A 57671-nucleotide genomic window follows, 5' to 3' on the forward strand; every position below is an offset into this window, starting at 1 on the left:
GGCGATTAACCGCCTCTCTGTCAGGTTTTTTCGAATAAAGAAAAGAGGCACTTCAAAGTGCTTTAATTCTTTTGAGGTCCTATGTACTCAGCACCGCCAAATGCCAGTATTGGGAAAAATATCAATGGCATCAGTACTAAACCAACCGCAAAACCGCCGCCTTTTCCAAAAGCTTTAGAAAGCTTAGCACAGTATACAATGTACAGAACAATTGAAGCCAGTCCTGCAATACTGCTTAAGATACTGTTTTCTGAAAATCCGCCGATAAAAGAAATTCCCCCTGAAACCATAACCGCAATAAAATAACTCAAATTCCCAAATGCAATATGAGATATTATATAAGTATTATAAAATGGTATCAATGCCGCCCAGCCTGGCTTACCGGCTTTGGAAAAAATCTTCCAATTGGTGACTATAAATAAAATACAAACGGCTAAAGCAAATACCAAAAGAAAAATACCAAATACAGCTAAAAAAGCATACAAATCACTATTCACACTTAATTCCTCCATTTTTTCAGTTATTACAAACAAATTATTTTCCTGGGATTCTTATCGTTTAGGAATCTCATACGGAATTCACAGCAGGTCTGTTGGTTTTCAACGAAATTGACCACTGCTATTTCTTTTTCTTTTTTATGATGGCTATAGCTATGGCAATCCCTGCCACCACAAAAAACAATATATTAAATAAATTACTTGTCAATTCATACATTCTTTCTTTCTCCTTCTTTTGTCATTTATCTCATATTCTACCATTGAGGAAAAAAGTTCATCAACAATCATTGGGTACATCAAAATCCTCATCGGGTACATGACCCCTCATTTTGTTGCTGTAATTACCAAAATATGGTATAGTGGATGAATAATTGCAGGAATGGGAAGCTTTGCCCAGGCCTTTCTCCCTCATCAGGGCGAAAAAACAAACCAGGAGGAATGAAAGCAGAATGAAAAAAATTATAAGTTTATTTGCAGTCACAGCCCTTCTGTCCCTATCCATGGCTGCAACCGCCCATGCGGGAGCCTGGAAGCAGGACAGTTATGGCTGGTGGTGGCAGGAGGAAGATAAATCATATCCAGCCTCCGCATGGAAATGGATCGACTCCAATGGGGATGGAATGGCAGAATGCTACTATTTTGATGAAAACGGTTACCTTCTCACCGGAACCACTGCCCCTGACGGCAGCAGGATCAATGAATCCGGCGCATGGACCGATGAGGGTATTATCCGGCAGAAAGCCGCTACTCCTTATGCCGCAAAGAACATAAACCAGAAGGGGCTGGAGCTTTACCAGGAAGCAGATCAGAAAAGTTCCGGGCTGGCTGGCCTGGATATCTCCGCGGATATCCTGATGAACTTTACCTATGACGGACTGGAGATTCCAATATCCATGAATATGCAGCTTAAATACCATGACTTAAACACTCCATCCATGGAGTTTCTTTCCCTGATCAATATGGATATGCTGGGGATACGTAAATCAGAAACCTCCTTCTACACCAATGGCTGCTATTATTCGGATATGGGAGAATATGAAAAATATAAAATGAGGATCGGATACGAAGACATGACCAAAAACCTCACCCTGGGTGGTCTGACCGGGCAGTTTGGGGCATTCTTTGATAACGTACAGATTACAGACGGGGAAGCCGGGAATAAAATTCTCATGTACTCAAGCAAAACAGAAGGCATGGAAAACTATCTCTACAATTTCTACGATGAGATATGGCCGGACTTATCTGATTCCGGTTTTAAGGTCAATGGGATTCAAGGAAAGGCAGTCATCAGCCCGGAAGGCTATTTTTCCAGAGAGGCCATCTCCATTTACATGACTCTGACAGAAGACGGAGAAACCATGGGCATTGTTATGAACATGGATCTGAACTATAAGGATCCGGGAAAAGCAGTTTCCATTGAATTTCCTTCCACAGAAGGATATGAAGAAGTCATCTATTAATAAACAATTGGAGGGATACCTGTAAACGGTTCCCTCCTTCTTTTTTTCTCAGTCCTTTAAACCGATATAAATGTGGATGACTGCATCCTCCATGTCTCCATTCTGATATTCTTCAAAATCGCATACAAAGGCTCTTGGCAAATCCTGCTTCCAAAGTTCCTGCCAGAATTCCGCTACCGCTTGTACCGTGTTTCCTTTTACTACAAACTTCCCATAGGTTCCCGCCGGAATAGTCCTTACCACTGTTCCCTCCGGGATCTCATGGGCAGATTCCACTTCACAGGCTACAATTACGCTGTAATCGTCCATTTCATTCCCAGCATAATCCGTATAGATTCCCAGGGCCTTGTCATTGCTCTTATTCTTGATCGACGGATAAATTCCCCTTCCGTAGAAGCCTTCCCACAGGCCGCCGATCACATTTCCCATATCCGGTGATCCATTGTTTGTACGGGCAATCAGTCCCACTACCTTTTTTTCCTTTAATAAAACCCTCTCAAAGTCCATACTTCTTACCTCTTTTCTTTCTTTGGTAAGCCGATTGTACCATAGGAAACATGACACCTATATGTCACAATTCATCTGTTCTCCATTATTTTTCTGTAAAACCTCTGTTTTTCTGTCTGACTTATAAAAATGGATCAGGCTGAATACCAGAATAACAGGAAACAGGACGGCCCCCATTATTCCCATTTTTAAATTATCCCCAAAGTATCCTGAAACAACGCCCACAAGGGAAGGCCCTCCGGAGCAGCCTAAATCGCCTGCCAGGGCCAGAAATGCAAACATTGCGGTTCCTCCTCCCCGTAAGGAAGCGGAGGCCATGCTAAAGGATCCCGGCCACATAATCCCCACCGACAGGCCGCACAGACCGCAGCCTATAAAGCCCAGAGCAGGGAAAGGCGAGAGAGAGATCAGAAAATAAGAACCTATGCAAAGGATTCCGCTTGCGATCATCAGTTTTTTTAGATTCACCTTTTCTCCGTATTTTCCATAAGCTGCCCTTGAGATTCCCATCATGGTGGCAAAAAGCATGGGACCGGCAAGATCTCCCACAGCCTTGCTCACGCCCAACCCCTTTTCCGCAAATGCAGAAGCCCATTGGCTTACCGCCTGTTCACTGGCTCCTGCACACACCATGAGAAGCATAAATCCCCAGAATATCCGTTTTCCAACGAGAGCCCTCAGGGAGAGCCCTTCATCCCCTTTCACAAGAGGGGCGATGGGCACTTTAAAAAACAGCACCATATTGACCGCGGGAATCAGGGCCCAGAAAAGCGCCAGAAGTCTCCAGTTTTTTAATCCGGCAAGGGTGAAGAATATGGTGGATACAAGGACAACGCCCACATGGCCCCAGCAATAAAAGGAATGAAGCATGCTCATGGCCTTTTCTTTGTTGTCCGTGGGACAGGCTTCTACAATGGGACTGACGAGAACCTCCAAAAGTCCGCCTCCGGCCGCATAAATGGCCACCGAGACAAAGAGCCCCATCCATGCCTGGGAAAACAATCCCGGCAGAACGGTCAGGGAAATCAGCCCCATTGCTGACAATACATGTGCCGCTATCATGGAAGCGCGGTATCCCACCCGGTCGATAAGACCTGCGGACAACAAGTCCACCAATAGCTGGATTCCAAAATTAAGAGTCACAAGCATAGTGATCCTGGATAAGGAAATGCCGTACTCAGACTGAAACATAAGAAACAAAAGGGGGACAAAATTGTTAATGATGGCCTGTACGATATAACTCATAAAACAGGCATGGATGGTTTTGGTATAATCTTTATTCATTGTTAGTCACCTGCTGTTTATTTTTTTGTATTATACCGCATAATTTTTTCAAAATCTTGTAAATTACCGCCAGTTTATGATACAATCTAGCCAATCAACCAAAGGAGATGGCTCTATGCAAAGCACAAAAATACTCACCGACGAATCTATGATGGAACTTGTCCCCCACGGCTCCTCCACCTTTCCGTTTCAGTATTATTACGAGGACGTAGGGAAATTCGACAACCGGTGCATTGACTGGCACTGGCACAAGGAATTTGAGCTGGTATCAGTGACAGAAGGGCTCCTCCAGTGCTCCGTGGGAAACATCAATCACATACTGGAAGCAGGGGATGGGATTTTCATCAATTCCGGTATCATTCACCGTTTTCTCTCAGCAGGGACAGCAGTCATCCCCAACGTTTTATTTGCATCTGATTTCATTGCTCCTGAAAACAGCTCCATTCATGAAAAATATATGCTTCCCTTTCTCACCTCAGGCATTTCCCATTTTGTGCTGAAGAGAAACAGCCCATGGCAGAGAGATGTTCTTTCCATTCTTTCAAAACTGTATTGCCTGTGTGAAGCTCCCGGACCTGCCTGGGAGCTGGAAGCCCATATCCTGGCCTGCCAGGTCTGGAAAAGCCTGTTTGAGCACAGACAGGAATTTCCCACCATGGAGAATACGGGGATCAGCAGGATCTCCCAGGCCCGCTTTAAAGGCATGACCTGTTTTATTGAAGAAAACTACCGGAAAAAAATCACTCTGGAGGATATTGCCCAATCCGTGGGTGTAAGCAAACGGGAGGCTCTCCGCTGCTTTCAGTGCTCCGTTCCCTTATCGCCCATGGAATATTTAAATAAATACCGGCTCCAGCAGGCATGGAAGCTTCTTATTCAAACGGACCGCTCCATAACCGACATTGCGGAGCATACCGGATTTGAGAGCACCGGCTATTTTGACCGTCTGTTTAAAAGAGAATTTCATACCACCCCCAGAAAGCACCGGAACAGCGGAAAAATCTCATAAACATTTCCAGGGGAGAGCCTTTACTCCCCTTTCCACATGAATTATAATTAGAAAAACAGTTGTAAAAAGGAGGACCAGGATGGAAGAATTATCAAAGCTTCCTAATATCGGAAAAGAAGTGGAACGCCAGCTAAATGAAACAGGAATCTTTACTTATGAAGAATTAAAGGAAACAGGTACAGAGCAGGCCTGGCTGAGGATCCAGGCCATTGACGCCTCTGCCTGCATCCACCGGCTGTATGCCCTGGAGGGAGCCATACAGGGCATTAAGAAAAGCCTCCTGCCCCAGGAGAGGAAGGAGGAATTAAAGGAATTTTACAATTTTCATAAATTATGAGAAAAGGCCCGGCCAGCTCCTCTTATTAACCGGAAGCCAGGCCAAGGCCCATAAATCCAAAAATAAAGAACACCAAAAAATACGCCAGTACGGCCAAAAGACAGATCTCTCCTGCCAACCGGTATTTTATGAACCGAAAGCCCTTCATCCATTGATAGAAATAGTAAAAAATCAAAGCAATCCCCAAAGCTCCAACCATGATTGGAAGCCAGGCCATTAAAAGAAAGATAAGATTCATCGCATTACTCCTGACAAACGTCCTATTCTTATCTTCCCCTCTTTCTCTCCTCTTATAAGCAAGGTCAGGCCGGAATTGCTTATTTGCTGAATAAATATTTCATATACCGGATGAATACGTAAACCACCAGACATACTGCGATCACGGTTTCAACAAGAACCACAGCCGGTAACACTCCTACGGCATAACCCATTTTTGCCAGGAACGCCGTTGACATCTTCATGGCGATGGCGCTGATCACCACTGGAAATGTAAACGCCGCGTAGCTTGGATAAAAGGGCAGGGCAAGGAACCTTGGCAGATAAACCAGCACAGTCACATACAATCCCCCGGCCAGTATCATGAGCAGGAGAACCATTGTCACTGATTTTACTTCTGCGGACTGAAGGTATCCGGCCAGGCAAAGGCTGACAGGAGCCGTATAGATGCAAAACAGAGGCCTTGCCGGTTCCGCAATTTCTTTATATTTCACATACCGGGCCGTCACAAGAACCAGTAAGATCAGGCACCAGACCAGACCGAACCAGAAGATACCAAGCCCCAGCCTGGCGCGCCCAAACCCAGGCGCCGTCACGCTTGCCGTCACGATTCCCACATATACGATATAATAGCTGGCAAATACGGTTTTCATATTCAGCTTATAAAGGAAACGGGCAGTAAAATACACCATGAGAAGAACGTGAATGGCGATCCCCAAATACCAGATATAGACCGCACTGTCCCCAATAAAAGGCTTGGCATAGGCAGACAGCAGAATCACAGCCATGGAAAAGGTCCCTGATATGCTTGCCATCACCGGGTTTTTCATATCTTCTTTTACCATATCAAAATGAAACATGCATTTGCACAAAAACAAAATCGCCAATACGGCGGATATGGCCCCGCATACCAGGCGGATGGCTTCTGAATAGCTTTGGAGAAGATTTCCCAGAGCTGCAAATCCAAGGGCTAGTCCTGCCATGGGAATGGGAATTTTCTTAATCATTGCATCCCTCCCCAAGCTGAAGTTCATCGGTATTGGTAAGACCATATTCCCGCACCACGATTTCAGCTACTTTTTTAGCTACCAGTCCTGTGAAATAAATGCACTGTTCCTTGTGCTCTCCTTTTCCCATATCAAACTCTTTGGTCAGGATCCGGCAGCATAAGGCATTCTTCCCGTTGTTCTCCTTAAACCAGTCGTGAAGCTCCTTTGACACTTCCAGATTCTTTTCCACCTTTGGATCTCCCTGCTTTGTCCGTCCAAAGAATATACCAAGGGCCATTACTCCGCCGGATACTGCTCCGCACAGGCACTTGGACCTTCCTATTCCCACTGGAAAGCCGGAAGCCATAGCAATGACTTCCTCTGGGATATCCAGTTCAAAGTTTGACCGGATGGAACTTACAACCGCCTCTGAGCAAAAAAAGCCTCCCCGAAACAGAGCTTCCGCATCATCCCCGATCTTCTTTACACTAACCGCCTGTTTCACATTCATCTCTTGTATCCTCCTGCATATTTATTGATAATTATATTCTATTAAGATTTAAGGCTTACGTCCAATTCATAAATTCTATAAATAAGCCTTACTTATAGGAATTATCTATCACATGCAGTCAAATAAAGAAATTTCTTCCAAAATTCTATCAGGATGGTTCGTTTTCCGGCTCCGGCGCATACTCAAAGCTTACGTAGTCACTTGTCAAATCAAAAATCAGCTCCTCTTCTTTATACAGCAGAAACCGTGCCAGCAATAAATGTTCCTCTTTGATAAAGCGTACCATTCTTCCCTGATCCGGCGCCAGAAGACGGTGGGAAAACCTTGCCGTTTTTTTTCTGTTCCGGTTTGTCAAAAATATTTTGAAAACATAGGGCCCCTGCTTTAATATGACTGCGGTTTCCCTTTTGCATACCACCTTTACTCCCAGATAAGTGGCAAAGCGGTATTCCTCTCCTTGATACTGGATAACGCAGATACAGCCCTGAAAGCTGTGTCCCATAAAGGGAATATGGGCAATGGAAACCATGACCGATGCTTCTTCCGGAAAGCGGTTGCATTGAAGCCACAGGTAATCCCTGGGAAAGGATCTGCCCTTATCTCCCTCTATATACCCCTTTTCCCCGTTAAAATCCAAAATCCTCCCATTGACCTTAAGGCTTCCCCTAAGGGTGTGGGCCATGCTGATTATTTCATGCCTGCATTCCATGAAGGGGACTAACTGAAAGGGACCCATAATGGAGTAGCCGATGGGACTTAAAGGGCCATAACGGATCATTCCCTGGATCGTAATATCCTCTGACTGGATATCCAGCTTAAGGCCTCTGGGGGAAAAGAGATTGTTTCCAAGAATGATTCTTCTTCTCTTTCTGTCAACCAGATAGTCCTCTTCTGCAAAATCAAGAGAATAAGAGTTCTCATTCCATATGATTTGTAAAAACGGGTGTTTAACTCCTTTTTCATCAATACTATGACCGGGAATAAAGGCCAGGACCGTATCCCCATTCTGATGCTTGAAATACCAGCCCTCAAAATACTTTATTCTCTTTTGACAGGAAGAACAACCGGTGCAAAGATGTCTTACACCATTCCATATCTCATCTCTTAATGGGGTTATTCTGGTTTTTATATTTTTACTAAGACTTTTCATTTCCGCAATGACTTTTTTTCTGTAATCTGACAACAAAACCAGATCTCCCTTCTGTTTTAATCATTGAATGATTTTAAACATAGGGTTTCCAAATGTCAGGAAACATAATCAGAAAAGCCTGTTTTTCATCTTTTTTATTCTACACGCTCATTTCCTCATCATAGACCACCTTATCAATGAATACATGGACGTACTCCCCGCAGAACTGCGTACCGGCCCCCTTAACCAGTTCGCTGATGGCATATTCCCTGGACAATGCCCTGCGGTAGCTTCTCTCACTGATCATGGCATCATAAGCATCTGCAATGGCAATGATCCTGGACTGGACCGGTATTTCATTTCCCTTAAGCCCCTTGGGATAACCATTCCCATCCCATCGTTCATGGTGGGCCAGAACGTAATCCGCCATCTCCGACAGTTCATTGACCGTGCTTAAAATACGGTAGCCGATTTCCGGGTGTTTTTTAATTTCTTCCCACTCTTTTTCAACCAGACTTCCGTTTTTATTCAGGATCCCTTCTTCAATGGCCACCTTGCCGATATCATGAAGCAGGCCAACGGTCTTCAGCTCTTTTACCTCATCTTCCTGGAGTTCAAGGGCTGTTCCCATCCTTTCACACAGCTCCGACACCCGATGGGAATGCTGCTCTTCCCTTGGGTTTTTCTCATGAAGGGCCGCCATAATGGTGTAAATGGTTTTCCCTCTCATCCCCGAGGTTTCTAACAGCTTTTTCTTATACATATAGTCCTCAGCCTTTTTAAGAACTTCTAATATGGATTCTTCTTCCCTGTATTTTACGCCGTACCCGAAAGAAACAGAAAGAGTGACCTTGTTTACGGCTTCATGCTTTGTCCGCTCATTGGCCCTGCCGATGACCTCCTTGATTTCCCTCACATCGGTATCAGGGGAAACGATAATAAATTCATCACCGCCCAGCCTGCATATGATATCCTTTTCCCTGCAGCATTTTCTTAAAACCCCTGCCACTTTTTGAATATACTTATCTCCCACCGTATGACCGAAGGAATCATTCATAAGCTTCAAACCATTGATGTCGGCCATGGTGATCACCAAGGGATAATGACCAGGGGAATCCAGCCGTCTCAGCTCTTCCTCAAAAAACCTTCTGTTATACAATCCAGTTAGCTGGTCGTGGTAGCTTAAATAATGTAACCGCTCCTCCGCATGTTTTCTTTTGGTGATGTCATTTAAGATAATGGCCAGTTGGTTTTCCTTGGGACGGGATGCGATGATCTCGTAGTAATAACTGGTATTCTTCTGAAACCGCTCGTAGCGGGTGGATTCTCCTGTTTCCATGGTCTTGATCAGCTTGTCTAAATTTTCCGGTTCAATGTTTTTATGTATCTCGTATAAATATTTCCCTAAAATGTCCTCTTTTTTTAATCCGGTCAGAACTTCATGACTTTGATTGACATCCACCAGCCTGTACTTAAGAATATTATCATCAGAGATTCCCTCATACAATGCCATGCCCAACTGCATTTGGCTGATAACTGTCTTGTATTTTTCTTCGCTCAGATTTAACCTTTGGTCATACTCCATGATGGTTTCATACTGCATTCTCAGTTCTCTTTCTGACGAGGTCAACTGTTCCACATATTCCATAAGCTCTTCATTGGCAGCGGACAAATCATCATAGCTCTTGCTCAGCCTGCTCTCTGCCAGCTCCACTTTTCTTAAAAGGTTGGATATCAGATAATATAGGATGGCGGCAGTAAATAAAACATACATCATTCCCTTATAGGTATGGATCATCATCCTTATAGAAGGATTGTTAACCAGCCGGTTCACAACTTTGTCGGAGTAATAAATCCAGACAAAACCAAAAAGAAAATATAAAACGCAGATTTTAAAGCCTTCCTGTTTTAAAGGATCTTTTTCATAGTTAAGATCATCCATTTTATCCCTCAGCCTTTTAATCATATAACTCCCCCTTCAAACGGTGACGACTACATTGTCTTCCCTCCCGTATTATACACTATTTTGATTCCATAAGGAATATTTTACCGGCTTTTCCTTCCAAAAATCACCTGAAGCGCAGAAAAAAAGAAGGGCAGTCAAACACCCTTCCTTTTACATAGTTCTTTGCAGTATATTATTTACCGGAGCAGCCCTGCATTAATCGGCCTTTAATACTTTAACGATCTCTCCGATAATATTTTCATGGTAATCCTTTTGCGGATAGTTTTGCTGGTCTAAGGTCTTATCAAAAAAGCCCTTGGGATCAATTGTCTGCTGATAAAGCTTACGGCAGATAAGCACCAGCCTTGCCTCGGAAAAATAAGGAGCCTCTTCATCAAAAACAGGAGTGAGCCCTGTTGCTTTCTCTTTATCCACGTCCCGTCCGGAGTGAGAACCGCAGTAGTTTAAAGCAGACCTGCAATTATCGCCGAAAAAGCTGATGGCGTAATACTCGCTCTGGTCTATAAATTCCAGGGTATATCTCTGGGGGCGCAGCACAATGTTGGTAACATTTTTATTCCACATGATCCCGATTCCGCCCCAACTGGCTGTCATCATATTATACTTCTGCTGGGTACCGGCAGAAATCAGCATCCATTCCTTTCCTATCATTGTGATTGCGTCCATGGGAACTTGTTTTAAATCAACTGGTCTTAACATCTCACTACCTCCAATATTTTGATATTTGTTAATTATATAGTAAAGCGGACATTCGCATTCCACTTCACTCCTGATCAATAAGGGCTTTCGGTCAGGACTGGGGATTTTTTCGTACGTCAATATCCACCAGTTCCAGGCCATCTGACACCTCATGAAGGTATAAATCTACAATATGCTTCCGAATGATCCGTTTTCCTCCCACATCTCCTTCCAGGGAAAGCAGCTCCTTTAAATAATTTCTGGAAAATATGGCTGGGTTTCCCAAGGCCCCCATGTTGCACAGACAACCGATCCCCTTTCCGCTGTCCTGCCAGCCCTTTACCAGGCCTTTTATGGTAGCCGCCTTTAAGTAGGGCTGGTCGCAGACCGCAAAGCAATAATCCGTTTCCTCTTTCTCAAGGGCTTGTAATGCCAGATGAATGGAATGGGAGATACCAAGGCTGCTCTCCCTGTTTACCACCACCTCATAACCACGATCCTTCATACAATCCATAATCTCCTGGTACTGAGTGACGACCACCTTTCTGTAAAAGAGATCGTCAGGAAGCTTTTCAACCTCCTCTATAATATATTGGTACATGGGTTTTCCATTAAATTCATGAAGCAGCTTATTGCCGTCAAACCTCCGGCTGTCACCTGCTGCCAGAAGGATAAGTGCCAGTTTCATGCCATAAACCTCCCCTTTCCATCACTTTTCCCTTTCAGGAGCCTCCTGCCTTTTTTTCTTCTTCAGGCTTAAGACCGCCTCCAGGACGCCTCCGCCAATGGAAGTCGCCTTATCAGAGATCGTGTAACAGTTTTCAACGATCCCCCTGGGGTCAATGTCTCCTGACTTCATTCCTGTTGTCACTTCTACTCCGTCCTGAAGCAGCCCTCTGACAACGCCCACCACCAGGGCATAGATGGGAGAGTCCCCAGAATAGCCAACCAGGTCGTCTTTTTCCACCAGGTCCCCGATTCTCACCTGGCCTTTAAATATTCCGTCAGCCGTGGCGCGGATGATCCGTTCCTTGTCATAGCCGCCGATCATGCCCGGAACCCCTGTATTGGGATAGGCACTTCCCTCCCAGATGCAGCGGCCCAGGTTATGGCCTCTTTTGGTTTCTACTACCACATGGCAGTCAAGACCTGCAGTAAAGCCGGGGCCAACCCCAACCACCACTTCTCCATCGGTTATCCTGGTTCCCAGGTTTTTCTTTGCAATTATGGCATCCACCACCACATCCGGCTTCCAGGTTTCCCGGATCCTGCATTCCTCGTCTACCACCACCGCAACCTGGTCTCTTGCTATGGCCTTCTGGATCTCCTCCAGACTGCGGCACAGAACCCCGGTGATATCTTCCACCTTTGCATATCCTTCATAGACTGCCCTTGAAAAAGCCACTGTCCGCCGTACCGTAGTGGGAACCGCAATATCAGTCATGACCAGATCAAAACCGCAGCGGTGCAGACGGCATCCGATGCCTGTGGCCAGGTCACCGGCTCCTTTTATCAATACTTTCATTGTACTTCCTTGACCTTCCGATTTATTTATGCAGGCAATAAGCCAGGTACAGGAATGTTTTCATACCTGTATCCGGTAAGTGCTGCAAGAGTCAAATGCCCTGGGACATACTACATTCTTCCATGAGACGGAAGGGTATCTGACGTTCTGGCGCATTCTCCGCCTCTTCCTGACAAAATCTCCAGACCGTGAAAAAGAGTATCCAGAATGTATTCCAGGCTCTCTCTCACCGCCTTTGGACTTCCGGGCAGGTTGATGATGAGAGTCGCCCCCCGGATGACGCTGGCTCCCCTGCTTAGCATGGCCCGTTTGGTCACAGTCATACTATAAGCCCGTATGGCTTCGGCAATCCCAGGCGCATTGCGGTCCGCAACGGCCAGAGTGGCCTCCGGAGTCACATCTCTTGGAGAAAATCCAGTCCCTCCTGTGGTCAGGACCAGATCGCATTCCACTTCGTCGCTTAATCGCATAAGCTCTTCCTTAAGCGCCTCTCCTTCATCGGCCAGAAGCTTATAGCTGACCACCTCAAAGCCTGATTTCTCCAATATCTCCCTTATGACTGCGCCGCTTACATCTTCCCGTTCTCCGGCGGCTCCCTTGTCACTTAGGGTTACGATTCCAGCTCGGTACATACTGTAATTTCATCCCCTTCCTTCATGATCCCCCCATGGAGGACTCTTGTAAAGATCCCGTTGACAGGCATAATGCATTCTCCCATTTTCTTGTATATCTCGCAGTGGGTGTGGCATTCCTTTCCTATCTGGGTCACCTCCAAAAGAATATCCCCGCACCTTAACCTTGTGCCTATGGGAAGATGGATTAAATCAATGCCCTGGACGATGATGTTTTCCCCAAAGGCGCCGTTTCCGATCTCTGCACCTCTGGCCTTAAAATCCTCAATGGTATCAAAGGATAAAAGGCTTACCTGCCGATGCCATTTCCCTGCATGGGCATCCCCTTCGATTCCGTGTTCTTCAATAAAATGTCCTTCATCCACCCTTACTTTCTGAGTTCCTTTTCTTTCGCTGATACAGACAGCCATTACCTTTCCCATCTACTCATCCTCCTATTTGGTTCATGTTGGGGCCAGCCTCCCCGCTGTTTTCCTCAAAATGATGGCTTTCCGGTTTGCTTTGAATACTCTCCTTCATCAGCTCAAAAAGGCCGTCATCGGAAATCCCCTGACGCAAAGGTCCTTTTAAATCCACTCCGACAGGACTGTCCAGGCAAAGCTTCAAAAACCCGTCTGAGGTCAGCCTCACCCGGTTGCAGGTACCGCAGAATTTGTGGCTGACAGCACTGATAAAGCCAACAAAGCCTGTCCCATCTCCCCATGTATAATAAACGGCAGGACCGTTGCCTTTTACCTCCCGGCTTTCCCTAAGCTCTCCGAAGGCTTCCGACAGGATTCCCGCTAAGTCGTCATTTTCCATTGCTTTGTAATTTTTCCCCTGTCCGATGGGCATCATTTCGATAAAACGGACCGGGATCCTGCGTTCCACGGAAAACCGGGCAAAGGCCAGCACCTCTTCCTTTGTCAGTTCTTCCATGACGGCACAGTTAATTTTTACTTTCAGCCCTGCCTCCAGTGCGCTCCTGATTCCTTCTATGACAGCCTCAAAACAGTCTCTTCTTGTGATTTTGGCAAACCGCCGGGGATCCAGGGTGTCCAGACTCACATTGACGCTGGACAAGCCGGCAGCCTTTAATAAAGCCGCTTTCTCCTTTAACAGGCAGCCATTGGTGGTCATGGTCACGTCTTCAATTTCAGGAATCGATGTAAGCCCTTTGATCAGGGCTTCAATATCCTTTCTCACCAAAGGTTCCCCGCCTGTCACCTTTACCTTGCGGATCCCAAGGCGGGCGCCGGCTTCGCAGATCCTTAAGATCTCCTGATAGGTAAGGATGTCCCCATGACTCATAGGGGTGATCCCCTCCTCAGGCATACAGTAGACGCACCTTAAATTGCACCGGTCTGTGACGGAAATCCGGATATAATCAATGGTTCTGTTGCATCTATCTCTCATGGTCTGTCCCCCTGCCGCCTGAGTACTTTTCATAAAGTCCGCTTTTTCCCCCATCCTTTTTTAAGAGACAGATATGGCTGATGGCCATTCCCCGGTCCATGGCCTTGCACATGTCGTATATGGTCAGGAGCGCAATATTTACCCCTGTCAGGGCTTCCATCTCCACACCTGTCTTCCCCTGGGTCTTGACCGTACAGACAGCCTCCACCGAAAGATTCTCCTCATGAAGCACAAAATCCACCGCGCACTTTGTAAGCATCAGCCCATGGCACAAAGGAATTAGTTCAGAAGTCCTTTTTGCCCCCATGATCCCGGCCACCCTGGCCACTCCAAGGACATCGCCCTTTTTTGCGGTTCCAAGGGAAATAGCATCAAAAACCTCCCGATTGACCGTAATAAACCCATGGGCAACGGCGATCCGGTCAGTCTCCGCCTTTTCTCCTACGTCCACCATGCGGGCATTTCCCTGTTCATCAAAATGTGTCAGTCCGTTCATATTTCTTTCAACCTTTCCTCCTGTAGTTCCTACCAGCCCTTTCCAAAGCCGCAGTTTGGATAATAACAGACGTCACAGGAAAGGCAAAGCCCTCCTTTTCCCAGCTTATCAAGGTCTTCCTTTGCCACCGGGTCATCGGCCATGAGCCTTGGAAGCACCAGATCAAACACCGTCCTCTTGGAATACATGACGCATCCTGGAAGACCTGCTATAGGAATGTTTTTCCCGTCCTTTTTGTAATAAGAAAGCAGGAACATGGCTCCGGGAAGAACAGGAGCGCCGTAGGACACCACCTCTGCCCCCGTACTGCGGATAGCAAGAGGAGTCTTGTCATCCGGATCAACGCTCATGCCTCCGCTGACAAGCACCATATCGGCTCCCTGGTGTATAAATTCAAGGATCGCTTCTGTGGTATGCTCCGGGTTATCATCGGTGACCGTCTGTCCAAGGATCCGGCCGCCCAACTCTTCCACCTTTGCCTTTAAGACAGGGCCAAAGGCATCCTTAACCCTTCCATGGAATACTTCGCTTCCCGTGGTCACCAGCCCCACCTTTTTATCCAGATAGGGCAATATAGCAAAGATTTTCTTTCCGCCGCAAAGGTCACTGACCTCTTTCATCTTTTCTTTTTCAATGACAAGAGGAATGATCCTTGTTCCGCACAGCTTGTCCCCAGGCTCAACGGGAGTGTTTGGATGTCTGGAAGCGATCATCATGTTCCCCAGGCTGTTTATTCTATCCAAAAGTCCGGTGTCTATTTTTAACAGGCCCCGAACCGTTGATTTCAATTCAATTTTTCCTTCTTTAACCTCGCTGCGCTCCATATGGTCACTCAGGCAAAGGCTGCACAGGATTTCAGCAGCTTCATTTTCATGGTACAGGGAATCATCCTTTTCCCAAACATAAATATGTTCTTTTCCCATGGACAGCAGCACCGGAATGTCCTCCTCTGTCACTACATGTCCTTTTCTGAATCTTGCATCCTTTATGACTCCCGGTATGATCTGAGTCATATCATGGCAGAGGACCTGTCCTACTGCATCTACTGTTCTGATTTCCTTCACTTTCCCCTCTCCTTTCGTACTTAAGCATAATTTACTGGTGGTTCGTGTTATTCTCAAGTAAGAATATCCACCTTTGCAAAGACACCACCATATCCTTTCATTATATCATCCTGAAAAATATTTGTAAAATAATTCTTCCAGCGCTGCTTCTGCTTCCTCTGAAAAGGCCTGATACCGGTTTAAAAATGTTTCACCTTCTTCAGTTAAAATAGTGGTTCCACCATTTTCCCCGCCCCGTCTTCCTTCCATCAGAGAAAAACCCAGATCCTCTTCCGCCTTGTTGACGATCTTCCACGCTTTAGAATAAGCCATATGCAGTTCCTGACAGGCAGCCGAAAGAGAACCCCTCTCCCTCACCAGCTTCATTAAACTTGCCACCCCTGGACCGAAATTGCGCTCTTCATAATAAACGCGAAGTTTTAAATGATATTTAAGCGTTCTTTTCTCTTTCTTTATTTCTTCCATTCTGATCCTTTTCTACGATGTAAAAAACTGGTTATCACACAGCGCCCGGTCCATTCTTCCCCCAGGCTTTCCACAATACGGATCCCATGGGACAGCCTGCTTTCATTATCAGCCTTATTCAGCAAAATCCGGTATTCCATAGATTCCGCTCCCTTTCTGGTTCCCTGACTGCTTACAAGTATTTTGGCTGCCTGAGCCGGAGTAATGAGGCATTTTTCTGTCTTCCATCCAAATACCGATTCTGCAAGCTCCCACCGGAAGCACTTCTCTTCCCATTGACATCCGATGGCATCCAGGCCGGCGCAGCCGATCACCCCATAGGTGCTTTTTAACAGGACAGGCTCACCTTCCTTTGGAATCTTCAGAGGCAGACGCTTTGCTCCGTCCGCCTCCACAAGAAGCACGTCCGCAAGACATGGAAGCTTCTCCATTTCCTCAATGGCCATGCCTTTTAATTTCCCTCCCGGTACAGGCTGGCCTGTTACCAGAACCTGGCCTGTACGGTCAGAATGCCATTCTTTCCGTCCCTTTAGATAATTTTGTACGGTTTCGGCCTGGTCTGCCGGCACTACCTCCCGATCCTCAGGATAGAAGATATGGGTGCTGGTAGTAACGATCACACGTTTCCCCATGTCAGCCAGTTCATCAGCCAGGGAATACATGGCGCTGGTCTTACCGCCGCCGCCGGTAAAGGAAATGACCATATGCTCCTTAAAAGGAAACCCCAGGGCCTCCCACAGGGAAGCCCTCCTTGTCACATCCGGTTTCCCCTCATGGTTTTTCAAGGTATAAACACTCTTTCCTCCCATTAGTACAGCTCCATGCGCCTCTTTCTGGGAACATAGGAACCGGTTTTCTCCAATACCACCTGACCGTCTTTTGCAGCCAGACAGCCTTTTAAGAATACAAGCTCCGCTTTTCCCTTGACATCAGTTCCCTCAAAGGGGCAATAATCCACATTTGCCACCTGGTTTTCTATTGACATGGTCCACTGGACATCCGGATTCCATACCACAATATCCCCATCGCTTCCGGGAGCGATAGCACCCTTCTGGGGATAAACGCCATAAAGCTTTGCCGCATTCTCAGACAGCAGCCTGCACATCTGCTCCAGCTTTAAGTTATGCTCCAGCACTCCAAAGCTGTACATGAGGACCGGACGGGATTCCACTCCCGGCATTCCGTTTGGAATCTTTGTAAAATCCTCTTTTCCTGCCGCCTTCTGGCTGGTGGTAAAGCTGCAGTGATCCGTTGCTATGGTCTGGATATGGTTCTTAAGAAGGGCATTCCACAGCCTGATGCTGTCCTTTTCTTTCTTAATGGTAGGTGAGATCACATATTTGCTGCCCTCAAAACCGGGAAGGTCATAAACGCTTTCGTTAAGAAGAAGGTACTGGGGGCAGGTTTCCAGATAAATTTCCTGGCCTCTCTCCCTGGCATATTTCACTTCCTGATAGCCCTCTCCGGAGCTTAAATGGACGATGATTACCGGAGTATCCGCAAGGCCGGCGATTTTTAACAGTCTGCCTATGGCTTCCGCCTCTACCGGAGCGGGTCTGGTTTTCTTATGGGCACTGATTGATAAATTTCCCTTTGCTTTTTCCTCTTCTTTCAGCGCTTCTATGATTCCCATGTTTTCACAGTGAACCCCGGCAATTCCGCCCACTTCCTTCAGCCGTTTCAGTACCTGATAGATCTTCTTATCATTTAAGTACATCTCATCGTAAGTCATGTAAAGCTTAAAAGAGGTTACGCCGTTTTCAACGATTTCTTCCAATTCTTTGCTGATGGCTGGGTTCCAGTCGGAGATTGCCAGATGAAAGCCATAATCACAGGATGCGTTCCCATCGGCCTTTTTATGCCAGTTTTCCAGAGCTTTTTCCAGCGTTTCCCCCTGATACTGGGTGGCAAAATCAATGATCATTGTGGTTCCGCCTGACAATGCAGCCTTTGTTCCCGTTTCAAAATTATCCGCTGTCACAGTTCCTGCCACATGAAGGTCAAAATGGGTGTGGGCATCAATAAAGCCCGGAAATAAAAGCTTTCCTGATACATCAATGACTTCCGCTTCTCCATCCTGGATCCCGGCTTCCACTGCCTGGATCTTTCCCTCATTCATGAGGACATCCGCCTGGATGAGACCACTTCCCGATACTACGGTTCCGCCCTTTAATAGCGTTTTCATATAGATCTACTTCCTTTCTTTTTGCTGTCTCGGCCTTTTTACGGCCCGCTCTCTGATTCCGTCTGCTGGCTTGTTTCATCTTTTTTGCCCATCTTCCCAGGGCATATAGGTATCCCTGGAAGGGGTTTCATCTTTTTTGCCCATCTTCTCAGGGCATATAGGTATCCCTGGAAGGGGTTTCATCTTTTCCGCCCATCTTCTCAGGGCATATAGGTATCCCTGGAAGGGGTTTCACCTTTTTTGCCCGTCTTTTCAGGGCATATAGGTATCCCTGGAAGGGACTTCATCTGCCAAGATTGAAAGGCGCAGAGAGAGAACTGCTTCTCCAACTGCGCCGATTCATTTTCAATACGATTACTTTTTCTTTTTGCTGCAGAATATTATCCTAAAATATAATCATACTCCTTGCAGACAGTTTCCATGACCTTTCTAAGCCCATCCGGAATGACGCTGTCCTTTTCACCGGCTTTCCAGGTAAGAATATTTCCCAGGTAACGCACCTTGCAGGCAGCCTCTCCCTGATCCAATACAACAAAGCCTTCGTTTTTGCTGTTTTCCATATCAGCTTCGTTAGCGAATAAGGTGAACTTATCTAAGTAAGGAGCGCTGTCATATGGACAGAAGCTCTTACAGTTTCCGCACTCGTTGCACATATAGTCCACATGGACGATCTGGTGCATGGATAAGCCAGGAATATTCAATGCCAGGTTTGCACGGTTTGGACAGACTTCAGCGCAGTTTTCACAGACATTGGAGCAGCCAAGGCATCTGGAGCCTTCTACCGTATATTCCTGGGTTCCTTCAAGGATACCGCGCTTGTCATAAATCGTGTCTAAGTTATTCACTGTATCATCAAAGTCCACAGCAGCTTTTTTGCCTAAAATTGCTTCAGCAGCCATGCGGGCATCTCTCATAGCCTCTACAACAGTAGCCGGTCCATAAAGTCCGTCGCCTACCACGTAAACACCAGCCGCGCTGGTCTCCAGGGTTTCCTCGTTCACAAGAACTTTGCCCCTATTGCTTACATTAATGCCGTTTGCTTCATAGAATTCTGTTGGAACCTGCTCGCCTACTGCTGCGATCACTGTATCCGCAGGAATCTCCACGATTTCTTCTGTTTCCACAATGCCCCTTCTGCCGGTAGCATCGGTATCGGAAAGCTTCATCACCTTGCAAAGGAGTTTTCCGTCTTTAAGTTCTACAGGAGACAGCAGCTCTTTGAATTCCACGCCGTCTTCCAGTGCCATCTCTAATTCTTCCTCGTCTGCCGGCATATAACGTTTGGTTCTCCGGTAAACCAGGTAGGAATGCTCCACGCCTTCCGTTCTCTTAACCGCTCTTGCCGTATCCATGGCAGTATTTCCGCCGCCAATGACTACCACGTTCTTGCCAATGTTCAGTTTTCCGTCAGCAGCCTTAAACTGGGCAAGGAAATCCAGAGCATTGATGGTTTCACCCGCCTCAAGCTTTAATACGCCTGGCTTGGATGCGCCGGTAGCAAGGATAATATAGTCAAAGCCTTCTTTCTTTAAAGCTTCTAAATCTGTTACTTCTGTATTATATCTTACCTCAGCTCCATATGCCAGAGACAGGACTGCATCCTTGTCAATTGCCTCATCAGAAATACGGAATCCAGGGATCACATGTTTCACTACGCCGCCAAGGGTGCCGGTCTTTTCAAAAACAGTTGCAGGCATGCCGTTCTTTGTAAGGAAGTATGCGGCTGCAAGTCCAGCCGGGCCGCCGCCGATCACTGCTGTCTTTTTGCCCTTCAGCTCTCCTGCCTCGATCTCCTTCATAAACGCATCATAGCCGCCTTCTGCACAGACAAGCTTGACACCGCGGATGTTTACCGGATCTTCATAATAGTTCCGGTTGCACTTGCTCATACAGTTATGGGCACAGATGGTTCCGGTTATGAATGGAAGCGGGTTCTTCTCTGCGATCACCTTCATGGCGTCTTCGTATTTTCCTGCGCCGGAAAGCTGTAAATAGGTGGTAATATCCTGATGGATCGGACAGGCGTCCTTACAGGGAGCCACATAGCAGTCAATGAGGGGAACGCTCTTAGCCATCTTCCTGATGGGAAGAGGTTTTACTGCCTTTCTGTGATGAGGATCATGAACGGAATCCTCTGCCAGCTTAGCAGTTTTTACCGGATCAACTCCCGTAAACTCTACATTGCCGTCTTCCAGCTTCTCTGCGATCTGTAAAAGTCTCTGATAGCCGCCTGGTTTTAAAAGAGTGGTTGCAACAGTTACCGGCCAGATTCCTGCATCTACAATTGCCTTGATGTTGTGATAATCCGCACCGCCTGAGAAGGAAATTCTTAATTTTCCGTCAAATTCCTTTGCCAGCCTGGCTGCCAGTGTAATGGAAAGAGGATATAAGGACTTTCCGGACATATACATCTCTTCGCTTGGCAACTCGTTGTTTCTTACATCAACAGGGAAGGTGTTGGTGATCTTTACGCCGAATTCCAAGTTCTTTTTCTCTGCCAGAGCCATAAGGGTCTTTAACATGGGAATTGCATCCTCATACTGTAAGTCGTCAAGGAAGTGGAAATCGCCGAATGCTATATAATCATATCCCATCTCATCCATGGTCTTTCTTGCAAATTCGTAACCAAGAAGAGTTGGGTTGCACTTAATAAAGGTGTTCAGTCCTTTTTCCTCGATCAGATAAGTAGCAATTCTCTGAATCTCCTGAGGAGGACATCCGTGAAGGGTGGAAAGGGTCACGGAATTGCAGATTTCAGAAGGAATGTTCTCAATGTCCTCTTTGGTCACATTCTCAAATAAGTCCATATGATCTAAGAGGTAGCTCTTGGAGGATTTAAATGCCTCCGTATCCTTTGCATCCTTCATGGAATCAATAAAGCTGTTAATCTTAGGGGATTTGATTCCCTCTAAGTCATAGCCTACGCTCATGTTGAACTGGAAGCCGTCCATAGCTCCAAGGCCGTATTCCTTAGCAATGATGTGAAGCAGGATCCATGCTTTGATATATTCGTCCTGAGCCTCAGGAACATAAAGCTCTGTAGACCACTCACAGTTATAGCACTCATCGTCTGCCCTGATACATGGTTTGCTTACAGGCAGATCCTCTCCGTCTAAGGTCTGAACCGTCTTTAATTCAAAGAAACGGCTGCCCGAATAATAGGAAGCCACAATGTTCTGAGTAAGCTGGGTATGAGGGCCCGCTGCCGGTCCCATAGGTGTCTCCAGGTTGCGTCCGAATATTTTCCTGTTATCTTTCTTGTCAGCTTTATAGGGTCTGTAGACTCCGAAAACAGTCCCGCTATTATCATGTTCCTTTACGATCCAGTCCACTAACTGCGCAAATGGCATTGGTGTCATTCTATCTCCCATTTTTTACCTCCTGTAACGAGGTTGTCCGCTTTCTAAGTTCGCAGACAACCCTCGATCAATATTCTATATTTGTATATTTTACTTTTTTTCTGAATTTTATGAAAATATTATCTGGAATTAATCCGGTTTGCCAACTCGGCTGCTGCCTGTCTGCAGTCTGCCATCACCTTTTCTTCGTCAATGGCTGTAAGGATACGGTCCTTCATCAGCACTTTGCCGTTGCCTACGGTGGTCACTACGCTGCGTCCTGTCATTCCAAAAAGGATATGGCTGTTGCAGTTATCCCCGTTCATTGGTGTCAGCGGAATGTAGTCGGTAACGATGACGTCTGCTGCTGCACCCTCTTTTAAAACGCCTAAAGGCTTCTTAAAGTAACGGCCGGCAATCTTAGCATTTCCTTCAAACAGCATCTTGGGAACCTCGCCCCATGCTGCATTGAGATCACATAAATGATGCTTGTGGAGAACGTTAGCCACCTTGTAGGATTCTGTCATGTCATGAGTATAACCGTCGGTTCCAAGACCTGTCAAGATTCCTCTGTGTACCAGTTCCATGGTGGGCGGACATCCGCATGCATTGCCCATGTTGGATTCCGGATTGTGTACTACCATAGTATCTGTGTCCTTAATTAACTGCATTTCATGAGGATTGATGTAGATACAGTGTCCAAGGAGTGTTTTCTCACCCAGGATATTGCAGTCCATCAGACGGTCCACGATCCGCTTGCCGTATTTCTTAAGACAGTCATGAAGATCTTCGATTCCTTCTGCCACATGAATGTGGTAACCAACGCCTTCCGGCTTGTGGGAAGCTGCAAGTTCCATAGTCTCATCAGAAATGGTGAACTGGGCATGCATACCCATCATTCCTGCAATCATGTCGCTGTCATCTGCCAGGGCGTGCTTGATGAACGCCTCGTTTTCCAGAACCGCTTCTTTGGCCTTTTCCTTGCCGTCACGATCAGAAACCTCATAGCATAAGCAGGAACGGACACCTGTCGCTTTTGCAGCCTCTTCGATCTTAAACAGGGAATCTGTAATATGTCCGAAGCTTGCGTGGTGGTCAAAAGTGGTTGTCACACCGTTCTTAATAGAATCGATGTAGGTTGCCATGGCACTTAACCTGGTCTCTTCCAATGAGAGGTTGCGGTCAATGGTCCACCACATTCCGTCAAGAATCTCCAGGAATCCATGAGGATCATATCCGTTAATGCTTAAGCCTCTGGCAAAAGAGCTGTAAATATGTTCATGTGCATTGATAAAGGCCGGCATGATGACCCCGCCTTTTGCATCAACATACTCCGCATCCGGATATTCTTTTTTAATTTCTTCCGTGATTCCTACCTTGCGGATCACACCCTCCTCCATTGCAACTGCACCGTTCTCAAAAAACGGATTTTGAGGGTCTCTTGTAATCATTCTTCCATTACCGATAACCAGCATGTTTCCATCTCCTTTTTTCCATTTTTTTAACATAATTTAAGTAAAACTCTGAAATTTTCAACTGTACAAACCTCACATAGGTTCTTCCCCTGTGGCTGCACTTTGTTCTCGCAATCTGCTTATACTCACTCTCATAATTCATCATTTTCTATACAGATTACACCATAAATTCCGTACTAGGTACAGTGTATCATTTCATATAAAGAAATGCAAGTAAAAATTTCAAAAAAAATTTAGAGAACCTAAAAAATTTTTAGAAAACCACTTGAAATTTTAATTTTTTATGCTATGATGGGTATATAAGAAGTTCACATGAGGGGAGGCTAAACGATGGATACAAAACTTGAACTGCTGACACAGATCGCACGTGGAATTGCTACCCATTTTGGAAACAACTGCGAGGTGGTTATCCACGATTTAAGGAAGGAAGATATGGAGAGTTCCATTGTCTATATCGAAAACGGCCAGGTAAGCAACCGTAAAATGGGTGATGGTCCTTCTGAAATCGTTCTTGAGACGTTAAAGAAGAACCCGGATCTTTTAAAAGACCGCCTTTCTTATTTAACAAGAACCGACGACGGCAGGATTTTAAAATCCAGTACCATGTATATAAGAGGTAAAAATAATACCATTGATTACATTCTGGCCCTTAATTATGATATCACAGGCCTTCTTACCATAGACAATTCCTTAAAATCCCTTCTCTCCACCGCGGAAACAGAAGACGATGAGAAACAGCCAAGGAGAATCACCCATAATGTGAACGATCTTCTCGATGCACTGATCGAACAGTCCGTAACTCTGGTGGGCAAACCAGTGGCTCTCATGAGCAAAGATGACAAAGTTGCCGCAATCCAGTATTTAAACGATGCCGGAGCATTCCTGATTACAAGATCAGGTGACAAGGTTTCCAATTATTTTGGCATATCCAAATTCACTTTATACAGTTATATGGATACGAATAAAGAAAAGTAACATAATTAAATAAGAAAAAGGAGAATCAGTAATCATGAAACCAATCGAATGGGTAGTAAACACCATGCCAAAGACCGATGATAAGAATTTAACGGTAATGGCCCTTGATGAAATCAAGAAAGCACGAGTATTCCATGAAAGCTTTCCCCAGTACAGCAAGACTCCTCTTGTAAAGCTGGATCTCATGGCTGATTATTTAGGCCTTGGCCAGGTTTACATGAAAGACGAATCCTACCGGTTCGGCTTAAATGCATTCAAGGTATTGGGAGGATCCTTTGCCATTGCAAAGTATATCGCACAGCAGACTGGAAAAGATGTTTCCGATCTTCCGTACAGCGTCCTCACATCTGACGCTTTAAGAGAAGAATTTGGCCAGGCAACCTTCTTCACCGCCACCGATGGAAATCATGGGCGTGGTGTTGCATGGGCAGCTAATAAATTAGGCCAGAAGTCCGTTGTTTACATGCCAAAGGGCTCCACCATCACCCGTTTCAACAATATCAAAGCAGAAGGCGCCACAGTTACCATTGAGGAAGTCAATTATGACGAATGCGTCCGTATGGCTGCTGATGCTGCTGGGAAGACAAAGAACGGTGTTGTGGTACAGGATACTGCCTGGGATGGTTACGAAGAGATTCCTGCCTGGATTATGCAGGGTTACGGAACCATGGCACTGGAAGCCAATGAGCAGCTTGAGGAATACGGCTGTGACAGACCGACCCATGTATTTGTTCAGGCCGGCGTAGGTTCCCTTGCAGGAGCTGTTCAGGGATATTTTGCAAACCGCTATTCTGAGAATCCGCCTAAGGTTGTGGTTGTGGAAGCTGATGTGGCAGACTGCCTCTATAAAGGAGCAAAAGCCGGTGACGGAAATATCCGCATTGTAGACGGCGATATGCAGACCATTATGGCCGGCCTTGCCTGCGGAGAGCCAAACACCATTTCCTGGGATATCTTAAAGAATCATGTAGATACCTTTGTCTCCGCTCCTGACTGGGTAGCTGCACAGGGTATGAGGATGCTTGCTGCTCCTGTCAAAGGCGATGCACCGGTAACTTCCGGCGAATCAGGCGCTGCTCCTTTCGGAGTTTTAACCTGCATTATGCTTCTTGATGAATACAAGGATTTAAGGGAGCATTTAGGACTTAATAAGGATTCAAAAGTTCTCCTCTTCTCTACTGAGGGTGACACCGACCCGGATCGTTACAAAGCCATTGTCTGGGAAGGAAAAGAACGTTAGGCATAATTTTCTTAGTGAATGCAAACCCAGCGCGGACTGAACTTGGAAAATTAACCGTTCGATGAGCCAAAGGCCAATCGAACTTCTTAAATAAATTATAAATGGAGGACAAAAACATGGATTACAACAAAATCAAAGAAGCAGCACAAAATTATCAAGCCGACATGACAAAGTTCTTACGGGAAATCGTTAAATTCCCAGGCGAGAGCTGTGATGAAAAGGCTCACGTAGACCGCATCGCAGAAGAAATGCGGAAGCTGGGTTTCAACAAAGTTGAAATCGACGGCATGGGCAACGTATTAGGCTATATGGGAACCGGCAAGACTTTAATCGGTTTTGACGCTCACATTGATACCGTTGGTATCGGCAACAAGAACAACTGGACATTTGATCCATACGAAGGCTACGAAAATGACACAGAAATCGGCGGCCGCGGCGTATCCGATCAGTGCGGCGGTATCGTATCCGCTGTTTACGGTGCAAGGATCATGAAGGACTTAGGTCTTTTAAATGACCAGTACACCGTACTGGTAACCGGTACTGTTCAGGAAGAGGACTGTGATGGTCTTTGCTGGCAGTATATCATCAACGAAGGCAAGGTTCGTCCGGAATTCGTTGTTTCCACAGAGCCAACTGACGGCGGTATCTACCGCGGACAGAGAGGCCGTATGGAAATCCGTATTGACGTAAAGGGCATCTCCTGCCACGGTTCCGCACCGGAGCGTGGTGATAACGCAATCTACAAGATGGCTGATATTCTTCAGGATGTCCGCTCTCTTAACGAGAATGACGCTGCTGATGACAAGGAAATCAAAGGCCTTGTAAAAATGCTTGACGAAAAATACAACAAAGAGTGGAAAGAAGCTAACTTCTTAGGCCGCGGTACTGTTACTGCTTCCGAGATCTTCTTCACCTCCCCAAGCCGCTGTGCAGTTGCTGACTCCTGTTCCGTATCCTTAGACCGCCGTATGACCGTAGGCGAGACATGGGAAAGCTGTCTGGATGAAATCCGCAATCTTCCAAACGTGAAGAAATACGGTGATGACGTTACTGTTTCCATGTATGAATATTCCCGTCCTTCCTATACAGGACTTACCTATCCGATTGAATGCTACTTCCCAACCTGGGTTATCCCGGAGGATCACGCTGTTACCAAAGCGCTGGAAGACGCTTACAAGAATCTTTACGGCGATGTAAGAATCGGCGCTGAAGAAACTGTTGCAATGAGAACCGCTCGTCCTCTTACTGACAAATGGACCTTCTCCACAAACGGCGTTTCCATCATGGGCCGTAACGGAATCCCATGCATCGGCTTCGGACCTGGCGCAGAGGCTCAGGCTCATGCTCCTAACGAGAAGACCTGGAAGCAGGATCTTGTAACCTGCGCAGCAGTATACGCAGCACTTCCAAGTGCTTACTGCAAATAATCCAGACAAGCTATTTAAGAACCATTTTGGTACCATAATTCCGGCAGCGGGCCTTTTAAAGGCCTGCCGCCGCTCCTAACAATCATTTTTGCTGTCTGCCGTTCATTCCTTCCCCAATCAATGCCTGGCAGGCTGCATGAAGGATAGATACCTATAAAAACAGATAATAATCAGGAGGCTAACCACAATATGAAAACCTTACAGGATTACATTGACAAACTGAATTCCTTAAATTTTAAGGAAATGTATGAGAATGATTTCTTCTTAACCTGGGAAAAGACTGACGACGAGTTAGAGGCTGTCTGGACCGTTGCTGACGCTCTTCGCTTCATGAGAGAGAACAACATTTCTACAAGAGTATTTGAAAGCGGCCTTGGAATTTCCTTATTCCGCGACAACTCCACACGTACCCGTTTCTCCTTTGCTTCCGCATGTAACTTACTTGGTCTGGAAGTTCAGGATTTAGATGAGGGCAAGTCTCAGGTAGCTCACGGCGAGACCGTTCGTGAAACAGCTAACATGGTTTCCTTCATGGCAGACGTAATCGGTATCCGTGATGATATGTATATTGGCAAGGGAAATGCTTATATGCATGAATTTATGGACGCTGTTACCCAGGGAAACAAGGATGGCATTTTAGAGCAGAGACCAACCTTAGTAAACTTACAGTGTGACATCGATCATCCTACCCAGAGTATGGCTGATATGCTTCACGTTATCCACGAGCTGGGCGGCCTTGAGAACTTAAAGGGCAAAAAGCTGGCTATGACATGGGCTTACTCTCCTTCCTACGGAAAGCCATTATCCGTTCCTCAGGGAATCATCGGCTTAATGACTCGTATGGGTATGGAAGTTGTTTTAGCTCATCCGGAAGGCTATGAAGTTATGCCAGAGGTTGCTGAAATCGCTAAGAAGAACGCTGAAAAATCCGGCGGTTCCTTCCGTATATCCAACGATATGGCTGATGCATTCAAGGATGCAGACGTTGTATATCCAAAGAGCTGGGCTCCATTTGCTGCTATGGAAAAGAGAACCAACCTTTACGCAGAAGGCGATTCCGACGGCATCAAGGCTCTTGAGAAAGAATTACTGGCTCAGAACGCTCAGCATAAAGACTGGTGCTGTACAGAAGAATTAATGAAGACAACAAAAGACGGCAAAGCTCTTTACATGCACTGCTTACCTGCTGACATCAACGATGTAAGCTGTGTAGACGGCGAAGTAGAAGCAACTGTATTCGATCGTTACCGCGATCCGTTATACAAAGAAGCAAGCTACAAGCCATATGTAATCGCTTCTATGATCTTCTTAAGCAAATTTAAGAATCCACAGGAAATCTTAAAGAAGCTGGAAGTAAAAAAAGCTCCAAGAATTTTCAAATAATTTCATACAGGGGCAACTGCCCCATATTTAAGAATTCCAGGCGCACCTGGAGCCTATTGAAAGGATACGGGTGCGTCTTTTAGATAATTCTTAATCGTTAAGGGGATAACAAAATGGACAAGAAAAAAAGAATTGTTATTGCGTTAGGCGGCAATGCTTTGGGCAACACTTTATCAGAGCAGATGACTGCAGTAAAGATCACGTCAAGAGCAATTGTTGACCTGATCGAAGAAGGCTGTGAAGTAGTGGTGGTTCACGGCAACGGCCCTCAGGTGGGTATGATTAACAACGCAATGAGCGCTTTAACCCGGGAAGATCCCAAGCAGCCAAACACTCCTCTCTCCGTCTGCGTAGCCATGAGCCAGGCTTATATCGGCTATGACTTACAGAATGCTTTAAGAGAAGAGCTGGTCAACAGGAACATGACTGACATTCCTGTAACCACCATGATTACGCAGGTTCGTGTGAATGAAAACGATCCTGCTTTCAACTCTCCCAGCAAGCCCATCGGTCACTTCATGACAGAGGAAGAAGCAAAGCTGGCTGAGGAAAAATACGGATACATTACAAAAGAAGATGCCGGACGGGGATACCGCCGTGTGGTAGCTTCACCAAATCCTGCAGAAATCATTGAAATCGGCGCAATCCGCTCCCTTGTGGAAGCCGGACAACTGGTTATCGCCTGCGGCGGCGGCGGTATTCCTGTTACCCTTCAGGGAAACCACTTAAAAGGCGCAAGCGCAGTTATTGACAAAGATTTTGCAAGTGAACTGCTGGCTGAGGAACTGGATGCAGATTTCTTAATCATCCTTACAGCAGTTGAAAAAGTAGCTATAAACTTCGGCAAACCGGAAGAGAAATGGTTGAGCGATATCACAACAGACGAAGCCCGCAAGTACATGGGAGAAGGACACTTTGCTCCTGGCTCCATGCTGCCAAAGGTTCAGGCTGCCGTGAAATTCGCAGATTCTAAGGAAGGGCGCAATGCGCTCATTACCTTGCTGGAAAAGGCAAAAGAGGGAATCCTAGGAAAAACCGGAACTCATATCCACAAGTAAAACTATTGTTAGGCAAAATACCAACATTCAAAGCCGTTGACCATCATAAAAGACAGGATTGGTTATTACAAGCCGGGGCTGTCTCCAATGGGGGCTGGAAACTGTCCAGGTTGTTTCTAGACAGTCCCCTGTATGGCTTTGAAAATAATAGTAAAGAGAAAAGAGAGAGGGATTATCTATGGGTAAGCAAAACGACAAAGAACTGATCTATCAATTGGAAGGCAGGCCAAGTTTAAAAACTGCCTTCCCACTAGGTTTGCAGCACATACTGGCCATGTTTACGGGCAACTTAGCCCCCATACTCATCATTGCCAGTATCTGTGGGCTGGAGCCGGCGGATAAGACGATTATGTTATCGTCAGCCATGGTTGTATCCGGTATAACCACCTTGTTTCAGCTATATCCGCTTAAGCTCGGGAAGAGCTTCCGTATCGGAGCGAACCTACCCATTGTCATGGGAACCTCGTTTGCATTTGTTTCCGTTGCTTCCATTGTTGCCACTCAAGTCGCGCCTTCTATGGGACTGACCGATCCACGTGATATATACGCGTTAGTTCTCGGCTGTTCACTTGTAGGTGGACTTGTTGAAGTATTTATGGGTTTCTTCTATAAGAAACTTTCCGATTTATTTTCACCTATCGTGGTGGGAACAACCCTTATTGCCATTGGATTAAACTTATTAAGCGCGGGAGCGCGATACTTTAACGGCGGGTCAAACGCGGCTGCGAATTTGGCTGCGTATAATGAGAATCCGGACAAGTTTCAATTTACAGGTGTGTTTGGTTCCATGAAAAATGTATGCATGGCATTATTTGTGTTTGTCCTTGTGTTATTGCTCCAAAAGTATGGCAAAGGTATTGTGAAGAATTCCGCCCTGCTTTTGGGACTGGCTATCGGATATCTGGTGTCTGTTGCCTTAGGTATGGTGAACTTTGCGCCGATTACAGCCGCTAAAATCGTCTCCGTACCAACGCCGTTTTATTTCGGTCTCAAATTCTCCTTAGCCGGCATCTTAAACTTCGCCCTGTTTTATATTATTTCCGGACTGGAAACCATCGGTAACACCGGCGGTATCACCATTGCGGCATTTGACAGGGAACCTACCTCCGAAGAAACATCCGGTGCCATCCTGGCAGATGCGGGTGGATCAATGTTAGCAGCTATGTTTAACGCACTGCCAAACACCGCGTTTGGACAGAACGCAGGTATTATCTCCATGACGAGAATCGTGAACAAATGGTGCGTTGCCGTAGGAGCTGTATTCCTGGCTTTGTGTGGACTTATCCCGAAATTGGCGGCTCTTTTCCAAACCATCCCGGATGCGGTTTTGGGCGGCGCCATTATTTCTGTGTTTGCTATGATTACATTGAACGGTATTAAGATGATTGCAAAAGCCGGTTTCTCCGAGAGAAACGTAACCATTATCGGTATTACACTTGCATTTGGCATTGGACTTACCTCCATGAGCCTGGCTGTGGAAACCTTCCCGGCGTTCATTCAACCACTCTTACATGCCATTTCGCCATTAATGAGCGCACCGGCTGCCGTGTGTTGTATCGTATCAATCGCCGCAAGCATTTGCTTCCCAATGACTAAAGAAGATAAAGAGAAGGCAAAAGCTGCTATGCAAGATGTGTAAAGAAATAAGGCATCCTTATTCTAACAGGATAACCGCAATTTCCGCTCAATTCCATTTTGACGGATTTTAACAAAAAAACCCTTCTGCTTTAAGCCAAAACTTTCAGCAGAAGGGTTTTTTTATTGTTCACTAACCGGCTTTATAACAGCTTCCAGATATCCCGGTTATATTCCAGAATAGTACGGTCCGAAGAGAAATATCCTGCCTTGCTGATATTGATCAGCATCTTCTTCGCCCATGCAAAAGAATCCTCATAATCCCTGTAAATCCTTTCCCTGGCCTCCTCATAAGCCTTGTAATCCAACAGGGTCATGAACCAGTCTTTTTTCAGGATTTCATCATAAAGCCGTTTTAAATTTTCCTTATGGCCGATGGCAGTCATCTCCGCTCCCACCATAAAATCCAGAACTTCCCGGATTACTGCATCCTCTTTATAATACTCCTTAGCCACATAATCAGCTTTTGCGTAATGTTGGATCACTTTCTCACTGGATTCTCCGAAGATATAAATATTATCTTTTCCCACCAGCTCTGCAATCTCAACATTGGCTCCATCCATGGTTCCAAGGGTCACCGCTCCGTTTAACATAAATTTCATATTGCCGGTTCCGCTGGCCTCCTTGGACGCAAGGGAAATCTGCTGGGAAATATCACAGGCAGGAATCAGCTTTTCCGCCTTGGATACGTTATAGTTTTCCACCATTACCACCTTAAGATAGGGGCTTACTTTGGGATCATTGTTCACCAGCTCCTGAAGACACAGGATCAGGTGAATAATATCCTTTGCAATCACATAGGCCGGAGCCGCCTTTGCACCGAAAATCACTGTGACCGGCCTGGCAGGTAAGTTTCCTCTTTTTATCTCCAGATATTTGTGTATTACATAGAGGGCATTCATCTGCTGTCTCTTATACTCATGGAGACGCTTGATCTGGATATCGTAAATGGAATTTTCATCTATGTTCGTTCCCTGGGTTGACATAAGATATTCCTTTAAAACGGTCTTATTCTGCTTTTTGATATCCAGAATGGCTTTTAAGGTCGCCTCGTCATCAAAGGCAGCCAGCTTTTCCAGCTCCATTGCATCTTTCTTATAACCCTCTCCGATTCTGGAGGCAATAAGTTCCGACAGCCGGGGATTGCAATGGAGAAGCCACCGCCGGAAGGTGATCCCGTTGGTTTTATTGGAAAACTTTTCAGGGTAAATATCGTAAAAATTCTTTAATTCGCTTTTTTTCAGTATCTCCGTATGAAGATATGCCACCCCATTGACGCTGAAGCCATAGTGGATATCCATGTGGGCCATGTGCACCAGATCCTTTTCATCAATGATCGCCACGGCCGGGTCCTTATATGCCTTGCGGACCTGTTTATCCAGCTTCTCTATAATAGGCACCAGTTGAGGCACAGCCTCCTCCAAATACTCCATGGGCCACTTTTCAAGGGCTTCCGCAAGGATGGTGTGATTGGTATAGGCACAGGTTTTGCTGACAATTTCAGCCGCCTTTTCAAAAGGAATCCCCCGAAGAGTTAAAAGCCGGATCAGTTCGGGGATCACCATGGATGGGTGGGTATCATTAATCTGGATCACCGCATAATCCGGCAAATCATAAAGCTTGCATCCCTTTTTAACGCACTCATCAAGGATATACTGGGCAGCGCTGCTTACCATGAAATACTGCTGGTAAATACGAAGCTTCCTGCCGGCCTCATCGCTGTCATCGGGATAGAGGAACAGGGTCAGATTCTTTTTAACTTCTTCTTTATCAAAGGATATCCCATCTTCTATAAGCTGCTCATCAATGGTTTCTAAGTCAAACAGATGAAGCTTATTGGTGCGCCCCTGATAACCGGTCACCCCTATGTCATACATTCTGGAACGGACGGTCAGCCTGCCAAAGGTAACCGGATAAGTGACTTCTGTCCTGTTAAGCCATGTATCCGGCTCTATCCATGGATTAGGGTCTTCTGCCTGAAGATGGTCCTTAAAGGTCTGTTTAAACAAGCCAAAATGATAATTAAGGCCAATGCCGTCCCCGTTTAACCCAAGGGTTGCCATGGAATCCAGAAAACAGGCAGCAAGGCGTCCCAGACCGCCGTTTCCAAGGGATGGCTCCGGCTCCATTTCCTCAATCTCACAAATATCCCTGCCGTTTTCAGCAAGAACCCGGGATACTTCATCATAGATTCCAAGGTTGATCAGGTTATTGGAAAGCAGTTTTCCTATGAGGAATTCCGCAGATAAGTAATATACTTTTTTCTTTCCTTCCTCCTCCTGCCGCTTTTCTCCTTCCTCTTCCACGATTTTCAGCAGCGCAGAATAAATCTCCTGATTGGAACACTGGTTCACTGTTTTTTTGTATATTTCAAAAATTTGTTGTTCAAGATTCATTGAAACCACTCCTTTTTTTCTGTTTTCTGTTTTCTGTTTTCTTTAACCTTACCCTAGTATTATAATGTTCCTGCTGCTGTTTATCTTGCAGCATTCTGGCCTATTATGGTACAATACTATCATTAACTGCTGAAATATCACGGAAAACAGGAGTTCTATGAATATCATACAGTACGAAAACTATCAGGAAAAGCGGGAACAGGACCCTTCCGACTTTCCTTACCTGACTTATCCCTGCACCATACCACTGGATTTTAACAAGGTTCCCCTTCACTGGCACGATGAAATGGAATTCATCTACATTAAAAAAGGAACCGGGCAGGTGTCGGTGGACTTTCTCTCTTATGAGGTCCACGATGGGGATATTGTCCTGGTCTGCCCCGGAAAGCTCCATACCATTGAACAGTGGAAGCAGGAATCCATGGAGTATGAAAACATTATTTTCAACTTAAGCCTGTTAGGTTCCAGGCAGCCGGATATGTGCTGGGAAACTTACTTCTCTCCCATCATCCGGGGACAAAAAAACCTTCCGGTGCTTTTGACTAAAAGCCTTCCCCCTTACAGCGGGATCGCTTCCTGCCTGGACCAGATCGACCAGATCCGGGAAACGTTTCCTGAAGGCTATGAACTGTTAATCAAGGGGAAGTTGTTTCAACTGTTCTTTCTCCTCTGGGACATTGAGGAAGCTTCTCTTCCCCCTCCTTCCCGCCCTCCAAAGGAGCTGGAGCGGACCCGGCAGATTCTTAAATATATGGAACAGCATTACAGCGAATCCCTTTCCATAGAAGAAGTATCCCGAGCCTGCGGCATGAGCCAGTCTCATTTTATGAAATTCTTTAAAAAGACCATGGGGCTGCCCTTTACCGCTTATTTAAACGATTACCGCCTGACAATGGCCTCCAGGCTGCTCCTCTCCTCCGAGGATTCGGTCCTTACCATTGCAGGGGATACCGGTTTTAATAATCTGTCTTATTTTAACCGGATCTTCAAGGAAAAATTCGGTATGACTCCCAGGGAATTCAGAAGGCCCATGGATATTCCCCCTTCCCTGTGAATAAGATAGTATCAAATGCAAGACAGGAGAATCCATATGGACAGAAACAGAAAGATACGTACTGCTTATATCGCTTTTCCCTTAGTGGTCGGGGCTTGGACCGGATTTTTGACGAGAAACGGCTTGTCCATATACAAAAACCTGAATCATCCTGCCTTTTCTCCTCCCGGCTGGCTGCTTCCCATCATATGGACGGTTCTATATATCCTCATGGGAATCGGCTCTTATTTGGCCGCTTCCTCCCCCTCCCACAGGAAAAATCAGTCCCTCAGGTTATATGGGATCCAGCTTCTGCTGAATTTTCTCTGGAATCTGGTGTTCTTTAACTTAAATAATTATCTCCTGGCCTTTTTGGTTCTCCTTTTTCTTTGGTACTTTATCCTGAAAATGATAGCGGCCTTCTGGTCTGTCAGTCCCGATGCTGCTGTCCTGCAGGTCCCTTACCTGCTGTGGGTCACCTTTGCCGCATACTTAAACCTGGGAATCGTATTTCTCAATTAATGCATAAGATTATATAAATCCAAAAAACGCAAGGCCAAGGCAACTGTTTCGTTGCTCTGGCCTTGCGTTTTTGGTTATTTTAAGCTGCAATCAGGAAGGCAGCTTTCCCAATCTGCGGAGCATGGTTTTCTCCACCGCATTTAAGATATTCTCATAGCCTGTGCACCGGCATAAATGGCCGGACATCAGCTTTCTAAGTTCATCTCTTGTATACTCTTTTCCGCTTTCCAGAATTTCCACCGCTGACATAATAAATCCCGGCGTACAAAATCCGCACTGGACTGCTGCCTCGTCTATAAATGCCTGCTGAATGTCGGAAAGCTCTCCATCCGGACCCATCAGGCTTTCCAGGGTCTTAATTTCTTTTCCTTCTGCCCATATAGCCAGGTAAATACAGGAATTGTAACACTCATGGTCTATGATCACGTTACAGGCTCCGCATTCTCCTACCTCACAGCCTTTTTTCACGGAAGTCAGCCGGTAATCATCCCTTAACATATCGGTCAGGGATGCCCGTACATCCACCATTGTTTCTGTGTATTTTCCGTTGATGGTACATTTTACCAACTTATATTGTACCGGCATTAGATCTCACCTCCTGAAAGTTTCACTGACTCTATGAAGCCGCGGGTTGCCATTTCCACAGCAACGTGCTTACGGAAATCCTTTGAGGCGCGCCAGCTATCTCTGGGATTGATGTCTTCAAGGACTTCTTTTCCAAAGGCCCCTGCCAGTTCTTTTGACACCGGCTGGCCCTTTGCTAAGTTTTCCGCACTTTTCGTGCGCATTGGAATAGGGCCTGCCACTCCATAAGCGATTCTCACGTCTTCCACGGTCTTTTTGTCCTCTGACAGCTTTATATTTACGGAGCAGCCTGTGGTGGCAATATCCATGGCATTTCTGTTGGCATATTTGATGTAATGGCCTTTGTAGCCTTCATAGCTTTTCTTTGGAATGATCACTGCGGTCTGAAGCTCTCCCTCTCTGATATCCACGGTTCCTGCCTTTATATAGAAATCGCTGATGGGAATCCGGCGGACACCTTCAGGGCCTGTCAGTTCGATCATGGCATCCCATGCAAAAAGCGTTGAGGCTGAGTCTGCTGAGGTAACGCCATTGCAGGTATTTCCTCCGATTGTGGCAATGTTTCTGATCTGGGGACCGCCCACCATATCCACCGCTTCACCAAGAACATTGATGTATTTCTGAATAATGGGATCCTTGGTAATATGGGAGAAACTTGTGAGAGAGCCTATGCGTATGGCCTCTTCTTCGTCCAGCTTCACGCCCCTCATTTCATTGATCATATAAATGCTGATCAATTCCTTTCCGGCGCGTTTTCCCTCACGCATCTGTATCAAAACATCACTTCCCCCTGCAATAATCTGGGCTTCAGGATGTTCCAAACGAAGCTTTACCGCTTCTTCCACGGTATTTGCTTCATATAATGCTTTCATATCATACATAAAGCTTTCCTCCTTGCTGTTAATGGCTGCATTCAGATAAGTCCTTCTTCCTTGAACCGTTTAAATAAAGCCTGAGATGTCATGGGTATCTGGTACATGGACACACCTGTTGCATTTAAAATGGCATTACGGATGGCCGGAGCCACTGGACAGGCCGGGGGCTCTCCCAGGGATTTTGTTCCAAATGCGCTGGTAGGCTCGTAGTTTTCCACAAACTGTGCCTCCAGATGAGGATGATCCATAGTAGTGGACAATTTATAATCCAGCAGATTGTCATTTAAGGTTCTGCCTGTTTTCTCATCAATGAGAAGCTGTTCCGAAAGGGCATATCCGATTCCCATGCTCATTCCTCCATGGACCTGGGCCTCTGCAAGAGCCGGATTGATCAACTGACCGCAGTCATGGACATTGATAATATCCACCAGCTTTGCCTTGCACATGGGAATATCCACCTCTACCTCGGCAAAACAGCAGCCAAAGGAATAAGCGTTGGACTTTATCTGGTAAGTGCTTTCAGCGGTCAGATGCTGACAGTTGGTAAGGCTGTAAAGGGCCTCTGTTGCCAATTCGCCTAATGTCATAAGCTCTCTTCCATCTGTGGTCCGTACGATCTTTCCCTCCCTGATATCCAGGTTAAAGACAGGCATACGGGTCAGCTCATGGGCATATTTTAATATTCTTTCTTTTAATAAAAGCGCCGTCTGCTTGATAGAAAAGCCTCCTACATAGGTCTGTCTGGAAGCATAGGACCCTGTTCCAAAAGGAGTGATATCCGTGTCCTGACAGGAAACTACATGAACCTTTTCAAAAGGAATTCCCAGAGTATCCGCCGCCATCTGGCCAAAAGCCGTGTCAGCACCCTGGCCGATCTCGGTCTCACCCAGTTGAATCTGTATGGAGCCATCCTGGTTCATGACCATCCGGCAGGAAGAGGTTTCCAGGCTGATTGGCCATACTGCCGTGTTATACCAGAATACCGCACAGCCCACGCCTTTGCGGACAGGTCCGGTCTGGTTGGCATATTCCTTTCTTTTCCGGTCAAAATCTATATAGGCTTTTCCCTTATCCAGGCACTGATTAAAGGTGTCAAAGTAATTTTCATTTTTAGAGAAACCCTCCACATAGCCTACGGGCATCAGGTTTTTACGGCGGAATTCCACCGGATCCATGCCGATTTTCAAGGCAATGTCATCGGACTGGCTTTCCACCGGGAACATGGCCTGAGGAATCCCGTAGCCGCGCATGGCGCCTGCCACAGGCATATTGGTGAATACTGTATAGGCATCACATTCTACATTTTCGCAGGGATATAACTGTGGAAAAGCATTCATGCCCTTTGCCGCGATTCCGTGTCCGTGAGAAGCATAAGCTCCCTGATTGGAAAAGCACTCCAGTTTACGGGCGGCAAAGGTTCCGTCAGGACGCACCCAGCTAATAATATGGCTGCGGATGGCATGTCTTGTACGGTTGCTTACAAAGGTTTCTTCACGGGTCACATCAAGCTTGACCAGCCGTCCTCCCACTACTGTTGAAAGGTATGCACAAAGAGGCTCATACAAAGCATCCTGCTTATTTCCAAAACCGCCTCCTATATATGGCTTGATGATGCGGACACTTCCCCAGGGGATTCCAAGGGCCTGCCCCACCACTCTCCTGACGATATGAGGGATCTGGGTAGAAGACACCACGGTTATTTTTCCGCTTTCCATGCTGGCAAAACAAATATGGTTTTCAATATGGCAGTGCTGAACAATGGGAGTATCGTACCACTGGTCAATTTTTACAAGTCCCGGCTCTTTAATAGCTTCTTCCAGATTCCCCTTTCTGATACTGGAATGGCCCAGAATATTATTGGTATACTTCTGGTGAAGCTGAGGTGCCCCATCCTTCATGGCCTCCTGAACATCAAGAACAAAGGAATATTCCTCGTATTCCACCTTTAAGGCCCTGATCGCCTGTTTTGCAGCTATTTCATTTTCCGCGATTACTGCAGCTACCTCATCGCCGTAAAAACGCACCCTGTCTGTTAAAAGAAGCCGGTCCGCCACATCCTGATGTGAGGGGTCCGTTGACCAGGGATGGCCGGCCGTTGGGAAATAGTTCTTAGGCACATCAAAACAGGTGACTACCTTGACCACTCCCGGTATTTTTTCGGCATCTGAAGTATCAATCGATTTTACGATTCCATTGGCTATGGAAGAGTGGTAGATTTTAGCTACCAGGGCATTTCTCTCACAGAGATCATCGGTGTATTTGGATCTTCCCGTGGCCTTATCAAATGCATCCACACGGGTAACACTTTTTCCGATTATCATATTTACGCCTCCTATTTCTGATTCTGTTGTGTAAACAGCTTCCGGTCCTTCCCCTTATGAAAAAGACCGACGGAGACGAGACTTTTTCAAAGCATAAAATGCTTATCAAAGTGATGTCGCCGCCAGTCCATATCTTTGACCGGATGTTCTGATTTTAATCAGGCTGCTTTATTTGGTTGCTTTTTATAATTATATTAGTATATATTTTAACACAAATAATACGGCTAAAACATACATAAGGGTACTTATTTTCTTTTCTTTAGCTTTTCCGGTAATCACGTTAATAACTACATAAGAGATGATTCCCATGGAAATTCCCTCGGAAATGCTGTACATAAATGGCATTGCAATAATTGCGATGTAGCATGGAATCGCCTCTGTGAAATCCGCAAAATCAATCTTGACAACGGAAGTCAGCATCAGGAAGCCTACCACTACCAGGGCCGGAGCCGTTGCAAAGGACGGAATGGCCAGGAAAATCGGAGATAAGAACAGGGATAAACCAAACAGGATAGCGGCAACCACTGCCGTTAAACCGGTTCTGCCGCCTTCTGCAACACCGGCTGCGCTTTCTACGAAGGTGGTTGTGGTAGAGGTACCGAACAAAGCACCTGCAGCAGTACCAACGGCATCTGCCATCAATGCGCCCTTGATCTGGGGAAGCTTTCCGTCTTTATCCAGCATATCTGCCTTGGAAGCCACACCGATTAAGGTTCCCAGAGTATCAAACATATCAACGAACAGGAACGCGAACATGACTACCAGGAAGTCCAGAGAAAGGACTCTGGAGAAATCCAGCTTTAAAAAGGTAGGACTCATGTCCGGGATACCGAAGCCTGAGGAAAAGTTAGGGAATACGCTGAACATTCCAAGCTCCGGATTTGGCCGGTATAAACCGATTGCCTGACAGACCATGCCTAAAACCCAGGTAAAGATAATTCCCCACAAAATATTACCCTTTACATTTTTCACCACCAGCACGGCTGTAACAAGGATGCCGATGATTGCCAATAATACGGTAATACCAACGGTATGGAAGGAACCATCTGCCAAGGAGCTCTTAAAAGAAAACATTGTTACAAGAGTTGCCCCGTCCACAACGATTTTTGCATTTTGAAGTCCGATAAATGCGATAAACAAACCAATACCAACGGATACGGCATGCTTTAGATTTACTGGAATTGCATTGAAGATCGCTTCACGGACGTTGGTCAGTGAAAGAGCGATGAAAATCAAACCTTCAATGAATACGGCAGCCAAAGCCATTTCCCAGGTATAACCCATGTTAAGGACTACCGTATATGCAAAATACGCATTCAGTCCCATTCCCGGCGCCAGTACAAAGGGATAATTTGCCAGACCTGCCATTAACAGGGTGGCAAACAGTGACGCAAGAGCAGTCGCCGTAAATACGGCTCCGCTGTCCATTCCCGCTGCACTTAAGATGCTTGGGTTGACCGCCAGGATATAAGCCATGGTCATGAACGTGGTAATACCGGCCACGATCTCGGTCCTTGCATCCGTGTGATTCTCAGATAAGTGAAACGTCCTTTCTAAGAATCCTCCGCTTTTTTTTGTTTCCATACCTCTACCTCCTTGATAGTTAGAATATTTTCCTTGCTGTATAAGAGCTGCCCCATGCAGTTCTTTCTTTCATTAAATAAAGCTAGAATATCCTATTTCCCCCCACATATTTCCCCGTTAAATGCCTGTCATCAGACAGGTAGATGAACCGTTCCAGTCTCTCCCGAAGGGTAAGAGTCTGAGGATGAGGCAGACCGCTGTCATCCAGAACCAGTACATCAAGTTCATAGCCTTCCAGGAAGCTTCCCACCTTTCCAAAGAAGGAGCCGCCCCCCAGGGTTCCAAGGTAGAATGCCTCTTCCACTGTAAGTGGCTTTAAGCTTTCATCCTTTAGCCTCCATCTTAACTTTGACACCTGAATGGCATCTGCCATGGTGCGGAAAATAGATTCCCCGCTTCCTCCGGCCACGTCGCTTCCCAACCCCACATTCACCTTCCGGTCCAGATAGGTCCTGACAGGAGCAACCCCTGAAGATAGGTTGGTGTTTGACTGAGGACAATGAGCAATATAAACCCCACGCTCTTTTATTAATTCAATCTCTTCTTCTGACGAAGAAACACAGTGGGCCATAACCGTCTTCCCATTTCCTCCAAACAGGCCGAATTGGTCATAAGCATCTCCGTAAAATCTGGAAGCCGGGCAAAGCTCCTTTACCCAGGCCACCTCCCCCTGATTTTCCGACAAATGAGACTGTACCGGCAGCCCGTACTCCTTCTGCAGCCTTCCCAGCCGTTCCATCAGATCATCCGTACAGGATGGAATGAACCGGGGCGTCAGGATGGGCTTAACATTTTCATACTTAGAGCCGGTTTCCTCCAGCCAGCAAAGGGTTTCCTGCTCTGACTCTTCGGCACCCTGCTCCCGCAGATAATCCGGTGAATTCCGGTCCATATTCACCTTGCCGATCATGGTCTTTAAGCCGGTTTCCTCCATCAGATCCATTAAAAGCTCTGTTGCCTGCCTGTGGATGGTGGCAAAAATACAGGCCCTGGTTGTGGCGCTTTTTTTCATGGATTCTGCAAAAATCCCGTAAGCCTTTTGGGCATATTCCAGATCAGCGTACTTTGCTTCCTCTGGAAACGTATTGGTATTCAGCCAGTCTAAAAGCTCCAGATCCATTCCCATGCCGCGAAAGGCAAACTGGGGTGCGTGGATATGAAGATCCACCAGTCCGGGAACAATGAGCCTATCCCCCCAGTCCTCCAGAGGATAATCCTGAAACTGCGGGGGAAGCTCTTTAAATACCCCTGCGGATTTCCCTTCCCGGCAAACTAAGTATCCCTGGTCCACCGTCTTTAAGGTACGGACATCTTCACTGTAACAAATGTTGCCCTTTAAAACAAAACTTTTACCATCATTCATAGAACCTCCTATTCCGTATCAGAAAAATTCAAAATACGGCAGTCATAATTGCGGCGTTCCATCCATTCCGATAACTCAGCGCAACAAAAAAACTACCGTTGTTTCCATTTGTTCACACGCACATCATTAACACACAACAAAAAAGCTGGGTTTATTATGGCGCGGAGACTTATAGGCAACTATTACGGTAGTTGGTAGAGACGCTCAACCAATTATGAGCATATATAAGTTCCTTTAAAAACTGATACTAAAAATCCTGTAATTTCTGACAGGTTGACTATATCATATTGTACAACTATTTGTCAATACCAATTTCTTTTTTGTACATTTGTTATAATTTAGTAGTTTTCTTACCAGTTCAACCACTAATTGTCGGTAAATAATTAATAGTTTTTTTCTATAAATACCTTTTTCCTCTTGCCCATTTGAAAAAAAAGAGCCGGAAAGGAGCAACCGCAGCCGTCCCCCTCTGACTCTTTCTCTATGATATTCGTTAATATTTTCACTTATTTCACTGAAAATATTAAATCAGGTATTCCCCATATTTCTCCCAACGAAGTCCTCTCTCCTCCATCCACTGTCCAATATCTCCCTCCCAGTGGACCGGCATTGCCCAGGAAAGTCCGCAGCCAGAAGAAATCTGTCTGGGAACCGGAATGAGCCGTCCCGGTATTCCCTCCTTCTGGCATTGGGACTCTAAAGCAATGGCCTCTGCTGTCGTGGAGAAGGTGATGACAATTTTTTGTTCTTTTTTTCTCATAGTCTCATACCCGCGTTTCAATAATAATTCCTGCTTCATCGGCGGTTCCGGCATTATAGGAAAACTCTATAAATACGCATACAGCTCCCGGACAAAACGGATAAACAATCTGGCAGCCTTGCCAGGCTTGTGATTTTTGCTCCACACCATGTACAATTTCCGGTAAACCTCCTCAACCCCAAGAGAGAACCGAAGCAGGGTCCCCTGCTCTACATAATCGTCCACGGCTGCACCGGATATGATGGAAATGCCCATAGCTGCTTCCACGGATTTTTTAATGGTTTCCTGATTGCTGATGGTCGCCACAATTTCCAGGCGGCTTAAATCCACCCCCATATCCCTTAAATGGCGCTCCGCTTCCTTTCTTGTGCCCGAGCCTTCCTCCCGGAGGATCCACCGCTCCTCATAAAACTGTTCCAGGGGAAAGCCTGTTTCCACATATTGGCGATATTTGTCAATATTGGGAGTAATGATCACCAGACGGTCTGAATAAAAGGGCTCAAACACACAGGTGGGATCGGAAACTGTGGTCCCCGTAAAGCCGATTTCCACCAGTCCATCCTGGACCATACGGACCACCTCCATGCTGTCCGCCTCCTTTAGCTCCAGTTGGTTTCCGGGATAGGTTCTGGAAAACAGGGAAAGGATCTGAGGCAGAATATACTGTCCCGGCACAGTGGAAGCGCCCACTACGATCCTGTTTGCTGTTTTTAAATCCTTCTGGGTGAAATCCCGCAGGATATTCTTTTCCAACTGGAGCATTTTCCTCGCATTGCCATAAAGCTGTTCCCCTTCAAGGGACAGTTCCACATCCTTAGTGGTTCGGACAAACACCCGGACTCCCAGTTCCTTTTCCAGAGAGCTGATATGGGCGCTTACCGTTGGCTGGGTAAGATAAAGCTTCTTAGCTGCCGCCGAAAAGCTTTTTTCTTCCGCTACACATACAAACGCTTCCAATTGCTTCAGATTCATAAGCTCAGCTCCCTTACCCCGTGAATGGCTTTGTCGATCTCTTCTTCTTTATTATAATGGGACATGGAAAAGCGCACGGCTCCCTGCTCCACAGTTCCAAGGGCCTGGTGCATGAGAGGCGCACAGTGGGCTCCCGCCCTGGTATAGATCTCATAGGAACAGGCCAGCTCGTCCGCTACTTCTCCGGAATCGTAATCCCCTATGTTAAGAGCCACCACCGGAGCCCGGCAAAGAAGCGCCTTTTCCGAAAAGTCCCCATACACCCGGACTCCCGGAATATCCTTTACCCCTTCATAGAACCGTCTCATGAGAAGAAGCTCCCTCTCCCGGATGGTTTCTATTCCGGTCTTCTCAAGATACAGGAGGGCTGCATGAAGGCCGGCTATCCCGTGGCCGTTTAAGGTTCCTGCTTCCAGTACCTCCGGCATCTCCTCCGGCTGGGTCTTTGAATAGCTTTTGACTCCGCTTCCTCCCACCATGAAAGGACGTATGGAGATCCCCTGACGAACGCAGATCCCCCCTGTTCCCTGAGGTCCTAAAAGCCCTTTATGTCCGGTAAAGCACAGAACATGGATCCCCATTTTTTCCATATCAATGTCAAACACCCCTGCGGTCTGGGAAGCATCCACTACCAGGAGGATCCCATACTTTTTGCAGATACGCCCAATGATTTCTAAGTCGTTTAAGTTCCCTGTCAAGTTGGAAGCATGGGTACAGACCACTGCCTTTGTATTTTTCCGGACTGCAGCCTCAAAATCCTCATACCGGACCCTGCCCTTTTCATCTACAGGAAGGATGGTAAGCTCCACCCCCTGTTCCTCCATGCGGTACAGGGGACGCAGCACGGAATTGTGCTCCATCATGGTGGTGATCGCATGATCTCCCGGTTTAAGAAGGCCCTGGATGGCCATATTTAAGCTGGCCGTGGAATTGGCTGTAAAAGCCACCCTGGAAGGATCTCCCCCATGAAAAAGCTCTGCTAAAAGCCTGCGGGTGTCAAAGATCAGGCGGGAGGCATCCAGGGATGCCCCATGGGCTCCCCGTCCGGAATTCCCAAGAGAAACCATGGCATGGTTCACCGCATTTCTCACTTCTTCCGGCTTTTGGTAAGAGGTCGCCGCATTATCCAGATAGATCATTTTTATTACCTCAACTTTACTGATTTTTCTTCTTTTTCCACGACCCGTCCGATGATGCCGTAGGCTGTATCCATTTGGGCCTTTTTAAGATCCTCCATGATACGCTCTCCAACCTCAGGGGAAACGCTGATCAAAAGTCCTCCGGAGGTTTGAGGGTCACAGAAAATATCACGGATGTACTCTTCTGTGTCCCCGAAATCCACCTTTTCCTCCGTATAGGAACGGTTCCGGTAAGCCCCTTCCGGAATCAGCCCCATCTGGGCAAGACTTATGGCTTCCTTCTGAATGGGCAGATCCTTCACGGAGATTTCTATTGTGACCCCGCTGCCCTCCGCCATCTCAACCGCATGGCCTGCCAGGCCAAAGCCTGTAATATCGGTGCAGCTATGGATGGTATAATGCTCTGCAGCCTGCTTTGCCTTTTTATTTAAAGAGGTCATGACCCGGATCACTTCCTCTTTCGCCTCTTCTGAGGCCATATCCGCCTTGACTGCCGTATTGACGATCCCGGTCCCCAAAGGCTTTGTCAGGATGAGCACATCCCCTGGCAAGGCTTCGCAGTTTTTAAAAACCTTGTCCGGATGGACAAATCCTGTGACGCTCAGCCCGTATTTCGGCTCATCATCCTGAATGGAATGCCCGCCGGCCAATACAGCTCCCGCCTCAAGGACCTTGGAGGCCCCTCCTTCTAAAATCTTCCCCAAAAGAGCGGGATTTACGCAGTTGGGCCATGCCACAATATTAAGAGCCACCTTTGGTTCTCCTCCCATTGCGTAAATGTCGCTCAGGGCATTGGCGGCAGCTACCTGGCCAAAGGTATAAGGATCATCCACCACAGGAGTGAAAAAATCCAGAGTCTGGATCAATGCGGTTTCCTCATTCACCTTATAAATAGCCCCGTCATCAGAGGTTTCGATCCCCACCAGCAGATTGGGATCCTGAAATTTAGGCAGATTCTCTAAAACCCCGGCAAGAGTTCCGGGACCTATTTTTGCTGCGCATCCGGCAGTTTTTGTCATTTGGGTAAGTCTCACTTCATGATCTGGTATCATACCTGTTCTTCTCCTTATTCTCGCCCATGCTTTCTGGGCATAAAGGTATCCCTGGAAGGGGTCTCCTTGTATTTATAGACATCTGCTATTATTTTAGCATATTGTCATTTTTTAGCAATCCTTAAAACCCTTCAGCCCAGGGTTATTTCCTTTTCCAAAGTCATGGAATAAATAATTTTTTCCCTGACCCTTTTCCCTGTCATCTGTTCCAGGGCCCGCTGGTAGTAATCCATCTGCATCTGATACCGCTCAACCAGCACCTTCTCTTCTCCCGGCTTAATGTAATCCGTCTTATAATCCACCAAAACCAGGCTTTCTTCCTCCTCCATATAGGCATCTATAATACCCTGGATGAGGATCCGTTCGTCGGAATCCCCTGCCTCCATATCCCGGGCAGGAATGCCCACCACAAACTGCTGCTCTTTTTTTAAACGCCCTTCCCTTTGGGCTGCAGCCAGCCGTTTTCCAAGGGGAGAGGTTAAAAAGGATAAAAGGACAGGTTCCGATAATAGGGAAAAGCTTTCTTCATCCATTCTCCGGTCTTTCCTAAATCCCTCCAAGGCATTCCGAAGCTCTTCCCTGGTTCCCACTTTTCCAAAATCCAGAAGCTCCAAAGCCCTGTGATATGCAGTTCCCCGGAAGGCACCTCCTGTTTTTTCCTCTTTCCTTTCCTCCTTTCCGCCCGTTTTCCCGGGCATTAAGGGATCCCTGGAAGGGGTCTCTTCCCTTAAGAATGCAGGAATCGTAGGAAGGAACTGGCTTTCCTCCTCATCGGCAAACTGCCCCTGCTTTTTCAGCTCGGATACGGTCACCTTGGTGTGAAGCCTGATATCGGCCTCATAGGGATAGATGTACTCAAAGGCAGCCTTTAAGTCATCCCCGAACTCCTGGTCATAAACCTTTTCCGTATCAAGGGAAAGGAGCGCATCCTTTGTCAGCTTCTTTTCAGCCTGCCGTTCCATCTCTCCCCCTACCAGATCAGGCACAGATAATTCCTTTACCATCAGGTTCCCCGTATCCGCCCCTTCTTCAGAAAGGATCTGGGCAGGGGAATATTTTCCGGACAGGCTCATGAGCATCCAGTCCAGATAGGAATCTGCGGAAGAGAGGATGGTAAAGGGGATCTGACCTTTTACTCGTATAATCTCGGCAAAGCGTTCCAGCTTTTTATCCAGATACCGGTCAAGTCCGGTCATCACCAGCTTTTCCTTTGCCCTTGTCATGGCCACGTAAAGCACCCGAAGTTCCTCCCCCATGGCTCCAAGCTCCGTTTTTCTCCGCAGGACATGCTTTTTTAAGGTAGGCGCCTTTATCCGCCGATCCAGATCCAGATGGTCGGTCCCGATTCCCAGATCCGGATCAATGAGGATCTTTCCATAAGCATCCTGTTTATTGAACTTTTTCCCCATGCCTGCCAGAAATACCACAGGAAACTCCAGTCCCTTGCTCTTATGGATGCTCATGACCCGGACCGTGTTCTCCTCTCCGGCCAGGGAAGCTTCCCCAAAATCCGTATCGTATTTCTTTAAGTTCTCAATGTAGCGGATAAAATGAAACAGTCCGGTATAGCTGGTCTTTTCGTAGGCCGATGCCTTTTCCACCAGCATGGAAAGATTGGCTCTTCGCACCTCTCCTGCCGGCATGGCGGAAATGTAATCATAATATCCGGTTCCTTCATACAGGTCATAAAGCAGTTCATGGATGGAAAGATAGGAGGCTTTTTCCCTGTAAAGAGATAACAGTTTAAAAAAGTCTTCCAGCTTCTCATAAAGGAACGGATAATCCGAATCCCCGCCATCTGCATATTCCTTCCTGTAATGCTGCCATGCTCCATATAATCCCCTGTCCTGGCCTTTTTTAGCCGCCTTTTTCCAGACAGCCATCAAATGAGCCATTTCCTCATCCGTCACCCTGCCCATAGGGGACTTTAATACTGCCGCCAGAGGGATGTCCTGCATGGGGTTATCAATGATGCTCAGCATGGAAAGAACGGTTTCCACCTCAGGGGCGGTAAAATACCCGGTTTTCCGCTCGGCATAGGCAGGAATTCCCTCATTCATCAGGACGCTTACAAAGTCTTCCGCCCAGCCGCTTAAGCTTCTGAGAAGGATCACAATGTCCCCGTATCCTGCCGTGCGGTAGCCTCCCTTTCCTCCCAGCCCTTTATCCCAGATCAAAAGGCCGTTTACCGGGTCAATCAGCTCTTTGATCTTCCAGGCAATGGTCTTTGCCTCCATTTCCCGGCTGGTATAATCGGCCCCGTCATCGCCAAGCTGCTTTAACAAATTCCCTGACCCATGGATCATAAGAAGCTCCGGCTTCTCTCCCAAACGGCCGTCTGCTTTGAGGAACTCTGCGCCCGGATGGAGTGCTGCATCATCGGTATACTGTATATCTCCCAGATTCCTTGTCATGATCTGGTAGAATACCTCATTGATTCCCTTAAGGACCTCTTCCCTGCTTCTAAAATTCTGGTGCAGTTCGATTTTCTGGTATTTTCCTTCCTCTTTAGAATAGGAATCGTATTTCTCCAAAAATAACTGGGGCCTTGCCAGACGGAACTGGTAGATGCTCTGCTTCACATCCCCTACCATGAACACATTGGGGGTTCCAAACCGCTCTCTGGAAATGCTGCTGATCAGGGCTTCCTGCACATCATTGCTGTCCTGGTATTCATCCACCAGGATCTCCTCAAACTGTCTGCTAAGCTCATCAGCCACCTCAGAAGGAACGGTTTTTCCCTCTTCCTTTGCCAACAGTATTTCCAAGGCATAATGTTCCAAGTCATTAAAATCCACCAGGTTTTTCTCTCTCTTTTTATCCCGGTACTTATCTCCATATTCGGCTGCCAGGGAAAGAAGGATCGTCACCGCATCCCTGGTCCCTCTGATATCGGAAAGGACCTCCTCAGGCGATTCAAAGCAGTATAATTCCAGAAGCTTTCCCACCGCCTTTTTCACCCGGTCCCGGATTCCCGTCACAAAAGCCTTTTTTTCTCCATCAATATCCTTGCTCCTTATGGAGGCCAGGCGGACAAAGGAGACTTTTTTCAACTGCTCATTCAGGGTCTCGTAATCCTCCGCAAGATGTAAGCGGTCCAGCATCTGTAAGTCATTTGCCAGCATGGGCAGATAGGCTTCCGGCCCGTTTTCCTCTTCACACACTTCCATGGCCTTTTCCACCTGGAATTTTAATTCCGAAAGCTGCATTTTCACATCCTTCATGAGGAATCTCATCCATCCGGTGTCCATGATCTGCCCCATGTCACAGGTCTCCAGTTCCTTCCTGCACCGGTCAAGCCACTGGATGGGCCAGGGATTGCTCTGGGAAAAGGTATACACCTGCATGATGTAATCCTCGATCCCCCGGTCAGATTTTCCTGTTGCATAGGTTTCTACAAATTTCTCAAATAAGGGATCCGCCTTTTCATAATGCTCTTCCAGCATTTCCTTCATCACATCGGCCCGTAAAAGGATGAGTTCTCCCTCATCCCCTACCCGGAAGGCCGGATCAATGTCCAGCTTATTGTAATGGTCCCTGATAAGCCCCAGGCAGAAGCTGTCAATGGTGGTAATCTGGGCATAGGGGATCATGGCAGCCTGCATCTGCAAATGGGAACTGTCCGGGTTCTCCATAAGCTTTTCATCCACGGCCTTTAGTACACGTTCCCGCATTTCATCGGCAGCCGCCTTGGTAAAGGTCATGACCAGAAGCTGATCGATCCTTAAGGGAGCTTCTCCCTCCGTGATCATGCGGATGATCCGTTCTACCAGCACGGCTGTCTTGCCGCTTCCTGCTGCCGCCGACACCAGGAGATTTCTGTTTCTGCTTTCAATGACAGCCTTTTGTTCCTCTGTCCAGCAAATCGCCATTTTATTCTCCTTCCTCCTCTTCCCCTTCAATGACCGGCCATATCTCTTCGGATTTTAAGGGTTTAAATTTCCGGAAACCATATCCGGCCGTCTTTAAATCGAATCCGCAGACCGCATGGTAGGGGCAGTAATCGCAGGCGCTTCTGTTCCCCTGCTTATAGGGGGTTACATCAATGACGCCGTCAAGGATCTCCCTTCCTTCTGACTTTAATTTCTCCCGTACAAACTGCCTTAATGAAGAAAAGCGTTTTCCTCCTGCAACCGATGACCTGGCTTCCTGTATGATCCCGTTTTTCATGGCCACCGGGATTACATCGGATTCTGTCTCGATCTCGTGATCCAGGTGAGAGATGACGTTTAAATCGCTGTTGACCAGACCATTCATGCGAAGCTGCTTCAATATCTTCCCGCTGATCTCCTCATCGGTCATCTCCCCTTCTCTTTCGATGACAGGGTCGTTGATGTTGTAATAGAAAATTCCTGCAGGAACCACCGGCTTGTCCTGGACTCTCCTCTCCTCCATCTCCAAAGCCGCATCCATATAGACCACCAACTGAAGCTGAAGGCCGTAATACAGGGCTGTTAAGTCAAATGCCGTGCTTCCGGACTTGTAGTCAATGATCTTCACATAAACGGCTTCCTCATCCTCACATAAATCCATACGGTCGATCCTGCCTCTTAAATGGATGGCTTCCTCCTTTGACAGGGGGATCCTCATGGCATTTAGCTGGTCGGCAGCGGAAAAGGAGACCTCAAATCCCACCGGAACAAAATCACCTTTTTTTAACTGCTCAGAAAGCGCCCACACAGTCCGGTCCGTGATCCGCTCCACCTTGCCTGCAAGATACGCGTTTCTGGCGGAGCTTTTTAAAATGGTATTGCCATATTCTTCTGTCACCTTGATCACGCATTCATGGACCAGGACTTTCCTCTCCTCCTCTGTAAGGGTCTTAAAATCCCTTCCTTCTTCTTTCATACGCTGAAACCATAAGTCAATGGAATCATGAAACAGGTTTCCAATATCCATGGCCGCCAGCTCATATTTCTGCCGCTCCATAAGCTCCAGTCCGTAGCTTAAGAAATGGGCATAGGCGCAGGAGGCATACTGCTCCATCCTTGTGACACTTCCGCTTATGACAGAGCCGTAAAGGGCTTTTGCCGCTATTTTTCCGATTCCTTTCTGCTCATAAGCATGGAAAGCGGCTTCTGTAAACCTCTTTCCTTCCTCCCTGTGATCTTCTGACAAAAGAAAGGTCTTTAAAAGCTCCAGAAATCTCCCGTCTTCCCCATTTTTTCCGTAATCCCGCAGTCCGTCCGTCAGACGGTCTTTTGCCTCCCTCATGGACAGAGGGACTGAAAGCCTTGAAGGGGCAGCTTCCAAAAGGCCGGGAAACAGTCTTTTCAGCTCTCCGATCAGGGTGGATGGACGCAGGCTTTTCCCGCTGCCGTCCATGGCTGCATAGGACAAAACCAGTCTTTTCTCCGGCTTTGTCAGGGCCAGATAAAGGTAAAACCTCTGCCGGAACCCCTCTTCCCTGGCGGTGGGAGCCAGCTCCATCTGGTGATCTCCTAAAAAATCCCTTTCCCGGTCCGTAAATAAGCTGCTCTTTTCCTTTTTCACCGGCACAATCCCATCGTTGACTCCCACGAAAAACAACACCTTAATGTGATCCAGCCTGGTCCTGGTAATATCTCCCACCACCACACGGTCTACAGTGGCCGGAATCAGTCCCACCTGGATCTCTGAAAATCCCGCTTCCAGGATCTCCCCATACTCCCTGCGGCTTACATGCTCTTCTCCTAAAAGCCCTGCCAGCCGGTCAAATAAATCCATTACTAACCCGTAAACCTGGCTGTATTCCATGGCAAGGGTGAAATCTCCCTCATCCCGGAATTTTTCCTCATAAGCCAGCATCTTTTCCTCGATCCCTGTTTCCATAAGAAGGGCCGTCACCCCCCGGGTCATGGAAGCCACTGTGGAATCCGCTTCCCCAAAGGCCGCTTTTAAGCGCCTTAAAGGGGCCATGATCTCCTCCCGGAATCCATTTAATTCTTCCAGGTTCAGTTCCTTCCCTCCCCGGTACCAGCCTTCCCACTGGGAATCCCACCTTTTAAATCCCCTGATCCCCATGGCAATGACATAATTTTCCAGGCGGTCAATTTTCTCCTCATCCTCTTTGGCCGTGATGAGACCGGTTCTCAAATAACGGAACACAGATTCATAGGAAAAATCCTTTTGAATGATCTCCATGGCCGCCCGAACCAGCTCCACCATGGGATTTTTTAAAATGCTTTTTTTATCATCCAGAAAAAATGGGATCCCATTTAGCTGGAACTGGTGGATGATTTCATTGGAATAACCTCCAATATCCCCGGTAATCACAGCCATATCCCGGTAACGAAGCCCCTGGTTCCTGATTTCTTCTTCCATGGACCGGATCACAAAGGCAATCTCTTCCTTGGGATTTAAGGCTTTTATAAGGCGTATGGAGCCGGAGGTCTCATGGCAGGATCTGCCTTTGTACCGGTATAAATTCTGTTCCAGAAAGTCCAGGGCATTTTCCCCGCACTTCCCTTCCCGGTTCTCCCCTCCGGTCTCTCTCAGGTAACGGACAGCCGGATGATTCTTAAGAAGAATATCCTTTTCCTTTCCTGCTCCTGTCTCTTTTGCCAGCTCATTTAATTTCCATATCATCTGCCGGCTCATGTAAAACAGCTCCTGGACACCGGATTTTCTGCTCAGGTTCTCACAAGGATCTATGGTCACGGTAACTATGACCCGTTTGCTGTAGCAAAGAAGCAGTTCCAGTATCCTGTACTGGACAGGAGTAAAGCCCGTATAGCCATCAAGGGTGATCACACTGTTCTTAATCAGCTCCGACCGGGGCAGGACCCTGCACAGCACATCCAAAATCTCCTCTGTAGTGATGTATTTATCCCTGATGTAATCCTTAAAACCCTGATAAATAACAGATATATCAGAAAGCTTTTGCCGGAGCATGGGACTTACCGTATCCGGTATCCCCTGGTTTAACATTTCCGGAGATACACCGTACTGGTAAAGCTCCGACAGCATGGACTTTAACTGGGAAATAAAGCCGGACTTTGATAAGTGTTCTCTATAAAGGACCAGATCCTTTTTCTTATTGGCAGCCACCTTCCGCAGCACCATGGATTTTCCCATATCATCAAGAACCTGGGGATTTGAGATGGCAAGCTCCTCAAATACCCGGTAGGCAAAGCGCTTAAAGCTTACGATATCAATATTCATGACCCCTTGGTTTGGATGAAGGGAAACGATCTCCTTCTGGGTCTGCATGGTAAATTGCTCCGGTACAATGGCAATATACCGGGTATCCGGCTGTTCTATGGACTGACGGATCAAATCCGTATAAAGGCGGAAGGTCTTGCCGGAACCGGATCCGCCCAATATCAGTTGAAGGGACATAGACTCTTTCGTCTCCTTTCCTCTTAATCTGCCCACGGTTTCTGGGCATAAAGGTATACCCGTAGGGTGTTTCCTCTTTTTTGCCCATGTTCTTTGGGCATAAAGGTATACCCGCAGGGTGTTTTTCATTAATTTTTCTGCAGAAAGCAAAACGCATGTTTGTTTATCATCTTAACACAGATTTCCTTTGTCAACAATGAAATCTTAGGCATGAAACCCCTCAATCCGTTCATACATTATAACAAAACTGTACGGAGGGCTTTTTTTATGAGCTCCAAAACAAAAATCGTTGTTTTACGAATGAAAGAAATCATCTACACTGCAATCTTTGTCGGTCTTGGAATCCTACTCATTACTTTATTTTTAGTCATGTTCCGCCCGAAGAAGGATATTATCCCGACTTCTGGTGATCCTGTGCACTATGTTCCGGGAATGTATTCTTCTGTCATCACCCTGAACAGCCAGGATATCAACGTAGAGGTTTCGGTAGACTCCAAAAAAATCACTTCCGTTACCCTGGTTCCCTTAAGCGAAGCCGTTACCACCATGTATCCTTTGATGCAGCCCGCAATGGATAACCTGTCCCAACAGATTATTAAAAACCAGTCCACAAAGAACATCTCCTATTCAACTGAAACCCGCTACACTTCGGGCGTGCTTTTAAAGGCCGTGGATCAGGCTCTTTCAAAGGCGCAGATAACCGAATAAGGCCGGGGATTGTATTTTTCCATTTGAGACAGTATAATGGAAGAAAAGAATACATAATTACTTGAATGAGGAAACACCCTACGGGTATACCTCTATGCCCGGAAAGCATGGGCTGGAAAGAGGAAACGGATATGAACCAGAATGCGGTCACAAAAGATACACTTAAGCAGAATCAGATTACAGAGGGAGTGATTTGGAAACAACTTCTTCTGTTTTTCTTTCCCATTTTATTTGGAACTTTTTTTCAGCAGCTTTATAATACCGCCGACGCAATCATCGTGGGCCGGTTCGTGGGAAAGGAAGCGCTGGCAGCCGTAGGAGGCCCTACAGGACCCCTTATCAATTTATTGATCGGGTTCTTCATAGGGCTTTCTTCCGGTGCCGGGGTCATCATTTCCCAGCTTTACGGAGCCAGACAGAAAGAACAGGTGAGCCAGGCGGTCCATACCGCAATGGCTTTTTCCATGTTATGCGGCGCCTTTCTGATGGTTGTGGGCATCCTGGCGGCTCCCTATGCCTTAATGGCCATGGGAACACCTGATGAGATCTTACACTATGCGGTCCTGTACATGCGGATCTATTTTGTGGGAGTGATCCCAAATCTTGTTTACAATATGGGAGCAGGGATCTTAAGGGCCATTGGAGACTCTAAACGGCCTCTTTATTTCCTCATTGCAAGCTGCTTCACCAATGTCATCCTGGATATCATATTCGTGGTTTACTGGAACATGGGTGTCATGGGAGCTGCCCTTGCCACCATCATTTCCCAGTTGGTCAGCGCCGTTCTTGTGATCCTGGTTTTAGTAAGGACAAGGGAAGCTTACCGTCTGGTGCCAAAGGCCATCAGGGTTGACCGGGACATGCTGCTGCGCATTATAAGGATCGGATTTCCTGCAGGACTGCAATCGGTTATGTACTCCTCCTCCAACATCATCATCCAGTCCAGCGTCAATGCTCTGGGAACAGACACCATAGCCGCCTGGACAGCCTATGGAAAGATCGACAGCGTGTTCTGGATGATCATCAGCGCCTTCGGCATCTCCATCACCACCTTTGTGGGCCAGAACTACGGAGCCGGGAAAAGAGACCGGATCTACAAAGGGATCCGGGTCTGCATGATCATGAGTTTTGCTTCCACTGCCGTGCTCAGCGTACTCCTCTATGCCTTTGGAAATTACGTTTACCTGCTGTTCACCACCGACGAGGCAGTCATCCAAAAGGGAACACAAATACTCCGTTACCTTGCTCCCACCTTTTTCACCTATGTCTGCATAGAGATTTATTCCGGTTCTCTCCGGGGTGTAGGCGACTGCTGGATTCCCATGATACTTACCAGCCTTGGCGTATGTGCCCTCCGGGTGGTCTGGATCTGCGTGGCAGTTCCCTTACGCCCTGCCATTGAAACCGTGATTTTCAGCTATCCCTTGACCTGGGCTGCCACTTCCCTGCTGTTCATTGTATATTTTAACTGGTTCGGCAAACTGAGGAAAAAACGGTTTCCCGCTCTTTTTAAGAAAAAATCGTCATAAAGTCCGCTGCCGTTTTAAAGAAAGGCCAGGGTCATTCCAAGGGAGCCCTGTAAAATGTTCCGTAAAACTGCTGGGTCTTAAACATGTTTACAATCACGTGCTCATCCACCTCATGAAACAGGGCCACAATGTCGGCCACCTCATAGGAAGACACCACAGTATGAAGAAGGTACATCTTCTTCTTGCTGTAGCCGCCCACCGCATCCACACAGGAAATGCCGTGCTGGAAGGCTTCTACGTATTTACTTGCAAGCTTTGGTCCATGGACGGTGGTGATTTGAAGGGTGACCCTGTCATACCTGTGATGAAAGGTGGAAATGACTTTTGTCCCTACAAACTGGAACAGAATGGAATACCCTGCGTAATCCCACCCGAAGATCATTCCGAAAATACATAGCAGCAGCACATTTCCTACAAAAACCTCAGACCAGATGGAATTGCCCGTCTTATTTGATACATACAATGCGATAAAATCCGTTCCCCCGCTGGAAGCATTGCCCCGAAGAGCCAGGACAATTCCAAAGCCATAGAGGACTCCGCCGTAAATAACGTTTAAAAGCCTGTCTTCGAATATGGGTGAAAAGTTAAATATCCTTAAAAATGCACTGGCCAGAAATACCTGCATCAAAGAAAAAAAAGTGAACCGTTTGCTGATATTCCTGCTGCAGGCCCATGCAACAGGAATGTTTAAGGCGATCATTCCCACGGAAGTGGAAATATTAAATCCATACAGGGACGTTACCCTGTCCACCAAAATCGCAATTCCTGTAAATCCTCCCGACAGAAGGCCCGCAGGCTTAATAAATGCCTGGATCACAAAGGTTTGTAAAAGTGCGGAGACCACAACTGCCAGGGTTGTCATCACATTTCGGAAACGCTTATCTCTCCTCAGTTTTTTCCACATAAAACTCTTCCTCCTCATTTCCTCATTTTCGCCCAGCTTCTCAATGGCATAAAGGTATCCCTGGAAGGGATTTTTTGATATTATATGTAAATCCTTCACTTGTATCAATATTTTTTAAATTAATAGAGGATTGCCCTTCCCCCACAGAAGGCAATCCCCCGTCACGATCAAAAACCGTCACATTATTCTGTTTCTGCTACCTGGCATCCCCATGCCAAAATCATGTACCCTAGGAACTCCTTTGTGCTTCTCACATGGACGATAATACCATCTATTGCCTAAAAAGTCAATGTTTTTAGTACATTTTACTAAAAATCTTTTTAAATAAAAGGATTATTATCATATCTTTTTCATACAAAATTGTGATGAAAGTCTTTGTTATACGTACAGAATTTATAAAACATAATTTCATGAAAAGTGCGCATACTCTCCTTATTAGCGCCCGGCATTGCAGTCATAGAAGATATGCCTGCAAGATGTTTCGTTATTCCTGCCCGGCACTTTGAGATTTTCGCTATTTTATTCGTAAGGAGATAATCGACATGGAATTTTCCAACAGCCTTTCCAATAACATGAACCACTTAAACACAAAGCTGGATGTAGACGGAAACTTTGACTTAGTCTACCGGACCTTTTATATCGGGGAACGGGAAGCCTGTCTTTACTTCGTTGAAGGATTTACTCAGAGTGATGTGTGGCAGAAGCTCCTGGACAGTTTTTCTTCCATTAAAGCGGAGGATATCCCCCCGGATGCCCATGAATTTTCCAAAAGGTACCTCCCTTATGGTCAGGTGGGCCTTGTAAAAGACGAAGAAACCATGATCAGGCAGCTTTTGACGGGAATATCCTGCCTGTTCATCAACGGTTACGACAAATGCCTGACAGTGGACTGCCGCAGTTATCCGGCCAGAAGCGTTTCAGAGCCGGAAAAAGACAAGGTCCTCAGAGGATCAAGGGATGGTTTCGTGGAAACCCTGGTTTTTAACACCGCCCTTATCCGTCGCAGGATCCGTGATCCCAAGCTTACCATAGAAGTCATGAATGCCGGGGAAAGCTCCCATACGGATATCGCCATCTGTTATTTCAAGGGACGGCATGATGAAAAGCTTCTCGCCATGATCAAGGGACGGATCAACAAGCTTAAGGTGGATGCCCTGACCATGAATCAGGAAAGCCTTGCGGAGTGCCTCTATCCTCATAAATGGTTCAACCCTTTCCCAAAATTCAAATACTCCGAGAGGCCCGATACTGCCGCCGCTTGCCTGCTGGAGGGGAACATCATCATCCTGGTGGACAACTCCCCCTCTGCCATGATTTTGCCGTCTTCAGTCTTTGACATCATTGAGGAAGCCGACGACTATTATTTTCCGCCTGTTACAGGTACCTATCTGCGGCTGTCCCGCCTGGTCATTTCCATTCTGACCCTGTATTTGACGCCTACGTGGCTGTTTTTTATGCAAAACCCGGAATTGATCCCCTCCTGGCTGCGATTCATCCGCCTGTCGGAAGAACCCCAGGTTCCCTTGATTTTCCAGCTTTTGATCCTGGAATTTGCCATTGACGGACTCAAGCTTGCCGCAATCAACACCCCAAGCATGCTGACCACCCCCCTCAGTGTGATCGCCGGTATTGTACTGGGTGAATATTCCGTAAAATCCGGCTGGTTTAACAGTGAGACCATGCTTTACATGGCCTTTGTGACCGTTGCCAACTATTCCCAGTCAAGCTTTGA

The 57671-nt window shown here is 46.7% G+C and carries 48 protein-coding genes and 1 riboswitch (1 of these 49 running past the window's edge); of the genes, 14 read left to right on the top strand and 34 right to left on the bottom strand.

The window, feature by feature from the left end; translation table 11 throughout:
- Positions 1-62: 62 nt before the first annotated feature.
- On the bottom strand, positions 63-497 hold the full coding sequence (locus tag ACYVD3_RS20675; protein WP_460644389.1) for a DUF5684 domain-containing protein: 435 nt from the start codon (positions 495-497) through the stop codon (positions 63-65).
- Between the two features lie 449 nt (positions 498-946).
- Between ACYVD3_RS20675 and ACYVD3_RS20680 the strand changes: the two genes are divergently transcribed.
- Positions 947-1957, top strand: coding sequence for a DUF6612 family protein (locus ACYVD3_RS20680; RefSeq protein ID WP_460644390.1), 1011 nt, complete (start codon positions 947-949; stop codon positions 1955-1957).
- Between the two features lie 48 nt (positions 1958-2005).
- Here ACYVD3_RS20680 and ACYVD3_RS20685 read toward each other — a convergent pair whose 3' ends face one another.
- Together ACYVD3_RS20685 and ACYVD3_RS20690 are read right to left on the bottom strand one after the other, a co-directional pair.
- Complete coding sequence (locus ACYVD3_RS20685) at positions 2006-2464, bottom strand: GyrI-like domain-containing protein (protein ID WP_460644391.1); 459 nt, start codon at positions 2462-2464, stop codon at positions 2006-2008.
- Positions 2465-2521: 57 nt separating this feature from the next.
- On the bottom strand, positions 2522-3748 hold the full coding sequence (locus tag ACYVD3_RS20690; protein WP_460644392.1) for an MFS transporter: 1227 nt from the start codon (positions 3746-3748) through the stop codon (positions 2522-2524).
- A 115-nt stretch (positions 3749-3863) separates the two neighbouring features.
- On the opposite strand from ACYVD3_RS20690, the gene ACYVD3_RS20695 reads away from it, so the two are divergent.
- Positions 3864-4757, top strand: a complete 894-nt coding sequence (locus ACYVD3_RS20695) for an AraC family transcriptional regulator (RefSeq protein ID WP_460644393.1) — start codon at positions 3864-3866, stop codon at positions 4755-4757.
- A 79-nt stretch (positions 4758-4836) separates the two neighbouring features.
- Positions 4837-5094 carry a TfoX/Sxy family protein gene (locus ACYVD3_RS20700; RefSeq protein ID WP_460644394.1) on the top strand — a complete coding sequence of 86 codons (258 nt, stop codon included), beginning with the start codon at positions 4837-4839 and terminating at the stop codon, positions 5092-5094.
- A 25-nt stretch (positions 5095-5119) separates the two neighbouring features.
- On the opposite strand, the gene ACYVD3_RS20705 is transcribed toward ACYVD3_RS20700, so the two are convergent.
- From ACYVD3_RS20705 to ssnA, 18 genes are all read right to left on the bottom strand, one after another.
- The gene (locus ACYVD3_RS20705) at positions 5120-5332 is read right to left on the bottom strand and encodes a hypothetical protein (RefSeq protein WP_460644395.1); all 213 of its coding nucleotides are present in this window, start codon (positions 5330-5332) and stop codon (positions 5120-5122) included.
- 79 nt (positions 5333-5411) lie between these two features.
- Positions 5412-6317 (bottom strand): TDT family transporter, encoded by a 906-nt coding sequence (locus tag ACYVD3_RS20710; RefSeq protein WP_460644396.1) that lies wholly within the window; start codon positions 6315-6317, stop codon positions 5412-5414.
- Positions 6310-6810 (bottom strand): C-GCAxxG-C-C family protein, encoded by a 501-nt coding sequence (locus ACYVD3_RS20715; protein WP_460644397.1) that lies wholly within the window; start codon positions 6808-6810, stop codon positions 6310-6312. Before ACYVD3_RS20715 ends, ACYVD3_RS20710 begins: the two co-directional genes overlap by 8 nt.
- Positions 6811-6958: 148 nt before the next feature.
- Complete coding sequence (locus tag ACYVD3_RS20720; RefSeq protein ID WP_460644398.1) at positions 6959-7993, bottom strand: tocopherol cyclase family protein; 1035 nt, start codon at positions 7991-7993, stop codon at positions 6959-6961.
- Positions 7994-8099: 106 nt separating this feature from the next.
- Entirely contained in the window at positions 8100-9905 is a 1806-nt protein-coding gene (locus tag ACYVD3_RS20725) for an HD domain-containing phosphohydrolase (protein WP_460644399.1), read from the bottom strand.
- 195 nt (positions 9906-10100) lie between these two features.
- Entirely contained in the window at positions 10101-10604 is a 504-nt protein-coding gene (locus tag ACYVD3_RS20730) for a flavin reductase family protein (RefSeq protein WP_460644400.1), read from the bottom strand.
- Positions 10605-10695: 91 nt separating this feature from the next.
- Positions 10696-11271, bottom strand: coding sequence for a nucleotidyltransferase family protein (locus ACYVD3_RS20735; protein WP_460644401.1), 576 nt, complete (start codon positions 11269-11271; stop codon positions 10696-10698).
- 21 nt (positions 11272-11292) lie between these two features.
- Entirely contained in the window at positions 11293-12108 is an 816-nt protein-coding gene (yqeB, locus tag ACYVD3_RS20740) for a selenium-dependent molybdenum cofactor biosynthesis protein YqeB (protein ID WP_460644402.1), read from the bottom strand.
- A gap of 110 nt (positions 12109-12218) precedes the next feature.
- Positions 12219-12740, bottom strand: a complete 522-nt coding sequence (locus ACYVD3_RS20745; RefSeq protein ID WP_460644403.1) for a MogA/MoaB family molybdenum cofactor biosynthesis protein — start codon at positions 12738-12740, stop codon at positions 12219-12221.
- Positions 12719-13162, bottom strand: coding sequence for an MOSC domain-containing protein (locus tag ACYVD3_RS20750; protein ID WP_460644404.1), 444 nt, complete (start codon positions 13160-13162; stop codon positions 12719-12721). The genes ACYVD3_RS20745 and ACYVD3_RS20750 overlap by 22 nt, the downstream gene beginning before the upstream one ends.
- 4 nt (positions 13163-13166) lie before the next feature.
- Entirely contained in the window at positions 13167-14135 is a 969-nt protein-coding gene (gene moaA, locus ACYVD3_RS20755) for a GTP 3',8-cyclase MoaA (protein ID WP_460644405.1), read from the bottom strand.
- On the bottom strand, positions 14125-14631 hold the full coding sequence (moaC, locus tag ACYVD3_RS20760) for a cyclic pyranopterin monophosphate synthase MoaC (protein ID WP_460644406.1): 507 nt from the start codon (positions 14629-14631) through the stop codon (positions 14125-14127). The genes moaA and moaC overlap by 11 nt, the downstream gene beginning before the upstream one ends.
- Positions 14632-14660: 29 nt before the next feature.
- On the bottom strand, positions 14661-15695 hold the full coding sequence (locus ACYVD3_RS20765; RefSeq protein WP_460644407.1) for a molybdopterin-binding protein: 1035 nt from the start codon (positions 15693-15695) through the stop codon (positions 14661-14663).
- Positions 15696-15800: 105 nt separating this feature from the next.
- Complete coding sequence (locus tag ACYVD3_RS20770; RefSeq protein ID WP_460644408.1) at positions 15801-16160, bottom strand: winged helix-turn-helix domain-containing protein; 360 nt, start codon at positions 16158-16160, stop codon at positions 15801-15803.
- Positions 16148-16969, bottom strand: a complete 822-nt coding sequence (yqeC, locus tag ACYVD3_RS20775; RefSeq protein WP_460644409.1) for a selenium cofactor biosynthesis protein YqeC — start codon at positions 16967-16969, stop codon at positions 16148-16150. Before yqeC ends, ACYVD3_RS20770 begins: the two co-directional genes overlap by 13 nt.
- Positions 16969-18345, bottom strand: coding sequence for a dihydropyrimidinase (gene hydA, locus ACYVD3_RS20780; protein WP_460644410.1), 1377 nt, complete (start codon positions 18343-18345; stop codon positions 16969-16971). The genes yqeC and hydA overlap by 1 nt, the downstream gene beginning before the upstream one ends.
- A 380-nt stretch (positions 18346-18725) precedes the next feature.
- Positions 18726-21716: a putative selenate reductase subunit YgfK gene (gene ygfK, locus ACYVD3_RS20785; protein WP_460644411.1), complete on the bottom strand. Its 2991-nt coding sequence runs from the start codon at positions 21714-21716 to the stop codon at positions 18726-18728.
- A 107-nt stretch (positions 21717-21823) separates the two neighbouring features.
- On the bottom strand, positions 21824-23158 hold the full coding sequence (ssnA, locus tag ACYVD3_RS20790) for a putative aminohydrolase SsnA (RefSeq protein ID WP_460644412.1): 1335 nt from the start codon (positions 23156-23158) through the stop codon (positions 21824-21826).
- A gap of 330 nt (positions 23159-23488) precedes the next feature.
- Here ssnA and ACYVD3_RS20795 point away from each other — a divergent pair, with 330 nt between their 5' ends.
- The 6 genes from ACYVD3_RS20795 (at position 23489) to ACYVD3_RS20820 (ending at position 30880) form a co-directional block, all read left to right on the top strand.
- Positions 23489-24133 carry a helix-turn-helix transcriptional regulator gene (locus ACYVD3_RS20795; RefSeq protein WP_460644413.1) on the top strand — a complete coding sequence of 215 codons (645 nt, stop codon included), beginning with the start codon at positions 23489-23491 and terminating at the stop codon, positions 24131-24133.
- 34 nt (positions 24134-24167) lie between these two features.
- Entirely contained in the window at positions 24168-25373 is a 1206-nt protein-coding gene (gene dpaL / locus ACYVD3_RS20800) for a diaminopropionate ammonia-lyase (RefSeq protein WP_460644414.1), read from the top strand.
- 116 nt (positions 25374-25489) lie between these two features.
- A complete protein-coding gene (locus ACYVD3_RS20805) occupies positions 25490-26800 on the top strand; it encodes a YgeY family selenium metabolism-linked hydrolase (protein WP_460644415.1) in 1311 nt (436 codons plus the stop codon).
- Positions 26801-26989: 189 nt separating this feature from the next.
- Positions 26990-28183, top strand: coding sequence for a knotted carbamoyltransferase YgeW (gene ygeW, locus ACYVD3_RS20810; RefSeq protein ID WP_460644416.1), 1194 nt, complete (start codon positions 26990-26992; stop codon positions 28181-28183).
- Between the two features lie 113 nt (positions 28184-28296).
- Entirely contained in the window at positions 28297-29241 is a 945-nt protein-coding gene (gene arcC / locus ACYVD3_RS20815) for a carbamate kinase (RefSeq protein WP_460644417.1), read from the top strand.
- A gap of 178 nt (positions 29242-29419) precedes the next feature.
- Positions 29420-30880 (top strand): uracil-xanthine permease family protein, encoded by a 1461-nt coding sequence (locus ACYVD3_RS20820; RefSeq protein WP_460644418.1) that lies wholly within the window; start codon positions 29420-29422, stop codon positions 30878-30880.
- A gap of 139 nt (positions 30881-31019) precedes the next feature.
- Here ACYVD3_RS20820 and ACYVD3_RS20825 read toward each other — a convergent pair whose 3' ends face one another.
- Positions 31020-33272, bottom strand: coding sequence for a glycogen/starch/alpha-glucan phosphorylase (locus ACYVD3_RS20825; protein ID WP_460644419.1), 2253 nt, complete (start codon positions 33270-33272; stop codon positions 31020-31022).
- Between the two features lie 157 nt (positions 33273-33429).
- Between ACYVD3_RS20825 and ACYVD3_RS20830 the strand changes: the two genes are divergently transcribed.
- On the top strand, positions 33430-34326 hold the full coding sequence (locus tag ACYVD3_RS20830; protein ID WP_460644420.1) for an AraC family transcriptional regulator: 897 nt from the start codon (positions 33430-33432) through the stop codon (positions 34324-34326).
- Between the two features lie 36 nt (positions 34327-34362).
- Entirely contained in the window at positions 34363-34827 is a 465-nt protein-coding gene (locus ACYVD3_RS20835) for a TspO/MBR family protein (RefSeq protein WP_460644421.1), read from the top strand.
- 90 nt (positions 34828-34917) lie between these two features.
- On the opposite strand, the gene xdhC is transcribed toward ACYVD3_RS20835, so the two are convergent.
- From xdhC to addB, 11 genes are all read right to left on the bottom strand, one after another.
- Positions 34918-35412 (bottom strand): xanthine dehydrogenase subunit XdhC, encoded by a 495-nt coding sequence (gene xdhC, locus ACYVD3_RS20840; RefSeq protein WP_460644422.1) that lies wholly within the window; start codon positions 35410-35412, stop codon positions 34918-34920.
- Positions 35412-36293, bottom strand: coding sequence for a xanthine dehydrogenase subunit XdhB (xdhB, locus tag ACYVD3_RS20845; RefSeq protein WP_460644423.1), 882 nt, complete (start codon positions 36291-36293; stop codon positions 35412-35414). Before xdhB ends, xdhC begins: the two co-directional genes overlap by 1 nt.
- 32 nt (positions 36294-36325) lie before the next feature.
- The gene (gene xdhA / locus ACYVD3_RS20850) at positions 36326-38608 is read right to left on the bottom strand and encodes a xanthine dehydrogenase subunit XdhA (RefSeq protein WP_460644424.1); all 2283 of its coding nucleotides are present in this window, start codon (positions 38606-38608) and stop codon (positions 36326-36328) included.
- A 189-nt stretch (positions 38609-38797) separates the two neighbouring features.
- Positions 38798-40192: an NCS2 family permease gene (locus tag ACYVD3_RS20855; protein ID WP_460644425.1), complete on the bottom strand. Its 1395-nt coding sequence runs from the start codon at positions 40190-40192 to the stop codon at positions 38798-38800.
- An 82-nt stretch (positions 40193-40274) separates the two neighbouring features.
- The gene (locus tag ACYVD3_RS20860) at positions 40275-41555 is read right to left on the bottom strand and encodes an amidohydrolase family protein (protein ID WP_460644426.1); all 1281 of its coding nucleotides are present in this window, start codon (positions 41553-41555) and stop codon (positions 40275-40277) included.
- 152 nt (positions 41556-41707) lie between these two features.
- Positions 41708-41803: riboswitch (purine riboswitch) on the bottom strand.
- A gap of 275 nt (positions 41804-42078) precedes the next feature.
- Positions 42079-42315: a DUF3343 domain-containing protein gene (locus tag ACYVD3_RS20865; protein ID WP_460644455.1), complete on the bottom strand. Its 237-nt coding sequence runs from the start codon at positions 42313-42315 to the stop codon at positions 42079-42081.
- 66 nt (positions 42316-42381) lie between these two features.
- Complete coding sequence (locus ACYVD3_RS20870) at positions 42382-43287, bottom strand: selenium metabolism-associated LysR family transcriptional regulator (RefSeq protein ID WP_460644427.1); 906 nt, start codon at positions 43285-43287, stop codon at positions 42382-42384.
- Positions 43284-44426, bottom strand: coding sequence for an aminotransferase class V-fold PLP-dependent enzyme (locus ACYVD3_RS20875; RefSeq protein ID WP_460644428.1), 1143 nt, complete (start codon positions 44424-44426; stop codon positions 43284-43286). The genes ACYVD3_RS20870 and ACYVD3_RS20875 overlap by 4 nt, the downstream gene beginning before the upstream one ends.
- A gap of 5 nt (positions 44427-44431) precedes the next feature.
- Complete coding sequence (selD, locus tag ACYVD3_RS20880) at positions 44432-45478, bottom strand: selenide, water dikinase SelD (RefSeq protein WP_460644429.1); 1047 nt, start codon at positions 45476-45478, stop codon at positions 44432-44434.
- A 131-nt stretch (positions 45479-45609) separates the two neighbouring features.
- Positions 45610-49350 (bottom strand): helicase-exonuclease AddAB subunit AddA, encoded by a 3741-nt coding sequence (addA, locus tag ACYVD3_RS20885; protein ID WP_460644430.1) that lies wholly within the window; start codon positions 49348-49350, stop codon positions 45610-45612.
- 1 nt (position 49351) lies between these two features.
- Positions 49352-52798: a helicase-exonuclease AddAB subunit AddB gene (addB, locus tag ACYVD3_RS20890; protein ID WP_460644431.1), complete on the bottom strand. Its 3447-nt coding sequence runs from the start codon at positions 52796-52798 to the stop codon at positions 49352-49354.
- A 267-nt stretch (positions 52799-53065) separates the two neighbouring features.
- Between addB and ACYVD3_RS20895 the strand changes: the two genes are divergently transcribed.
- Both ACYVD3_RS20895 and ACYVD3_RS20900 read left to right on the top strand, forming a co-directional pair.
- Complete coding sequence (locus tag ACYVD3_RS20895; protein WP_460644432.1) at positions 53066-53506, top strand: FMN-binding protein; 441 nt, start codon at positions 53066-53068, stop codon at positions 53504-53506.
- Positions 53507-53637: 131 nt separating this feature from the next.
- Positions 53638-55035 carry an MATE family efflux transporter gene (locus ACYVD3_RS20900; protein ID WP_460644433.1) on the top strand — a complete coding sequence of 466 codons (1398 nt, stop codon included), beginning with the start codon at positions 53638-53640 and terminating at the stop codon, positions 55033-55035.
- A 31-nt stretch (positions 55036-55066) separates the two neighbouring features.
- Here ACYVD3_RS20900 and ACYVD3_RS20905 read toward each other — a convergent pair whose 3' ends face one another.
- Complete coding sequence (locus ACYVD3_RS20905; protein WP_460644434.1) at positions 55067-55939, bottom strand: YitT family protein; 873 nt, start codon at positions 55937-55939, stop codon at positions 55067-55069.
- A gap of 542 nt (positions 55940-56481) precedes the next feature.
- On the opposite strand from ACYVD3_RS20905, the gene ACYVD3_RS20910 reads away from it, so the two are divergent.
- On the top strand, positions 56482-57671 hold the 5' portion of the coding sequence (locus ACYVD3_RS20910; RefSeq protein ID WP_460644435.1) for a spore germination protein. It continues 220 nt past the right edge of the window; the window shows 1190 of its 1410 coding nt (coding positions 1-1190); its start codon is at positions 56482-56484; its stop codon lies off the right edge, out of view.

The organism is Lacrimispora brassicae (assembly GCF_054772055.1).

Excerpts from the sequence above, each read along its gene's own strand:
- ssnA (WP_460644412.1), bottom strand. The coding sequence starts at position 23,158 with ATGCTGGTTATCGGTAATGGAAGAATGATTACAAGAGACCCTCAAAAT.
- xdhC (WP_460644422.1), bottom strand. The coding sequence starts at position 35,412 with ATGCCGGTACAATATAAGTTGGTAAAATGTACCATCAACGGAAAATAC.
- ygeW (WP_460644416.1), top strand. The coding sequence starts at position 26,990 with ATGAAAACCTTACAGGATTACATTGACAAACTGAATTCCTTAAATTTT.
- addB (WP_460644431.1), bottom strand. The coding sequence starts at position 52,798 with ATGTCCCTTCAACTGATATTGGGCGGATCCGGTTCCGGCAAGACCTTC.
- hydA (WP_460644410.1), bottom strand. The coding sequence starts at position 18,345 with ATGAAAACGCTATTAAAGGGCGGAACCGTAGTATCGGGAAGTGGTCTC.
- ACYVD3_RS20860 (WP_460644426.1), bottom strand. The coding sequence starts at position 41,555 with ATGAATGATGGTAAAAGTTTTGTTTTAAAGGGCAACATTTGTTACAGT.
- ACYVD3_RS20895 (WP_460644432.1), top strand. The coding sequence starts at position 53,066 with ATGAGCTCCAAAACAAAAATCGTTGTTTTACGAATGAAAGAAATCATC.
- ACYVD3_RS20735 (WP_460644401.1), bottom strand. The coding sequence starts at position 11,271 with ATGAAACTGGCACTTATCCTTCTGGCAGCAGGTGACAGCCGGAGGTTT.
- yqeB (WP_460644402.1), bottom strand. The coding sequence starts at position 12,108 with ATGAAAGTATTGATAAAAGGAGCCGGTGACCTGGCCACAGGCATCGGA.
- ACYVD3_RS20900 (WP_460644433.1), top strand. The coding sequence starts at position 53,638 with ATGAACCAGAATGCGGTCACAAAAGATACACTTAAGCAGAATCAGATT.
- ACYVD3_RS20795 (WP_460644413.1), top strand. The coding sequence starts at position 23,489 with ATGGATACAAAACTTGAACTGCTGACACAGATCGCACGTGGAATTGCT.
- xdhB (WP_460644423.1), bottom strand. The coding sequence starts at position 36,293 with ATGTATGATATGAAAGCATTATATGAAGCAAATACCGTGGAAGAAGCG.
- ACYVD3_RS20745 (WP_460644403.1), bottom strand. The coding sequence starts at position 12,740 with ATGTACCGAGCTGGAATCGTAACCCTAAGTGACAAGGGAGCCGCCGGA.
- ACYVD3_RS20870 (WP_460644427.1), bottom strand. The coding sequence starts at position 43,287 with ATGAATCTGAAGCAATTGGAAGCGTTTGTATGTGTAGCGGAAGAAAAA.
- ACYVD3_RS20830 (WP_460644420.1), top strand. The coding sequence starts at position 33,430 with ATGAATATCATACAGTACGAAAACTATCAGGAAAAGCGGGAACAGGAC.
- ACYVD3_RS20700 (WP_460644394.1), top strand. The coding sequence starts at position 4,837 with ATGGAAGAATTATCAAAGCTTCCTAATATCGGAAAAGAAGTGGAACGC.
- dpaL (WP_460644414.1), top strand. The coding sequence starts at position 24,168 with ATGAAACCAATCGAATGGGTAGTAAACACCATGCCAAAGACCGATGAT.
- ACYVD3_RS20710 (WP_460644396.1), bottom strand. The coding sequence starts at position 6,317 with ATGATTAAGAAAATTCCCATTCCCATGGCAGGACTAGCCCTTGGATTT.
- moaC (WP_460644406.1), bottom strand. The coding sequence starts at position 14,631 with ATGAACGGACTGACACATTTTGATGAACAGGGAAATGCCCGCATGGTG.
- ACYVD3_RS20770 (WP_460644408.1), bottom strand. The coding sequence starts at position 16,160 with ATGGAAGAAATAAAGAAAGAGAAAAGAACGCTTAAATATCATTTAAAA.
- ACYVD3_RS20750 (WP_460644404.1), bottom strand. The coding sequence starts at position 13,162 with ATGGGAAAGGTAATGGCTGTCTGTATCAGCGAAAGAAAAGGAACTCAG.
- moaA (WP_460644405.1), bottom strand. The coding sequence starts at position 14,135 with ATGAGAGATAGATGCAACAGAACCATTGATTATATCCGGATTTCCGTC.
- ACYVD3_RS20820 (WP_460644418.1), top strand. The coding sequence starts at position 29,420 with ATGGGTAAGCAAAACGACAAAGAACTGATCTATCAATTGGAAGGCAGG.
- ACYVD3_RS20865 (WP_460644455.1), bottom strand. The coding sequence starts at position 42,315 with ATGAGAAAAAAAGAACAAAAAATTGTCATCACCTTCTCCACGACAGCA.
- ACYVD3_RS20825 (WP_460644419.1), bottom strand. The coding sequence starts at position 33,272 with ATGAATCTTGAACAACAAATTTTTGAAATATACAAAAAAACAGTGAAC.
- ACYVD3_RS20680 (WP_460644390.1), top strand. The coding sequence starts at position 947 with ATGAAAAAAATTATAAGTTTATTTGCAGTCACAGCCCTTCTGTCCCTA.
- ACYVD3_RS20855 (WP_460644425.1), bottom strand. The coding sequence starts at position 40,192 with ATGGAAACAAAAAAAAGCGGAGGATTCTTAGAAAGGACGTTTCACTTA.
- yqeC (WP_460644409.1), bottom strand. The coding sequence starts at position 16,969 with ATGGGAGGAAAGAGTGTTTATACCTTGAAAAACCATGAGGGGAAACCG.
- arcC (WP_460644417.1), top strand. The coding sequence starts at position 28,297 with ATGGACAAGAAAAAAAGAATTGTTATTGCGTTAGGCGGCAATGCTTTG.
- selD (WP_460644429.1), bottom strand. The coding sequence starts at position 45,478 with ATGATACCAGATCATGAAGTGAGACTTACCCAAATGACAAAAACTGCC.
- xdhA (WP_460644424.1), bottom strand. The coding sequence starts at position 38,608 with ATGATAATCGGAAAAAGTGTTACCCGTGTGGATGCATTTGATAAGGCC.
- ACYVD3_RS20705 (WP_460644395.1), bottom strand. The coding sequence starts at position 5,332 with ATGAATCTTATCTTTCTTTTAATGGCCTGGCTTCCAATCATGGTTGGA.
- ACYVD3_RS20725 (WP_460644399.1), bottom strand. The coding sequence starts at position 9,905 with ATGATTAAAAGGCTGAGGGATAAAATGGATGATCTTAACTATGAAAAA.
- ygfK (WP_460644411.1), bottom strand. The coding sequence starts at position 21,716 with ATGGGAGATAGAATGACACCAATGCCATTTGCGCAGTTAGTGGACTGG.
- ACYVD3_RS20805 (WP_460644415.1), top strand. The coding sequence starts at position 25,490 with ATGGATTACAACAAAATCAAAGAAGCAGCACAAAATTATCAAGCCGAC.
- ACYVD3_RS20875 (WP_460644428.1), bottom strand. The coding sequence starts at position 44,426 with ATGATCTATCTGGATAATGCGGCGACCTCTTACCAAAAGCCGGAAGAA.
- ACYVD3_RS20690 (WP_460644392.1), bottom strand. The coding sequence starts at position 3,748 with ATGAATAAAGATTATACCAAAACCATCCATGCCTGTTTTATGAGTTAT.
- ACYVD3_RS20905 (WP_460644434.1), bottom strand. The coding sequence starts at position 55,939 with ATGTGGAAAAAACTGAGGAGAGATAAGCGTTTCCGAAATGTGATGACA.
- addA (WP_460644430.1), bottom strand. The coding sequence starts at position 49,350 with ATGGCGATTTGCTGGACAGAGGAACAAAAGGCTGTCATTGAAAGCAGA.
- ACYVD3_RS20695 (WP_460644393.1), top strand. The coding sequence starts at position 3,864 with ATGCAAAGCACAAAAATACTCACCGACGAATCTATGATGGAACTTGTC.
- ACYVD3_RS20715 (WP_460644397.1), bottom strand. The coding sequence starts at position 6,810 with ATGAATGTGAAACAGGCGGTTAGTGTAAAGAAGATCGGGGATGATGCG.
- ACYVD3_RS20835 (WP_460644421.1), top strand. The coding sequence starts at position 34,363 with ATGGACAGAAACAGAAAGATACGTACTGCTTATATCGCTTTTCCCTTA.
- ACYVD3_RS20685 (WP_460644391.1), bottom strand. The coding sequence starts at position 2,464 with ATGGACTTTGAGAGGGTTTTATTAAAGGAAAAAAAGGTAGTGGGACTG.
- ACYVD3_RS20730 (WP_460644400.1), bottom strand. The coding sequence starts at position 10,604 with ATGTTAAGACCAGTTGATTTAAAACAAGTTCCCATGGACGCAATCACA.